Source organism: Hyunsoonleella rubra (assembly GCF_042684665.1).
Lineage (GTDB): Bacteria > Bacteroidota > Bacteroidia > Flavobacteriales > Flavobacteriaceae > Jejuia > Jejuia rubra.
The window spans coordinates 1-57671 of sequence record NZ_JBHULY010000003.1 but is presented as its reverse complement, the minus strand read 5'-3'; the positions used below and the strand labels follow the sequence as shown (position 1 = coordinate 57671).

Sequence of the window (57671 nt, the reverse complement as noted above, 5' to 3'; positions counted from 1 at the left end):
AATATGAGTATTGCTTATCTTTCGATACGGATTGTACATGGTATAATTGGCTCCTAAGGACTGATAAAAATGTGTCTGTACTAACTCGTCCAGTCCTTGGTCGTAATGTTCCTCTATAAATTTCTTTAAAATATAATAGGGAAAGTCGCTGTATCGATACCGCAGACGCTCCAAAAGTTCGGATTCTCGAATAATCTTCTGGATGGAATCCTGATAATCCGTTCGGAGGTAAAGGTTTTTGGTGACTTCGATATCGAATTTTTTGCTACGTTCTGTTCTATAATATTTACCGCTTGGCCGTTTGGTAATGCTGTCCAAGGTGTGATAGTAAAACGGCTCCCAAGGACGCAATCGCGCATAATGGGACAGCATTTGCTTAACGGTGATATTTTCTTTATTTGAACCTTTATATTCCGGCAATAATTCTGAAAGCGGACTATCAAGTGACAATACCCCTTTTTCCTCCAGTTCCATAACCAAAGGTAATGTGGCTAATATTTTGGTTAGTGAAGCTACATCATATATATCCTCAAAAGTTATTTTTTCCTTGCCTTTATAGGTATGCTTTCCGAAATTTTTGTTGTAAACCACTTTTCCTTTACGGGCTATTAATAGCTGAATGCCCGGTGTCATCATTGAATCCACCGCCACTTGAGCTATAGAATCCACTTTTTTTAACCGTTCAGAGCTCATACCCACCCGTTCGGGCAATGTATACCCCAAACGCTTGATAGCATTGTTTTCTATGCCATCTCCGGCTTTGTAAAATTCACCGATGGAAACGGGTAAACATCCTTTTGCAGGGATAGCCCCAAATATCAATTGAGCGGATTTTTCCTGAGCTATCTTACTGTTTTGATAACTGACAATAACACTTTCGAAATTCTCAAAGGTTTTTAAATCCTCCAAGGCATAAGGCTTGGTAAACACATCCAAAATAACATCATGCACCCTAGCGATTTCGTATAACCACACCAATTCCCTGCTACTAAATTCATGGGCTTTCCAAGGATTCGCATTGGACCGGTGAAATCCAACTATCACTGTATTATAAGGTTGCAATTTCTTCATCAATGTGTACAGATTGTCATCAGTAATCTGGTGGACTTTGGCATATTTTTTCAATTCCCTCAGAAATACACTCCCATCATCATCTCCCATTTGTACATAGGCAATACTTTTTGTTTCCAATCGCGTTAGGGGTACCAAACTCCCTTCATTTTTCACCACCGTAATGGCGTTTTCCATTAACTCCTCATAAAGGATATCGTCCTTTAAACGATTCAAATCGCTATCTAAATTATACAATCCGATAGGCTCATAATTGTGCAAACCGACTTTGTATTTTGCCAATAAAATCTTTTTAACGGAATGCGCCAAACGCTCCTCCGAAATGTCTCCACTATTAATAGCCCCCAATAGCTTTTCAACACCTATAGCAACATCTTCGGACATCAACATCACATCATTCCCAGCTTTGAAGGCGGCCAAATCGATATCGCCTGTATCACTAAAATCCGCAGCACCTTTCATAGTGAGTGCGTCTGTAAAAATGAGTCCTTGAAACCCAAGTGAATCTTTTAAAATATCGGTAACGATATGTTTGGAAAGCGAAGATGGATAGCCCGTTGGTTCCAAACTCGGCACATTTAGATGGGCTACCATTACGCTGGATAAGCCTTTTGAAATTAGTTGCCTGTAAGGATATAGCTCTATTGAATCGATTCGCTTTGCGTCAAAACTAATAGTGGGCAACGTTAAATGCGAATCTTGTTCAGTATCCCCATGCCCAGGAAAATGCTTGGCATTGGCCAAAACCCCGGCACTCTGCATCCCTTTCATAAAAGACAACGCTTTTTCGGTGACGTTATCCCTATCCTCGCCAAAGGAACGGTTGCCTATTATCGGGTTCTTTGGATTCGTATTGATGTCCACCACTGGAGCAAAATTAAAATGAACACCCAGTCTTTTACAATGTTCTCCAATATAACGCCCCGTTTTTTCCACCATTTTGTTATCCTTTATGGCTCCCAAGGTCATATTCCAAGGAAACGCATATGTAGAATCCAATCGCATACTCAAACCCCATTCGGCATCCATTCCTATTAGCATTGGGGTTTTAGAAATTGCCTGTAATTCATTGTTTAAACTAGCTTGTCGCTTTGGGCCTCCATTGGAATAGATGATACCTCCAATATGATGATCCTGTATGAGTTTGACAATTTTATTCTTGGTTGCAACATCTTGATTGGACATTACCTGAACCATATATAATTGCCCAACTTTTTCTTTAAGCGATAGTGAATTGTAAACACTATCCACCCATTTTTTTTGAGCCTCCTTGTCCTGAGATAAAAGTGGATTTAAGGTACTCTGGGCATACGAAGAAAGGCAGGTGAGAGTAATTAAAATGAAATAGATATGGCGCATAGGGGAATACTTAAGCAATTCGATTATAAGTAAATAACTAATAACCGTGCCAAAATACTACTTTTAGAAAAAAGAGGAAAATAGTTTATGATAGATTTAATGGAATTATTCAGCCGATTACATCACTTCAAGGTTCATTGGATTTAACCCTAACTTTCAACTATAAGTAAGATCACCCTTAACAGGCACAAAAAAGCTCCAACGTAAGGGTTGAAGTTATTGTTTATCCGTTCAGAAAGCATTTACCAAAACAAGGCATAGAGTACCGTTAATACTAGCATTACTGCAAATGCACCAATGTTAAACAAAGGTGAAGTTTTGAACAACTGTTTGGTAACCGGGATGCCTTTTTTATCATCTGCTCCCTTATGTTGGGCATAACTTACCAAAGCGATTACGCCCATTGTAAGCAGCAGGGTATAGCCCATTTGATCCATAAAGGGCACATCCACAAAAATAGGTGAAGACGACCACCCTTTGGGCGCCACCTTAAAATACATCGCTATAGGAATAGACGTTAATGCTCCAGTAATTGCCGCCTTATTGGTAGTTTTCTTCCAAAAAAGACCCAGTAAAAATACAGCCAAAATACCTGGACTAACAATACCAGTATATTCCTGTATAAATTGGAATGCTTGGTCTATCCCTCCTAAAAGAGGGGCCATAATACATGCAATAACCAAAGCAATTGTGGCTGAGATTCTACCAACATTTACAGTTTTCCTATCATCCGCATCTTTATTAAAATACTCCTTGTAAATATCCATAGTAAAGATGGTAGAAGTAGAATTTAGCATTGAAGCAAGCGATGACACAATAGCGGCTGCAAGGGCGGCAAATGCAACTCCTTTGAGGCCTGTTGGCAAAAACTGCAATAGCCACGGATAAGCGTTATCCTTCTTTTCAAGAGGAGAGTTTTGTAATGCGATATCACCCAAGCCTGCCATTAGTTCTGGGTCGTTTATGATAACATAGGCCGCTATACCGGGTATAACAACTATTAGCGGAATTAGTAATTTCAAAAATGCAGCAAATAAAATGCCCTTTTGAGATTCTTCCAAAGATTTGGCAGCAAGGGTTCTTTGTATGATATATTGGTTGAATCCCCAATAATACAAGTTTGCGACCCACATGCCCCCAACAAGAACGGCGATACCAGGTAAATTTTTATATTCCGGATTGGACTCATCCAAAATCATTTCAAATCTTTCAGGAACGGTTTCATAAACAGTAGTTAGACCAGCAACAAAACCTTCGCCACCCGAAACTGTATTTAATGCCAAGTAAGTTGTTACCAATCCGCCTAGCACCAAGAATACTACTTGAATAACATCCGTCCAGGCTACAGCGGACAACCCTCCATACAAAGAGTATGCTGCAGCAAACATAGCCAGCCCCATAATACCATAAATCAAAGGGATTCCCATAATAGTCTGCAATGCCAAAGCTCCTAAATATAGTACGGAAGCAAGATTAACAAACACGTAAAGACCTATCCAAAAAACAGCAAGAATGGTCTTTAAATTGGTAGAAAACCGCTTTTCAACAAATTCTGGAATAGTGTATAACCCCTTTTCAATAAAAATCGGTAGAAAATATTTCCCTACAATTATTAAAGTTAGTGCCGCCATCCACTCATAGGAGGCAATGGCCAAACCAGATGCGAAACCAGAACCAGACATGCCTATAAATTGTTCGGCCGAAATATTTGCTGCAATCAGTGAAGCACCAATAGCCCACCATGGCAAAGATTTACTTGCCAGAAAATAGTCCTCTGCATTTTTTTGGTGCCCTTTCTTGTCACGGGACACCCAAAGTCCCACCCCCAGAATTAAAATGGCATAGGCCACAAACACCACATAATCCCAAGTACCGAATCCTGCTGACATAAAAATTTATTTAGTTGGTTATTAATAAAGGATTTCCAAATATATGTTTTTAATTTAATAAATGTTGGACGAATTTATAAAAAAACCAACTAGTAGGGTCTAGTAGGTTTTTTAACGTATTTTTCAGTATCTTTGTGTTTCAAGTGATTAAGGTTAAAGACAAAATAGGGGTTCCAAAATATCAGCAGATTGTATTTTCCATAGAAAAGGCAATTATTCGTGGTAAATTGAAAAAAGGAGATCAAATCCCATCCATAAACAGTATAAAAGAGGCGAATGGTCTTTCGAGGGATACGGTATTGATGGCCTTTAACGAGCTAAAAACTAGGGGCATTATTCAGTCCGTTGTTGGCAAAGGTTATTACGTTACCAGCGAAAATATAGATGTTAAGCAAAAGGCACTTTTATTGTTTGACGAATTGAACGCCTTTAAGGAAGATTTGCACAATGCTTTCATTAATAACTTGGAAGAGGGCATTGAAGTAGATATTTATTTTCACCATTTTAATCTTCATGTTTTCAATAAGATCATAGAGGACAATAACGGCAATTACAACCACTACATTATAATGCCTGCGAATTTAGAAAACACGGATGCCATTCTGAAAAAACTGCCAGAAGACAAGGTTTATATTCTAGATCAAATGCCAGAAGAATTGAAAAAGTATCCCGGCATATACCAAAACTTTAAACAAGATATGTTCAACAACCTCAACAAAGCTTATGAGCATATCAAAAAATACCAAAAATTGGTCCTTGCTTTTGACCCCAAAAAGCAACCCAGAGGCATGCTCGATGGGTTTATCATGTTTTGTGAACACAGAAGTTTAGCGTACAGTATTTTAGATTCACTTCAAAATAAAACCCCAGAAAAAGGCGAACTTTATATCATTCCAGACGATAAAAACTTATTAAGAATTATTAAAAGAATGCGAAACAACGACCTTGTTTTAGCCCAAGATATTGGTGTTATTTCCTATAACGATACTTTGCTAAAGGAAATCGTGGAAGGTGGCATTACCACTATTTCCACAGATTTTAAGGCCATGGGAGAACGTTTGGCTAAAATGATTTCTAATAATGAAAATTACCAAATTGAAAACCCAAATCATCTAATTTTAAGACAATCACTCTAAATAAAACCAATTGTACACAACACACTTACATTCAGAGCAAAACATTTTAGAAATATCAAACTCTAAAGAAACGCTAAAGGCCAAACTATTTTTAAATGACGGAGGTAGCCTTCAGGAACTAACACTTAAGGGACATCCCATAATTCAGGATTTAGCCCCATTAAAATATGACGTCACCTATGCCTCGTCTATTTTATTTCCTTTTGCCAATCGTATCAAAGATGGCCAATACAGTTTTGAAGGCCAAGCCTATCAACTAAATAAGAATCAAACCGAAGAACAAAATGCATTGCACGGGTTTGTTTACAATAAAACCTTTAAATTGTTAGACGAACAAATATCCGATGATTCTGTAAAAATAGCCTTGATTTATGTTGAAACTGAAGAAACCCAAGGTTTTCCCTATACTTATAAAATCCGTTTGGACTACGAGTTTTTTGAGGATCGCATTAGTTTGGGTGTTACCGTAACCAATTCACATAACAATGCCTTTCCCTTTACCTTGGGATGGCATCCCTACTTTGTAAGTGACAATCTTTACGACAGCAAAATTGTGATGGACAGCACCCAAAAATTAATTCTGGGCGACCGCAATATCACTACTGGCGTAGCTAATATTGACAACGTAAAGTCCTTTCCAATAAAAGACCAACAACTTGATGATTGCTGGATTTTGAACTCGGACAAAGTCGTATTTGAAACCCCAAAGTACAGTCTGCGTTTTAGCTCATCATCCAAAAATAATTTTCTGCAGGCCTACACCCCTCCAAAAGTCAACACCATAGCGATTGAGCCAACAACGGGTGTTTCGGATAGTTTTAATAATAAAATAGGGCTAGAAATTTTACAACCCAACGAATCCTATGAAATAACTTGGAATTTGAGTATAAACTAGATATCTAAATTAAATAATATCATGAGCGAGGCATTAATAAAAGATGTAAAAAAAACGTTTCTTAAAACGTTTAAAGTAGAGCCCATACTTATTTATTCGCCCGGACGAATAAATATTATAGGGGAGCATACGGATTATAATGACGGCTTTGTATTTCCCGCAGCTGTTGACAAAGGCATCGCCGCCGCCATCCAAAAAAGCGATAATGGCCATTGTACAGCGATTGCTTTGGATTTGGACAGCACCATTGAATTTGAGCTGGACAAAATAAAACCATCCAAAGAAGGCAGCTGGGAAAACTATGTTTTTGGCGTAGTGGCCGAGATACAAAACAGAAACAAGGTTGTAGGGGATTTTAATATCATTTTTAAAGGCAATATCCCAGGTGGCGCGGGAATGTCCTCCTCGGCAGCTTTGGAGAATAGCGTAGTTTTTGGGTTAAATGAACTATTTGATCTAGGCCTGTCAAAAGAAGATATGATTTTTATTTCCCAAAAGGCCGAACATAACTATGTTGGCGTTAAATGTGGTATTATGGACCAATACGCCAGTATGTTTGGTGTTAAGGACCATGCATTGCATTTGGATTGCCGCACAATAAAATCCAAACCATATAAAATTAATTTTAAGGATCATCAACTCATGCTGATAAACACCAACGTTAAACATAGTTTATCGGATAGTGCATACAATGACAGGCGTTCGGCATGTGAAACCATTGCAGAATTATTGGATGTAAAAGCATTACGGGATGCATCGGAAGAAGATTTAGAAGCTGTAATTGATAAAGTGACACCTGCCAATTACCAAAAAGCACTTTACGTCATCCAAGAAATTAACCGAACCGAAAAAGCGGCCAAGGCCATTGAAGAAGGCGATTTGGAAAGACTGGGGAAGCTAATATATCAATCCCATGCAGGACTTTCCACCCAATATAAGGTAAGTTGTGAAGAACTGGATTTCCTGGTAGAACAGGCTAAGAAAAATAAACATGTTTTGGGAGCGCGAATGATGGGTGGCGGTTTTGGTGGTTGCACCATAAACCTTGTTGCAAAAAGCGAAGCCAAGGCCTTTGCCGAAACGGCCTCAAAAGCCTATAAAACGAAGTTTGGAAAGGAATGTTCTGTTTATTTCATTCAACTTTCGGACGGCACACATTTAGTTAAATAAACCAATCAAACTAAAACCCTAATTAAAATGAAGAATACACATTTACAGGACTACTCGCACAAACGTTATAACATACTTACCGGGGAATGGATACTGGTATCCCCCCATCGTGCAAAACGCCCATGGCAGGGACAAAATGAGTCCGTAAATAATGAAAAGCGTCCAGCATACGATGAGAGTTGCTATTTATGTGCAGGAAACACAAGGATAAACGGTGAAGTCAACCCAAAATACACCGATGTATTTGTTTTTACTAACGACTTCGCTGCCCTACAAAGTGATTCGCCATCGTTTTCGGTAAATGATGGTCTTTTAGTGGCCGAAAGCGAAACGGGTATCTGCAAGGTGATTTGCTTTAGCCCCGACCACTCCAAAAGCTTAGCAGAGATGTCTTCCAACGAAATACAAAAAGTTGTTTTCGCTTGGCAGGAACAGTACAAGGAATTGGGGAGTAACCCAAAAATCAACTATGTTCAAATCTTTGAAAACAAAGGAGCTGTAATGGGCTGTAGCAATCCACATCCGCACGGACAGATTTGGAGCCAATCTACCTTACCCAACGAAGTGGACAAAAAGAACACCCAGCAACTGAACTACTATTCCAAAAATGAGAGCAGTTTACTAGGCGCCTATTTGGCTCAGGAACTAGAAAAACAGGAACGTATCATTTATGAAAATACCGGATTTGTGGTGCTAGTACCCTTTTGGGCGGTTTGGCCTTTTGAAGCTATGATTGTACCCAAAAAACACCAATCCAATATTTTAGAGATGACGGACGAGGAAGCTTTACAATACGCCGAGGCTATCGCGGTGTTGACCAAGGCTTACGACAAACTGTTTAAGACTTCATTCCCCTATTCTGCAGGGATACACCAATCTCCAACGGATGGCAATGACAACAAGCATTGGCATTGGCACATGAGCTTCTACCCGCCATTATTGCGTAGTGCAACGGTCAAGAAATTTATGGTGGGCTACGAAATGTTCGGCTCACCACAACGGGATATTACGGCGGAAACTGCCGTACAACGTATTCGGGAGTTGATTTATTAAAACTAAACAATACCCTTCAAAAGAAACCTGATGTAGCTTAGTTCCCCATCAGGTTTTTTTTGTCAAATAGTTAATTGATACCTAATCCTAATGTTAAATAATCTTAATCACAATGGTTGGACTTACTAAATCTATTTACTTTGGGCATATCTAATAACAGCCAAATTGAAATACCTCCTTTTTCTTTTATTGCCATTTTCTTTGTTATCACAAAACATCAAGGGGAAAGTTTATGATAACGAATCTACCGTAAAAGGCATAAAAGTTTTTAACCTCACCAAACAAATTAGAACTTACACAGGCAATAATGGTGAATTTACAATTCCCGCTCAAATCAATGACACTATAGTTTTTGAATCACTGTTCCATCTCAAAAAAGCTATAAAACTAAAACCCATACACTTTGAAGACATTATCGTTTTTGAACTTCGGAAAAAAACAAGTGCTTTAGGCGAAGTATTATTGTTTAGCACAAAACCTATTACAGAGTCTGAATTAAAAGGGTCGACAGAGAGCTTATTGGCTTATGATAAACGCGTTAATCCTCATTTATACATGCCAAAATCATCATATTCTTATGGTGCTAATGCTAGGGAACTATTCAAACTGTTTAAAAAACTATTAAAAAGCAAAAAGAAACAACCAGAAAAACACATTGGGACAATAACCTTTGAAACCTTAGATTCCCTTTTTCAAAATGACAAACTATTTAATTTGGAATTGCTTCGGTATGACTTGAACATCCCTGAAGAATATGCCTACCTATTCCTTGAATATTGTGAGACAAAGGCATTAAAAAAGAGTCTCATCACAGAAGAAAATAAAGTGATTCTGTTAGATTCTTTGATGAATTTCAGTCGGTCGTTTACAGAAATTACCCAAAATTTCAAAAAAACAGAAGATACTCTAAGTTTAAAAAATTAATATCATACTAATTCTTCGTTTCAAAAGTTATATTTTTAGCCATCAAAACATAAGTTTTTAATGAAACGCCATTTCTACTTTTTTATCACCATTGGTTTCTTAATCCTTTGGAGTTCTTGCCGTAAAGATTTTGAATTTTCTCCTAGTACCGGTAGCCTGGAGTTTTCAAAGGACACTGTTTATCTGGATACCATTTTTAAAAATATCGGTTCAAGCACATATAACCTTAAGGTTTACAATCGAAGCGATGACGACATCCTAATTCCCACCTTAAAATTGGGACGTGGCGAAGACTCTCAATATAGATTGAATGTTGACGGCATTGCTGGAAAAACTTTTGAAAATGTGGAATTGCTGGCTAAGGATAGCATGTTCATTTTTGTGGAAACCACCTTTAACACTGACATCACTCCTATCACATCAAATGAAATGCTTTATACGGATGCGATTGAGTTTGATTCTGGTGGCAATATGCAGAAAGTTGAACTAGTCACTTTGATTAAAGATGCGATTTTTTTGTTTCCCGAAAGAGATGGTGATACAAAAATTATTGAAACCTTGACCTTGAACATTGGAGGTGAATTAATTGAAACCGACCTTCCAGGACGTGAATTGGAAGCAAACCAATTAACCTTGACCAATGAAAAACCCTATGTTATTTACGGTTTCATGGCCGTACCGACTGGACAAACCCTGACCATTGAAGCGGGAGCAAGACTACATTTCCATGAAAACTCGGGTATTATAGTACAAGCGGGTGCCTCAATAAATGTGAACGGTGCTTATAGTCCGGACCAGGAAACATTGGATAATGAAGTGATTTTTGAGGGAGACCGTTTGGAACCGGGATTCGCAGAACGTCCAGGACAGTGGGGCACGATTTGGCTTTTGGAGGGTAGTGTGAATAATGTCTTCAATTATGCCACCATTAAGAATGCATTGGTCGGTATTTTAAGTGACGGCAATGCTACTGGACCAAACAATAAATTGACCATTACCAATTCCCAAATTTACAACTCGGGGAGTTTTGGTATTTTGGGCCGAGGTACTTCTATTTTAGGTGAAAACCTCGTATTGAACAACGCCGGGCAATCCTCTTTGGCTGCTACTTTAGGAGGTAAGTATAATTTTACCCATTGCACCATTGCTAATTATTGGAATAATAGCTTTAGGCCACTGCCTGCGCTATTGATTAATAATTTTATTTTGGATGAGGAAAACAATGCCACAGTAACCGATTTAATCGAAGCCAATTTCAATAACTGTGTCATTTACGGCAATGACAACCCTGAATTTCTTTTGGATGAAATTGAAGATGAGGCTGTGGAGTTCAATTTTAAATTTACCAACTGCCTAGTACGATTTGAAGACCGCAACGATAATTTTGAAGGCCCCAATTATAACTTCGATAATACCGACCATTACGAAGGCATGATTTTTAACCGAGACCCCAACTTTTTGGATACCGATAAAAACCTATTGATTATTGGGGAGGATTCGGCAGCTAATGGCAAAGGGGATGCTTCGTTTGCTTCACAGGTGCCCAATGATATTTTAGGGGTGAGCAGAACAACAAGCCCAGATCTGGGGGCTTATCAGCATGTTATATTTCCTGAGGAGCAATAAATAAGTTACTTTATCAGTTACCAGTAATTTCAAAAGTTATATTGGAAGTCACTAAAAAAGATGTTGAAAAACTAATTGAACTGAAAAGAAAAGACACTTTTTTTAATCATTTATGGAACGTCTTTTCCCGAGATTTGAGATCAGCCGGAGAAATTAATAGACATGAAATAAAAGTTTGGAATCAAAACCTTTGGAATGCATCTTTTTATCCGATTTTCAAATTTGAATTCAATGCTAGCAATCACCTGATAAAAATTAGTGACCGACTTAATCCTGTTGGAAAAATGCTAATCGGAATTTTAGTATTTGGGTTTCTGTATTTCGTGTTTCCAAAAAACCCGACAGAATTTAATTTTATTGGCAGTTGGCCAATAATTCTTTTCTTATCGGCTTTTTCTTCAATTTTTATTTTGTTTGCACGAATGATTTATAGGTTTGAAAAACAGAACCAGCTTGATGAAATATTTGAATTATTGGATATAGAAGTCGAGGAAAAGGAACCTGAAAAAGAGTGGTCTGCCAAAAACATATTAATAAGACTATTTACCTACCCCTTTTGTCTCTTTTTAATCGGACTTAATATCTTTCTCATTATTCCAAATCAGGGATACATTCCAGCAATTGGAATATTTATATTTGTTGGGCTTTACTTAATTTCGGATTTGAGAATGATCTTTAAAAACAAAAACTGAAATTCAAAACGTGCAACTCAAATCACTCCCCCTCCAACTGAGCTTTATACAAATCCAAATTAGCTTTGGTTTCTTCATCCAATTCGGGCTCCACAATATCGGTATATTGGCTTAGCACGTCATACATAATTTTCGCCACGATATAGCGTGCCGTCGGCTTGTCATCCGCAGGAATGTTGTACCATGGCGCATGTGCTTTTGAGGAACGGTTTAAAACATCTTCATAACATTCCTGATATTTATCCCAAAGTTTACGTTCCTTTAAATCCCCTGATGAAAATTTCCAGTTTTTTTCCTGCTTGTTCAGTCGTCTTAACAAACGATGCTTTTGTTCATCTTTGGACAGATTTAAAAAGAACTTAAAGATAATGGTGCCATTTTCGGCCACGTGCTTTTCAAAATTATTGATTTGCTCAAAACGCTTGTCCCAAAAGGCATCGTCAATATCATCTACTGAATCTACTCCCGGAATATTTTCAGCCATAATGTACCTGGGGTGCACTCGTGTTACCAACACATTTTCGTAATGCGTCCTGTTGAATACCCCAAACTTGCCCCGTTGCGGTAACGCAATATAGTGTCGCCATAAATAATCATGGCTCAATTCCAAATCCGTTGGAACTTTAAAACTATGCACCTCAACGCCCCTTACATTAAAACTCTTGAACACCTCTCTTATCATGCTGTCCTTTCCGGCAGTATCCATCCCTTGTATACAAATCAACACCGCATATTTGTCATGGGCATACATGGTGTTTTGGATTTCAGCCAGTTTTTTTCTGGTTTTTTTGAGTGCCTTTTCAACGGCTTTCTCATCCGCGCCTAAATCTAAAGCCGTCGGCAAATCCTTAATATTGATTTTTGAGGTGATTTTGAAATCTGATTCGGTAATTTGTCGCATATTTTAAAACATTAATTAGGGCAAAAACACCTATTTAATAGCTATTGTCACCTTGAGTATTGCTGAAATGAAAACATATTTTCATTGAAAGCACAAACCGAAACTTAACGAAAGGTCCATGCAAAATCCGTGAAATTTATTAGGTTTCGACTGCCCTCAACCTGACATTCAGCCTATTTTGAAGCAAACAATTTTACGTCCTGTTCGCTAACTTCCTTGCCTCCTAAGATAATCAAACGCTCAATAACATTACGTAGTTCCCTGATATTTCCGGTCCAATCATAATCTTGGAGCAATTTGATGGCTTTATCAGAAAAGTTCTTCTGAGCCGTACCCTGCTCGCCAGCTATTTTCTTTGAAAAATGTTTAACCAACAAAGGAATGTCTTCTCGCCTGTCGTTTAATGCAGGCACTTTTATTAAAATAACAGCCAGTCGATGGTATAAATCCTCTCTAAACTTACCTTCTTCGATTTCCTTCTTCAGGTCTTTATTGGTGGCAGCAACCACGCGTACGTCCACTTTTATATCCTTATCGCTACCGACTCTTTGTACCCGACTTTCCTGCAAAGCTCTTAGTACCTTCGCCTGGGCAGACAAACTCATATCGCCGACCTCATCCAAAAAAATGGTGCCACCATTTGCGGCTTCAAACTTACCTGCTCTGTCTTTATTGGCGCTTGTAAACGCGCCTTTAACGTGCCCAAACAACTCACTTTCAATTAATTCACTTGGAATCGCGGCACAGTTTACTTCAATCATCGGGCCTTTCACTCGCTCGCTTTTTTCATGAAGCCAGTGGGCCACTAATTCCTTTCCTGTTCCATTGGGTCCTGTTATCAAAACCCTGGCATCGGTCGGCGCCACCTTATCGATCATTTCCTTAATCTGGGAAATGGAATCGCTTTCGCCAATCATTTCGTATTTCTTGCTGACCTTCTTCTTAAGAATTTTATTTTCAACTACAAGTTCCTTTCTATCTAATGCATTCCGAACCGTGTTCAACAGTCGATTTAAATCTGGCGGTTTTGAAATATAATCAAATGCCCCCAAACGCATGGTATTCACGGCCGTATCCAAATCACCATGACCAGAAATCATCACCATGGGTACTTCAGGCTTTATTTTTTTTGTGGCTTCCAAAACTTCAACCCCATCCATTTTTGGCATTTTAATATCGCACAATACCAAATCAAAATCTTCCTTTTTGATTTTATCCACACCACTCAATCCGTCTTCTGCTTCGGAAACTTGGTAGGTATCATTTTCTTCTGATAGTATTTTGACCAACACACGCCTAATAGCGGCTTCATCTTCAATAATCAATATTTTTGGCATATTCTTAAATTTTAAATTTTATTCCAGTTCTTAAATAAAAGGCATTTAGGCGGTCTAATTTAAAAATTTCATCTCGATTTGAATTCCTTAAAACGTTATTTAGCCTAAAGGTGTAACCTGTATACAAATACCCTACCAAATGTTTAGTGAACAAATATTCGTAACCAAATCCTCCAACTATAACCGATAGTGAAATATGGTCAACATTCTGCCCATTCACCACTGAAACCTCTTGTAAATGGGCAAGGTACCCATCAAAAGCAGTAAACGCCTGCACGTTACTTTTGCCATTTAAGGCATATTTTAAATTTGATTTAGGCACACCGGCATTATAACTCCATTTGTCATTGATCTGTCGAAAATAACTTATAAAAGGCAAAGGAAAAGGTAATCCTGTGGTGGCATTATAAGTAAGCCCTAAAACCAAACGATACGGACGCTTCAAGCTTTCATCGTCCTTGCGGTCGTGAATAAAAAACAGGCCTCCATTCATAAAATAGTCGTCGGACACCAAACTTCTCGTAAGGGTTGAAGCAATCCTTGGATTGAATTTCATCCCTACGCGCCAACGGGGGTTCCATTTGAAGGTATAGGCCAAATTGAGGTCTATCACATGAATTTTATTAATTCTGCTGGCATCAAATGGATAGTCCTCCTCAAGCTCTAATAAGATGTTGTTATATTCTGCACCGACCACAAGATAATTGCCTTCTTTAACTTTAATTGGATAATTTAAAAGTGCCCTCAAACGGGTGTATCGGTCTTCAGATCTACTTTGTGGAATAAAGGAATATTCCACTCTCACTAAATCGGTCAATTGCGCTTCCACCTCAGTCAGTCCAGTGAAAACAAACACTGCGAAAATCAACCCTTTTAGTTTTTGAAACATATTATTCCTTAAGATTTGCTTCTGAAGTATTTTGAATAATATGAATATCTCTTTGCGGAAATGGAATACTGATATTATGCTCTCTAAAAAGCCTATCGATTTCAAAGCGAATATCGCTCTTCGGAAAAACGGCTTGAAAACTATCATTTGTGGTAAACATCACCCTGAAATCCAATGAACTTTCTCCAAAATCCTCAAAAAAAACAGTCGGAGCGGGGTGCTTTAAAACCATGTCGTGCGATGATGCGGCCTGCAACAATAATTTTTTGACTAACTGAACATCACTTCCATACGCCACCCCAACAGAGACACCCTCCCGAGTAGTAGAACCATTTTGGGTCCAATTGTATAAACTATTTGTTAGATATAAATGATGGGGTATAATAAGTACCCGATTATCTCGGGTTACTGCTCTGGTGGTGCGTAGTTTCACTTCCTCAACTCTACCGATTTTTCCATCTATTTCTATTATATCGCCTACATGGATAGTTTGATCCAATAAGATTAAAACCCCAGCAATAATATCTTGAAAAAGAGTTTGAAGCGCCAGCCCAATTCCAATTAACAACGCAGCTGAAGCCGCGAATACCGCCGTCACATTAACCCCTACCGCATGAAGGGTGATCAGCAGTATGACTACATAGACCAACCATCGAAAGTAACCAAAAACAACATTAAACTTAGTCTTATCCGCCTCGGGTAATTTCTTGGTAAGTATTCTAAAAACGAGCTTTAATAGTAAAGTGGTAAAGAATATTACGGTAATGATAACCAGCACATCCTTTACAGAAATACTGATACCATCGCTAAAATCGTAATGGGCATCAAGCACAGCATTGATTTTCTCCCAGGCGGAACTGTCTGTAATCTTTTCTTCTATTTCTTTTAATTGAAAAGGCATGTCAATATTTTATCCATTTCATTAGCTCTTTATAACTTGGTTTCTTGCCATACATCAATATGCCTACCCTATAAATTTTGGCCGCAAACCATACTGTGAACATAAAGGTACCTATCAACAACGCCAACGAAAGCAACTGTTGCCAAACTGGTACACCAAAGGGGATTCGCATTAGCATTACTACGGACGATGTAAAAGGTATAAACGAAAACACCGTGGACACCGTACCGTGCGGATCCTCAATCACCGTAAATATACCAATATAAACAGCTAAAATTAAAGGCATAATGATTGGCATCATGAATTGCTGCGTGTCTGTTTCATTGTCCACGGCAGCACCAATAGCTGCATACAACGAACTGTATAACAGGTACCCGCCAATAAAAAATAGTACAAATGCTATGATCAAATTGGCCAATGGCAGGTTAAAAAATGCCGTCATTCCCTCCTGAATATGCGCATTGATCTCGGGATTTTCTAAAGTTTGTTCCAACATTGCTTGTTGTGGGGTACGCATTTGTGTCATGTCGATATCAAAAATGATGGAGACGATAACCAGTAAAATACTCCCAAGAAAAATCCAAATGCCAAATTGGGTCAGCCCTGCCAAAGAAGTGCCAATAATTTTCCCCAACATCAACTGAACCGGTTTTACCGAGGAAATGATGACCTCAATAATACGGCTCGTTTTCTCCTCTATGACACTACGCATTATCATATTACCATATATAATGATGAACATGAAGAGTAAATACCCCGCCGCGCCACCAAAGCCCAACTTTAAATAACTATCTAATTTTGAAGAAGTTTCGCCAGCAAAGGTTTCTTGATTGATATCCACCCACACTTTAGAGGCTTCAATTTGAGCCACATCTAAATTGGCGTTTTCCCGATTTATATCTGTAAGATGCCTCCCTAAAATGCGCTCCAAATTTGAAATAACTGTCAAGGATGGCGATTCCTCGGAATAAAATTTTACGCTTTGTGAAATTTTTTCAATAGATGACTCATTCTGAATATGCAACAACCCATAGGCAGAAGCCTCAACCACCAAATCCTTGGCATCTTTTAAAGACATTTGTTCTAATGGGGTAAATTTAGTTTGCTCGGTATCCTTAAAAACATCAGTGACCATTCCCGATTCGTCCAAAACCATAATACTGCGAACCTTGTCATTATTCAATTGAGACAAATAGGCCACCACTGTGATCAGGGCAATCATAATCACTGGACTTAAAATGGTCATAATAATGAACGACCTGTTCTTTACTTTGGAGAGATATTCCCGTTTTATGATAAGTGGTAAGTGGTTCATAGGTTATTTTGGGTTACCGTTTGAATAAAAATATCGTTGACACTTGGAATTCGCTCCACGAAATGGGACACCTCCCCTTTTGAGGTGAGGTATTGCAATAAATCATTTGGGGTTTGACTGCCATTGAGTTTGATGTTCAATTTTAAAACATCGTCCAGGCTTTTAAAATGAGCAGGAGCAGTTTCAAATTGCTCCCCCAATTGTTGATGCAATGCTTCTGGATCTGCGTTTTTTACACCTATCTCATATATATTGGCCTGATAGCTGCGTTTAACGTCCAAAATCTTGCCGTCCAATATTTTGTTTGATTTGTGGATGAGTGCAATATCATCGCACAGCTCCTCTACCGATTCCATTCGGTGAGTCGAAAAAATTACCGTAGCACCATTGTCCCGCAAGTTCAAAATTTCATCCTTGATCAAATTGGCATTTATGGGGTCAAAACCCGAAAATGGCTCATCAAAAATCAAAAGTTTAGGTTGGTGCAACACAGTAACCACAAATTGTATTTTTTGGGCCATCCCTTTGGAAAGTTCTTGAATTTTTTTGTTCCACCAATCTCCGATCTCCAATCGGTCAAACCAGTATTTCAAGCGTTCTTTTGCTTCGGTTTTACTTAAGCCCTTCAGTTGCGCTAGATACAGGGCCTGCTCCCCAACCTTCATGGACTTGTACAAACCGCGTTCTTCCGGCAAATACCCAATATCTTTTATATGTGATGGTTTTAATGGTTCTCCATCTAAAAAAACAGAGCCGGAATCCGGTATAGTAATCTGATTGATGATTCTAATCAAGGTCGTCTTTCCGGCACCATTTGGGCCCAAAAGGCCATAAATACTGCCTTTGGGAACAGAAATAGACACATTGTTGAGTGCAGTAAAACCTCCAAATTTTTTACTAACACCATTAACTTCCAATAGGTTATTCATTCATCGTTTTTTGATAAGCGGATGTAAAGATATTAAATGTTGGTGAGTCAAATAAGGCTAATAGCTTCAAAAAATAAACGGAAAACTGCAAAAGAATTCAGGCATCTGTTCAATCAGAACACTCCCAAAAACAAAACCCACCCTCAATCGAAATTAAGGATGGGAAAAAAATTGCTATGAAAAAGAAAAATTATCACTAATGTTAATTAGCGATAATCAAATATAGTTTTTTTTTCTCAACTAATAGCAAAACTATTAAGATAAGTTATTTTATGCACGAAAAATTATTCGAAATAAAGAAATTTCAGAATTCTTTTACATTATTCTCAGCTACGAAAACATATCCTTCACTTTTTCAAAAAAGGATTTATCCGAGCTTTCCGGTTTTGGCGAAAAGTGGTCGTCTTCCAGCATATTTTCGAAAAATTCACGTTGTTGCTTATTTAAAGTCTTTGGCGTCCAAACGTTAACATGCACCAACAAATCTCCTTTGCCATAGCCGTTGATACTTGGAATACCTTTGCCTCGCAAACGCAGTATTTTTCCTGATTGAACACCAGCTTCCACCTTAATCCGAACCTTACCGGTTACGGTATCAATCTCTTTTGAAGTCCCCAAAACGGCCTCTGGAAAACTTACATATAAATCATAATGCAGATTATCCCCTTCGCGCTGCAGGGCCTCGTGGTCCAATTCCTCAATGGCCACCAATAAATCACCAGAAATACCATTGCCAGGAGCTTCATTTCCTTTACCGGTGACTTTCAATTGCATGCCATCAACAACGCCTGCTGGAATCTTGATGGAAACTGTTTCCTCAGCCACCTTTAAGCCCTGAGCGTCAGCATCTGCAGGTTTCTTATCTATAGTCTGTCCTGCACCACCACAAACATTACATGGCGCCGAAGTTTGCATGCGTCCCAGAATGGTATTGGTAATGCGGGTAACCTGCCCTGTTCCATTACACGTAGAACAGGTTTTATAGGTAGTTCCCGGTGCCTGGACTTTGCGCTTTACTTTAATTTTCTTTTCCACGCCATTGGCAATTTCCTCCAAGGTCAATTTAACCCGGATACGAAGATTGCTCCCTTTAACACGACGTTGGCCTCCGCCCCCGCCGAAACCAGAAAATCCACCACCAAAAGCACCCCCAAAAATATCACCGAACTGGCTGAAAATATCATCCATATTCATACCTCCACCACCGAAACCGCCGGCTCCATCAAAGGCTTGGTGTCCAAATTGGTCGTATCGTGCTTTTTTATCAGGGTCACTCAAAACCTCATAAGCCTCTGCCGCTTCTTTAAATTTTGCTTCAGCCTCCTTATTGTCTGGATTTTTGTCCGGGTGAAACTCGATAGCTTTTTTCCTGTAAGCTTTCTTTATTTCACCAGCACTCGCACCCTTGCCAACTCCTAATACCTCGTAATAATCTCTTTTTGCCATGATGTTTTCTTATAAGCCTATTACCACTTTTGGATAACGGATAATTTTTTCGCCCAGCTTGTACCCTTTTTCAATAACGTCAATAATGTTGCCCTTCAAATCATCAGATGGTGCTGGAATTTGTGTTACAGCCTCGTGAATATCGGCATCAAAAGTATCTCCTTTTTCAATAGCGATGGCCTTCAGTCCTTTTTGCTCTAAAGTGGACAACAATTTTTTATAAATAAGCAATACGCCCTTTCTTAATTCCTCGGCCTCTTTATCTTCTTCAATATGCGTTAGGGCACGCTCAAAATCATCCAATACCGGCAACAAAGTTTTCATCACATCTTCACTTGCAGTAGCAAACAACTCCACACGCTCTCGAGATGTACGCTTTCTGTAGTTTTCAAACTCTGCAAAAAGCCTTAAATACTTATCCTTTTCCTGTTTAAGCTCGGCTTTCAACTTCTGTTCCGCAGTTAGTTCTTCCTTTTCGGAAGAGTTTTGTTCCTGCTCCTCAACTGCTACCGCTTCGTTTTCCAAGCCATTAACCTGCTCCTTTTCAATATCTTTCGCTTTACTCTTTTTAGCCATGATGTATCAATTTAATACTACTCTATTTCGGTTGGCAAAAGTACTGCCATTATTGCTAAAATGCCATATTGTCATCAAAAAAAATTCACACATTTTGTTTAATTTTTATTTTCTTTTGTGAAACAAATTGTTAGATTTGCATGTCTAACACTAAAAAACACTACAAAATGAAAAAGAATTTTCTAAATCTTCTTGGAATTTGCGCTATTGCCCTTGTGGTAGTAGGATGTAAAAATAAAGCTAAAGAAGCAGAGACATCGAATGCGGAAACAGTTGCCGAAGCTAAGGTTGAGGCTATAAAATATGTTGCTGATATCGACTCGTCAACTATAGAATGGAAAGGCTTCAAACCAACTGGAACGCACAACGGTACCATTAAATTGGACTCTGGGGTGCTGAAGGTAAATGAAGGCGCTATTGAAAGCGGATCCTTCCTTGTAAACATGAGCTCCATTACCGTTTTGGATTTACCAGCCGATGACAAAATGAACGCGAAGCTTACAGGGCACCTTAAAAGTGCAGACTTTTTTGATGCTGAAAATCATCCTAATGCCGCGTTTGAAGTTACTGGAATTGAAGAGTCTGAAGGCAAAACTATGCTTTCCGGGAATCTAACCATAAAAGGGATTAAGCAAAATATTACTTTCCCGGTTTCAGTTTCCCAAAATGGAGATATGTTGATACTGACTAGTGAGAGTTTCACTATTGACCGTTCAAAATGGGAGGTGAAATACGGATCTAAATCCTTCTTCGACAACTTAGGTGATAAATTTATCAATGACGATATCGAGCTAAAAGTAAATCTTACGGCTAAAAAAGCTTAATAGAGCGACTAACTCAAATATTTATTGAAGCCACCTCATTTTGGGGTGGTTTTTTTTTGTGAAAACTGACAAATGTAAGGCATTGGGGTTTTATTTCGTTTTAATTTTGTAGTCTAAACTAACAACTACAAAACCATGAAAGCAAAAATCGGTTTTATCTGCTTTGCCCAATTATTGTTACTGTTATCCTGCGTACAATACGATAAGGAAAAACACAAATCGCATTTGGCCAATGCACACTGGAGTTATTCTGGTGAAACCTCACCTGAAAACTGGGCTGAAATTGAGAAAAATTCAGACTGCGATGGCAACCATCAATCCCCTATAAATATTATCCATCGAAGGGCTGACTCCATCCAGATGTCCGATGAGTTGAAAATTCTATACTCCCCTAAAACACTTCTAAAAGAAGTTGAAAATAATGGACATTCCGTACAGTTTGATTTTGAGGCTGGTGACTCCATTAATTATAAAAACGAGACTTATTATTTGAAGCAAATCCATTTTCACGAACCATCAGAGCATAAAATAAATGGGTTAATTTATCCAATTGAAATGCATTTGGTGCATATCAGCAAAACAGGAAACATTACCGTTTTAGGATTGTTGGGAGAAGAAGGCGAAGAAAGCCAACTGTTCGAATTCTTTGAAAGCTTTTTGCCTTTAAAAAATGGCGAAATAAAGGATATCCATCAAAAAATTGATCTTTCCGGATTATTTTTAGAGAACAAACATTATTATTCCTACGGCGGTTCATTGACCACCCCTCCATGTAGCGAGGGTGTTAATTGGATTGTATTTAAGGAACCTATTGTTTTATCGGTGGAGGAGGTTATTAAATTGAGAAATAACATGCCCCTGAATAATTATAGAAATGAACAGCCTATAAATAACCGGTCAGTCAAATATTATTACTAGATTTCACCAATGAAGTATAAAGCAGTTATTTTTGACCTTGACGGTACGTTAGTAAATTCGATTTACGACATAGCCGACGCCATGAACATGGTACTTACAAAACGTAATTATGAAACCTTCGACTATGAGACTTACAAAACGTTTGTCGGTCATGGGGTACGGAGCCTAGTTGTCAAGGCAATTCCCGAAGCAGATGAACTTCTTATCGAGGAATGCCTTCATGATATGATGACAATATACAGCAGGAACTGCACCCATAAAACAGTGGCCTACGAAGGCACTCTGGAACTTTTACACACTCTAAACTCCAACGGCATTAAGCTAAGTGTATTATCCAACAAGGAAGATTCTTTGACCAAAAAAGTAGCTTCAAGCCTTCTTCCCAGTTACGTTTCACCAACTATTGGATTAAAAGAAGAGCATTTAAAAAAGCCCAACCCCAAAGTCTTATTGGAAATCTGTCGCTCACTTGGGGTTAATCCCTCAGAAAGCATATATTTAGGGGATACTTCTGTTGATATAAAAGTAGCCAAAAACGCCAAAATGCTTGCCGTTGGCGTAAGCTGGGGATTTAGGGCCAAAGAAGAGCTAATAGAAGCTGGAGCCGATTATATATTAGAAACACCTACAGATCTAATCAAAATATTAGAATAGATTTATTTCTTTTTAAATAAAATCAATTATTAGATACACACCTGTAACTTAAAATAGGAAACTAAAATTGTATTATTGTAGCATATTCGAGCTAACATTATGTATTTACTTATACTTCGTATTATTTAACTTATGATTGTTATGAAACCGGTAATGTGATGAATCTATTGCTAATCAAAATTTTATCCTATCAATTCCTGTCTATTGGGTTGCTAATGTTGTTAAGCAAAAAAGGAACTCAAAAAGGATTACGTTTTTTAGCGTTTTTTTTACTTTTTAAAGGTATAGCTTTACTGTCTTTTCAACTTGAAGGATTTATCAGAGTAAACCCCATATATAGTGTATTTTTTGAAACCTCTTTTTGGATTTATCCTCCTCTTATTTGGTTATACACACGTAAATTAATTTACGCTAGCAAACCAATACTTAGAAAAAAAATAATAATATATTTTATTCCTAGTTTTATATATATAACCTATTTATCGGTCAAGTTTATCTTATGGCAAAATAATATTACCAAGTATATTACAAAAACGGAAGACTATTTATTTGATATTGGCTATTACACTTTAATGTTCTTTTTTTTAATAAAATCTCTAATCGCCATAAAAGAAAAAAAGAGTTCCGCAGATTTTGTTAATGAATATCAATGGTTAAGAAATTTTTTAGTTGGATTCTTAATTGTATGGTGTGCTTTTGCTCTCAAAAATATTCTTGAAGCTATAGGATTTAATAAAGACGTACAAAATTCTATTTCAAATTTTGCGCTGGTATTACTCTTTATTTGTAGTAATCTTATTATTTGGTATGCGTTGAATATGCCAACAATATTCCAATTTCAAAAATATACCAAGAAAGCAAGTGGCTACAACCTATCAGATAAAGATTGCAAAAAATACACTTATGCCATAAAGCAATTTATGGAATCGAATAAACCATATTTGAATTCTGAAATTAACCTTGAACTCTTTTCTAAACAGATTGGAATTCACCAAAGGATTATTTCAAAAGTTATAAATTCTGCCTTTGATCAAAACTTCTTTGGTTTTATCAATTCATATCGTATTAAGGAAGCCAAAAAAGCATTAGAAAACCCAACAAATAACCAAACCATTTTAGAAATTTTATACGACGCAGGATATAACAATAAGTCTGTTTTTAATGCATCTTTTAAAAAAGAAACAGGACTAACCCCTACAGAATATCGCACAAGGTATAAATCTGATATTTTAAAAAAGCTTGAATTTTAAGGTTAACTAAAATTATACAAATAAAAACGTTCAACTTTATGTAATCTTACACTATTCAGTCGATACGGGAGTAAAAAAAAACTTCATTTGAAGATTCTTATCAATCTTTAAATATAATATCGATGAAAAAACATGTAATTCTTTTTTTACTTGCACTAAGTACAATAATAACAAATGCACAAAATAATTATTACGGACAAGAGCCTCCTGGGGAACTTGCCGAAATTTTTGCACCTTCATCTATTTCGTTAAATAATAGATTTGAACAAGATTCTCATTTTTCTCCTGACGCTAAACAGTTCAGCTTTACTGTTACTAATGATGCCTGGAATCAAGGGAAAATTTATATTAGCAATTTAGTTGATGATGCTTGGACAACACCCCAAGAAATTTCATTTCAAAATGCAACTAATGCATGGCATCCTTTTTTTGGTCCAGATTCTAATTCCCTATACTTTTCGGGCAGAGCTTCAGGTTCTGTAGATATTTATAAATCAATAAAAACAGCTACAGAATGGTCTTTAGCGACACCTCTAAATGGTCCTGTTAATTCATCTTCCAATGAATGGTATGTTACGTTAACCAACGACAATTCACTTTACTTTTCTAAAGATGGTGATATTTATTATTCTAAGCTTGTAGGTCAAGATTATCCAGAAATAGAAAAGTTACCTGCAACCATTAATTCACCTGGAAATGAATACGATCCTTTTATTGCACCAGATGGTTCGTATATGATATATTGTTCCACTAAACCGGGTGGGTTTGGCAGTACAGATATGTATATATCATACTGGCTTAGCTCATGTGCTTGGAGCGAAGGTGTGAATTTAGGAGACAAAATCAACTCTGAATTTCATGATTTTTCTCCAACGGTTACACCCGATGGAAAGAATATAATGTTTACTAGACGTGATAGTAATACGAGTTCCGATATTTATTGGGCTTCTATTGAGAACATCATAAAATCTCATCCAGACACTTTAGCATTAGAAGAATTAGAAACCGTTTATCTTGATTTTGAAAGTACTGTGGCAGAAAAAAAAGCATCTGAACATCTTGCATTATACTTAAATAATAACGTAAATGTTAACATTCTAGTTAAATCAAATGAATCATTTAGTCTTTTTGAAAGTCATGCATTAAGGTGGTCTAGAAGTTTTTCAAGACCATCGCCTTATCGAGTAGATATATCAGAAACTGAATTTGAATTGCATGGTAATGTAGCTTTATCCATTGCTCGATTTGACGAGTTTATAAACAATGTAAACGAAGGGTTTGGAATAGATTTATTTTTATACACAAAAACGAATAACGGATGGAAATACGCCACATTAAACAACACTTATGTTGATTTAAATGATAACTTTGATTACTCTACATTACCCATATCAAATACGCCGTTAGAACGCTTAAACGATGCCATGCTAATGCTTAATCTTGATAACGACACAGGTTTTCTTGAGCTATTCTCTAATGCCAACGCGCCATGTTTTTTAATTAACAGTCCACTAAACACAGATGAATCTTTAGAATATACTGTAAACGATTTTGTTAATCTTTATTTTTCAAAAAACTATAATCTTTCACTAGAAATAGATAATTCTGAATTTGAATTTTTTGATGATTTTCTAGCTAAATCTATTTCTAACTTTTCACTAAAATCTAATAATGAAACTTTTGCAGAAGGTAAGTTAGTAGCTACTTACGTTACAACACCAAGTGCTGGTTGGAAACTTAGTGCTCTTGTTTTTTCTGTCAATGGAGAGTTAGGAGCATCTAATCCTTTATCTGTTAAAACTTCGAGAATAGATAATAAAACCCTTAAGATTCATCCTAATCCAGCAAAAAAAAACTTTAAAATAGATATAGGTATATCTGATTTTAACCCTGTCAAAATTGAACTAATAGACATAGTTGGAAGAATACAAACTTTGCATAAAAGTTCAAATGCAAAAAACAATCTTTCTTTTGAGTATAACGTGAGTAATTTAAAGAGTGGCGTCTATTTTGTTCGCATTAATTTTGGAGCAGATACTATTACTAAAAAGCTTGTGATTGCTAATTAAACCTAACATGCTTATTTCCAATAGGATATAATTTTGTTTTAGAAAAAACTTATGATAGAATTGTATTTTCTATCTTGACTCACAAAAAAAGACCTTCCTAAAGGTCTTTTTTTATGAGTTTAAATTTTGGTTTAAAAAAATAGTTTTTTAAATAACTACTATTTATTTCAAATACTCCAAAACATTTTTCTCTATGCGCTCTTGAATATTACTTACATCTGCTTTAACAAATGTTTCGCCTGTAATATTCTCATAAAGCTCTATATAACGCTCACTAACAGTTTCTATATACTCATCACTCATGAATGGTACTGTTTGTCCTTCCAAGCCTTGAAAATCGTTTGCAATGAGCCATTGGCGTACAAACTCTTTAGAAAGTTGTTTTTGAGCTTCACCCTTATCTTGACGTTCTTGATATCCGTCGGCATAGAAATAACGTGAAGAATCTGGTGTGTGTATTTCGTCAATTAAAACAATTTTGCCGTCCTTAGTTTTTCCAAATTCATACTTGGTATCTACCAATATTAAACCTCTTGAGTCTGCAATTTCTGAACCTCTCTGAAATAATTTACGTGTGTAATCCTCTAAAATTATATAATCTTCTTCTGAAACTATACCTTTTGCAAGTATGTCTTCTCTGGAGATATCCTCATCATGGTCGCCCATTTCTGCTTTGGTGGCTGGCGTAATAATAGGCTCTGGAAAGGCATCATTTTCTTTCATACCTTCTGGCATTGGCACCCCACAAAGCATACGCTTTCCTACTTTATACTCTCGTGCCGCATGACCAGACATATAGCCACGGATTACCATTTCTACCTTAAAAGGCTCACATAAATGACCCACGGCCACATTGGGGTCCGGGGTTGCGGTTAACCAATTTGGCACTAAATCTTCCGTTGCCGCCATCATTTTAGTCGCTATCTGGTTTAGGATTTGACCTTTATAAGGAATCCCTTTTGGCATTACCACATCGAATGCCGAAAGGCGGTCCGTTGCTATCATGACCAGTTGCTCGTCATTAATGTTATAAACTTCCCGAACTTTTCCCTTATAGACGTTTTTTTGTCCCGGAAAGTTGAAATTGGTATCGGTTATGGTGTTGTTTTTTTCTGCCACGTTTAAATTTTTATCTCGCGCAAAGGTGCGAAGGCGCAAAGCTTAATAATCTGTTTTTTTATCTCCCCGTTGGGGTAATGCCTGAAGGACAATGGCGCTTTTTACTCTCTATTTTCTATACTTTTATATGCCGCAATAATTTTCTTTACTAATTTATGACGAATCACATCTTTATCGTCCAAAAATACGATGCCAACTCCATCTACATTCTTCAAAATTAATAGCGCTTCCTTTAAACCTGAAATCGTCCTGCGCGGCAAATCGATTTGTCCGGGGTCGCCCGTCAACAAAAACTTGGCATTTTTCCCCATCCGGGTTAAAAACATCTTCATTTGGGCATGGGTGGTGTTTTGCCCCTCATCTAAAATCACAAAAGCATTGTCCAAAGTACGCCCACGCATAAAGGCCAATGGTGCAATTTGAATGGTACCTTTTTCAATATAATTTGCCAATTTTTCAGGTGCAATCATATCCCTCAAAGCGTCATACAGCGGTTGCATGTAGGGGTCTAGTTTCTCCTTTAAATCCCCAGGCAAAAACCCAAGATTCTCACCTGCCTCTACCGCAGGACGAGTTAAAATAATACGTTTTACTTCCTTGTTTTTTAATGCCTGAACTGCCAAAGCCACCCCAGTATAAGTTTTCCCAGTTCCGGCAGGACCAATGGCAAACACCATGTCGTTTTTGCGCATCAGTTCCACTAATTTCCGCTGGTTTACGGTTTGGGCCTTTATCAAGCGACCTCCTACACCGTGTACGATAACCTCTCCACTTTGTTGAGAAGTTTTATAATCTTCGCTACTTTGGCTTGTCAAAACCCGTTCTATAACATTTTCATCCAGCTTGTTATATTTTCCAAAGTGTTTTAGCAACATCGCAATGCGCCTATCAAACTCCTCAAGCAACTCTTCGTCACCAAAGGCCTTTATTTTATTGCCACGCGCTACAATTTTTAACTTAGGGAAATACTTTTTAAGAAGTTCAATATTCGCATTTTGCGACCCAAAAAATTCTTTTGGACTTATTTCTTCAAGTTCAATAATAATTTCGTTCAAAAGTATGTTATTAGTTTAATGGTTTACAGGTTAATAAATTGAAATGATTTATTAGCTTTGCTAAACTGTTTTAATGCATCCAAAAATACATAAATTTGGGTGAGCCAACATTAAAAACATATCAACAATTTTTTGCCCATGGCTATCATCACATTAACTACCGATTTCGGTGAAAAAGACCATTTTACTGGGGCTACCAAAGGTGCCATATTCAGTGAACTGCCCGATGTGAATATTGTTGATATCTCACATGGCGTTTCGCCGTTTAACATACCAGAAGCGGCATATATTATTCAAAACGCATACAGTAGCTTCCCAAAAGGGACGATCCATATTATTGGTATTGACGCTGAACTCAACCCTGAGAACAAGCATATTGCCATTGAGCTGGACGACCACTATTTTATATGTGCCAACAACGGCATCATGAGTATGATTTGTTCGGAAATTGCACCACGGAAAATTGTGGAAATCAATATCCACGATAAAATTCAGAGCAGTTTTCCTGTTTTGGACGTTTTTGTAAAAGTAGCTTGCCATATTGCCCGTGGCGGAACTTTGGAGGTGATTGGCAAACCGATCAACAACATCAAGCCTATCAATAATTTGAAGCCTTATGTGAATGAGGACAAGACCAAAATTATCGGTCGGGTGATTTACATTGATGCCTATGGTAATGTGGTGACCAACATCAGAAGGTCCTTTTTCGAAACGATTCAAAAAGGCCGTAAATTTGAAATTACCGCACGCCAATACAAGTTCAAAACCATTTATAAAAAGTACAGCGATTTTATCAATTTTGACATACCAAAGGAAAAACGTCAAGACGAGGGCAAAGGCCTAGTTGTATTTAATTCAGGAGGGTTTTTGGAAATTGCGATGTATAAAAGCGATTCTAAAAAACACGGTAGTGCCGCTACGCTGATGGGGCTACAAATCCGCGACGCTATTGGCATTGATTTCATTACGGTTCCCGTTGTGCCACAAAAAGAGGACGTATTTTAAAATAGAATTTTATGCTGGTACGAATCGTAAAAATGAGCTTTGAGGCACAGTCCATAGAAACATTCCTGAATATTTTTGAAAGCAGTAAAACTAAGATTAGAGGTTTTGAAGGCTGTGAGTTTTTGGAGCTTTACAGAGACAAAACTAACCCCAATATTTTTTTTACTTATAGCTATTGGAATGACGAAAGCGATTTGGAACGTTATCGAAACTCAGAGTTATTTAAATCTGTTTGGGACCAAACCAAAGCACTTTTTAATGCGAAACCTGAGGCTTGGAGCGTGGATAAATTGGAAACGATGAAGTAGGCAGTCGCAGTCGCAGTCGCAGTCGCAGTCGCAGTCGCAGTAAAAGAAATACTATTTTTTTAAATTAGCCGACCTGAATGAAAGACTTAACAACATAGTATTACAAAATTCAAAACCGAAACCTGGAACTAAAAACTTGAAACCATAAACCTTCCCGATGCTGTCCATCCTAAAAAAAGAAATCAATACATTTTTTGCCTCCCCTATCGGATATCTGGTCATAGCCATATTTTTGGTTTTGAACGGACTGTTTCTTTGGGTCTTTAAAGGAGATTTTAACATCCTAGATTATGGGTTTGCGGATCTGTCGGCATTCTTTTTATTATCGCCTTGGATTTTATTATTTCTGATTCCAGCAGTAACTATGCGCAGTTTTTCGGATGAAAAAAAACAGGGCACTTTGGAACTGTTACTGACCAAACCTATTTCGAAAACCCAGATTGTTTTAGGAAAATATTTTGGAGCTTTTATCCTGATTATTATGGCTTTGTTGCCAACCCTCTTGTATGCCTACTCGGTACATCAGCTCGGGGACCCAGTTGGTAATTTAGATTTGGGCAGTACTTTTGGCTCCTTTTTTGGCCTGATTTTGTTGGCCGGGGCTTACACTGCCATAGGAGTTTTTGGTTCGACCTTATCGAATAACCAAATAGTCGCATTTATCATTTCTGTTTTTCTTTGTATTTTGTTTTTTATTGGATTTGAAGGCCTTACCGATTTTACTTCAAGTACTACTATAGTTCAGTTCGGCATGAATTATCATTATAAAAGTATGAGCCGTGGCGTGATTGACACTCGGGACATTCTTTATTTTTTAAGCGTTATTGTCTTTTTTGTATACGTTACCAAACTCAACCTAAACAACCATAAGCAATGATTTTTACGCCTAAGTTTATTATCGCTTTCTGTATTATATTCATTGCTGTTTGGATATTTGCAACAACTATAGATAAACGTAAATGGGTAAGTTTTTTGATTAGTGTCGTAGGTGCACCTATCTTCTACTTTTATATTTTTTACCCGTTAATAAATATCTTTTTTAGTTTTCATCACCAGAAATATTTTGATACGCAGGCATGGGAGGACAAACCAGCCTTGCGTTATGAAATGAGCGGTAATTTGCTCGACGAAAAGATGCTCATTGGTAAATCTAAAAACGAAGTTGAATCTCTTTTAGGGGAAAGTGAATGGTTTGGCTGGGATGATACTTTGAAAGGCAATACCCCTGAAATATGGAATTACAATTTAGGTTTCAAGCCCGGAGCTTTTAATACGTCACAGGAGTGCTTAAAAATTGTTTTTAAGAGCGGCAAGATAATCGAGGTAGAACAATACCAAATTGAAAAAAAGCTTGAGTAAATTGATAAAACATATTGGCATTGCGGGTATTGTAGTATTGATGGTAAATTTTATGGGACATCAGTTTTACAAGCGTTTCGATCTTACCAAAGACCAACGTTATACCCTAAGCACTTCTGCAAAAGAAATTGCAAACCTGGCCGAATCACCCCTTGTAATTGATGTGTTTTTAAAAGGCGAAGAATTCCCATCGGAATTCAGACGGCTTCAAAATGAAACACGCCAAATACTTGAAGAGTTTGCGGATGTTAACTCCAATATTATTTTTGACTTTATCAACCCATTAGAGGATGAAAATTCAAGGCAACAAACCATTCAGGTGATGACCCAAAGAGGATTGATTCCCATGCAGTTGGAAGTAAAAGAAAATGGAAAATCCTCGCGGGAAGTTATCTTTCCATGGGCTTTGGCAAGCTACAATAATCAGACTGTAATTATTCCTTTGGTAAAAACCAAAATTGGATTATCTCAGCAAGAACTGGTTAGCAACTCGGTGCAACATTTGGAATATGCCTTTGCCGATGGATTTAAAAAATTGCTTACTTCAAAAGCCAAGAAAATTGCAGTGTTAAAAGGGAATGCACAACTGGATGACAAATACATTGCCGACTTTGCCAAAACTTTGGGAGAATACTATTTTATAGCACCTTTCACCTTGGATAGCGTTGGCTCCAATCCTCAAAAAACTTTGAAGGAGCTATCAGAATTTGACCTCCTCATTTCCTGTAAACCCACAGAGGCCTTTTCCGAAGAAGAAAAATTTACTTTAGATCAATACACCATGCATGGAGGGAAAAGCCTTTGGCTAATCGATGCCGTGGCCATAGAAAAGGACAGCCTTTATAACGATGCCGGTAAAAACTATGCAGTCGCCAGAGATTTAAACCTCACGGATTTTTTCTTCAATTATGGTGTGCGCATAAATCCAGTCATGGCTACCACGCCCTATTCTGCGCCTATCACCCTGGCCATTGGTGGCGGTAGTGATTCGCAATTTCAGCATTTACAATGGCCGTATTCGCCATTGGCAAATTCCGGAAACAACCACCCCATTACAAATAATTTAAATTTGGTACGTTTTGATTTTGCAAATGCAATTGATACACTTAAAAACAACACAAAAAAGACCATTCTTTTAGAAACAGCACCTATTTCAAGGGCTGAAGGCACACCTCGGGAAATTAGTTTGGATTTAGTGACCAAACCCATCGACCCTAAAACCTTTAAAAACGAAACCCAAACACTTGCTGTACTATTGGAAGGTGAATTTAAATCAGCCTTTACAAACATTGTAAAACCCTTCAAAATTGAGAATGGCAGAGACAAAAGTGCAGATACCAAAATGATCTTAATTGCTGATGGCGACCTGATTAAAAACGATGTGGTGCGCAATCAACCACAGGAACTTGGCTTTGATAGATGGACTGGAAAACAATACGGCAACAAAGAATTTCTGCTTAATGCGGTGAATTACCTTTTAGATGATAATGGACTTATAAACATTCGTTCCAAGGAAATTGAAGTTGCCTTTCTAAATCAGGAAAAAATCGCCTCTGAAAAAACGTACTGGAGGCTCCTAAACATTGGACTACCAATAGCTTTGCTGGCCCTTTTCGGGTTCGCTTTCAACTACTTCAGAAAGAAAAAATACGCTGCCTAACTGTTGATAAGTTTCTTTCCTAATATTGACCGATTGGGATATATTTGTAGATAGCGATTTTCAAAACTAAACGCATTTATTTATAATGAAATTTATAGTATCAAGTACTTATTTGTTAAAGCAATTACAGGTTTTGGGCGGTGTGATCAACAGTTCAAACACATTACCTATTTTGGACAACTTTTTGTTTGAATTGGACAACTCCAAACTTACGGTTTCCGCTAGCGACTTGGAAACCACCATGTCCTCCACCCTAGACGTGGAAAGCGACAGTGAAGGCAGTGTGGCTATTCCTGCGCGTTTGTTGCTTGATACCTTAAAAACCTTTCCGGAGCAACCCTTGACGTTTGTGGTTGAGGACAACAACACGGTTGAAATCAGCTCCAACCATGGAAAATATGCCTTGGCCTATGCGAGTGGTGAGGAATTTCCGAAAGCTGTGGCTTTAGAAGACCCAAGTAAAACTGTGATTTTAGGAGACATTTTGGCCACGGCTATCAGCAAAACCATTTTTGCCGCAGGAAATGACGATTTACGACCGGTAATGAGCGGTGTGTTTTTTCAATTTTCTACGGAAGGTTTGACTTTTGTGGCTACAGATGCCCATAAATTGGTAAAATACACCAGAGAGGACGTAAATGCCAGCCAAGTTGCCGAATTTATCATGCCGAAAAAACCTTTGAATTTGTTGAAGGGTATTTTAGCAGGCAGTGAGGACGAAGTGACGATTGAGTATAACGACTCCAACGCGAAATTTACTTTTGAAAACTCTGAATTGATTTGCCGTTTGATTGATGGGAAATATCCAAATTATGAGGCTGTTATCCCTAAGGAAAACCCTAATAAGCTTTCGATTGACAGAAATCAATTTTTGAATTCCGTACGTCGTGTTAGTATTTTCTCAAATAAAACGACCCATCAAATACGTTTGAAAATCGCAGGTGCAGAATTAAACATCTCCGCCGAGGATGTGGATTACAGTAACAAAGCCGAAGAGCGTTTAACCTGTGATTACCAAGGTGATGATATGCAGATAGGATTTAACTCCCGCTTTTTAACCGAAATGCTGGGCAATTTAAGTTCAGATGACGTCAGTTTGGAAATGAGTATGCCTAACCGTGCCGGTATTTTAACACCCGTGGATGGTTTGGATGATGGGGAGCAGATTACGATGTTGGTGATGCCCGTGATGTTGAATAATTAAAGCGTTCGCATTGAAATGGGAATTACAAAAAATGAAAACAGCAACCATCCCTGGTTGCTGTTTTTTTTTGAGCCAAAAAACTTTACGGTTAAGGTACAGGCCCCAATGTCAGGTTAAATTGCCCTCTCTAATAAAGTAGATGGAATTTACAATTCTCCATAAACGACCATCAACCACCTTGGAATTCTTTATGAAAAATAATACATTGCAAATGTAAGGGATTAAACAGCAGCTGTATAGCCACAATCCAAGGCTATGCACGTATTTAAACACATCAAAAATCACAAAACAATGAAGGAAAGGCAGTTAGGGCGTAACGGGTTTCAAATAAGTGAAATAGGGCTAGGGTGCTGGCAATTGGGTGGCGATTGGGGCAATAAAATCAATAAAAAACAGGCACGTCAAATTCTTGATAAAGCTGTTACTAATGGCATTAATTTTTTTGATACTGCTGATGTTTATGGAGATGGAAGAAGTGAAAAATTAATAGGAGAATTTTTTAAAGAATCGAAGGCCGACGTAAAAATTGCAACAAAGTTTGGGCGCAGTGCCAATGTATTTCCAAACAATTATAGCGAGCGAGCACTTAGGGATTCTGTGGATGCTTCTCGAAAACGCCTCTATAAAGACTGTATTGACCTGTTGCAGCTACATTGCATACCAATAGAGGAGTTAAAAAAAGGTGCCATTTTTAATTGGCTAAGAACCTTGAAAAAAGAAGGTAAAATTCTTCATTTTGGAGCTAGCGTGGAGAGCGTTGAGCAAGGATTAATTTGCCTTGAACAAGAGGGAATTCAATCACTTCAAGTGATTTATAATATTTTCAGGCAAAAATTGACCCATGAATTGTTGCCTCATGCCTATGAAAAAGGTGTTGGAATTATTGTTCGCTTACCAATGGCTAGTGGATTACTTTCTGGTAAATTTACAACCCAAACACAGTTCGCCGAAACTGATCATCGAAATTTCAACCGAGATGGAGAAGCCTTTAATGTAGGCGAAACCTTTGCCGGACTTCCGTTCCAAATTGGGGTACAACTGTCTGATGAATTAAAGACCTTTTGTCCTGAAAATTTATCATTGGCAGAAATGTCTTTACGTTGGATATTGGACCATAAAGCGGTAACAACCGTTATTCCCGGAGCAAGCTCATCAAAACAGGTCGTACAAAATTCAAAAGCCAGTAATTTGCCGTCACTTTCTGACCAGCTGATGCATCGATTAGAGGAATTTTATCATGAAAAAATCCATGTTAATATTAGAGGTATTTACTAATAATCGAGAACCTGGGCTATAGGGCAAAAGCATTGAAACATTTACTAAATTGAAGTTGGCGCTCAGGCTTGAGCCATCCTGAAAAAGGCAACCCATTACTCGTCAAAAAGCCTTACTAAAAAGGTCATATGGAATAAGGCGGCAATACAATTCTATCCCGCCTCTATACTTTAGCCAGACTGTTAAATTTCGCTGTGCTGACATTAATTACGGCCAGAAAACATTTCCTGCCTTTTGTAGCCTGAAGGTGGCTCAAAATCGGCCGGGTCGAGAGATCTGCGACTGGCGCTTCTTAGTGTAGATTCACCTTCTAGTGAACCTGTATCTTCATCAAATTCCCGCGTAACTACGGGGAAACCGTCCAAATCGTTCATGAAATTTATGTCTTCAAATCCACCCTGGCCTCCAGGCATATCGCTGAAGTTATCCTTTAATCTTTCATAAAATGCACTCATGGCCTCAAATACCTGCCGAGCCTCGTCACCTCCATCAATATTATTCCATTGGGTAACCCACATTTCTCTCGTTTTCTTACCATTTATATGCACCTCATATTTCACGCAAGGATATCCCATTTTGGTGCCTTTTTCGCCAGTTTTGGTCAATTCGGGTTTGGTTACGGACGGTGTCATTCCCGGAATTGTAGTGCCATGCTCCTTCTGCATTTTTTCTATCATATCGTGTTGTTCCTTGGTCAGGCCCTTCATGGCTTCCTTCATCATTTTTTTGGACTGATCCATGCCTCCCATAATGGACTCTAATGTAGCATCGTCCATTACATAGTAGCCTTTAGAATCGTCGTCCACAATAATCATTTCGCCATTTTTCCCTCTATCGCCACGAAAAATCATTTGCCCCTTGCCTCTGCCATCGGCCCCTGCAGGAATTCCGATTTTTAAATTTTCCCCTCCAATGGACGCCTCCATAACATCAACCTTTGGCGGTGCTTGTTCGTGATCCTTTACCTCTATTTCAAATACTACCCCAGGCATCAAAACTACTTTTGATGCCGTTTCAGTGCTTGGCATAAAGGCGGTTAAACCTAATAAAAAGAGTGTTGCCAAAAACTTTACGGACAACTTTGATGATGTGCGATTTAAAAATGATTTCGCGTTTAATTTTTGTATTGTTTTCATGATGAATAGCTATAATATTTTCATTATCAGAAAGATACTAAAATAAATATTTCATTTGTTGTAAATATTCGTCGTATGAAGTAATTTACTTGCAGTACTTTGCGTAAATAGAAAATGAAAAGAACCAAAATAATCAATGCCTTCCTAATTGGATTTTTTGCAGGCATCATCATTTATAGCGTTGCTAAAAACACTTGGGGATTTCTTACCTTGATCCCGTTGTTTTTTATCTATAAATTGGTGAACGGCCCAAAAAAATAGAATTAAGATACTTTTACCTAATTAACTTAAGGATAGATATGCCACATCATCATCCCGGATTATACTTGCGTGAAAAGTATCAGCCTATTGATTTGCAAGAAGACACTGCTTTCGGGCCACAAGCAGATGTTGGCAAATAAACCCGCGTTAGGGATTGTACTTCGACAGGCTCAGCAACCACAAAGGAAAACCCACAGCGCCCCATTAAAAGGGCGCGAGGAATTGGAACGAAAAGCCCGACCCGATAGGGTAACGCCCAAATATTGAAAACTAAAAACGCCCACCAAAGGCGAGCGTCCTATTTTATCTCATACTAACAAAACTAACTAATAAAATTAAGAGATAAAGACTGTTTTTAATTTTTAGTGACTATCCATTAGTTTATAAAATTGATGGACAGTGGATATGTTGGGGTATCGCCATTACTGGCTTTTATGGCATTGATTATAGGAAACACTACTGAAATAATGCCCAGCACTACAAAACCCAGTAGGCCGAGGCCGAACAAAAGGATAAGCGGGATACACAACAGGCAGTACACAATTAAACTTAACTGGAAGTTTAAAATGTTTTTACCGTGTGCGTCCATTTGATATACTTTTTCTTTTTGGGTGACCCACAAAATTAGCGGCACGATTAAACTGCCGAAACCGGTGACCAATGAAATCAGTTGGCTTAAATGGGTAATAACTATTAGTTGATTATCTTGTCTCATGATGGTTGTTTTTGATTGACACCTATTTGACGCACCAATTCCAAAAATGTTACAAGCTGGAAAAAATTTCAATACTTTTTATGGATTGCTCTTTTTGCACCTGCCCATCCCCCTCTGGTAATGCTCTTCAAACCAATCTGGTTTTTCCAATTCGTGGTCATACATATATTCGGCAATGGCTTTGATATCCTCATAGGCATATCCCATCTTTACCATAATACCAAAGCGTTGAACGGCTCCATACATTTTGGCTTTTTCTTCACTTGGGTTTTTAACCCAGTTCTGCATATCCTTTACAAAGTCTTCCTTTCGGGTGTTTTTTGTGATATAACGCCTTTTTATGGCTACCATTGGCGGCGCCAAACGTTTGTCTTCGGGCGTTGTGGCATCATGGCAGGCATAGCAATACATTTTCATTAGCTTCTCTCCCTGGTGATCTTGAATTTCCTGTTGATGGACTACTGCAGTTGGTTCATACGTTTGTTTTTTCGATTCTTTGCAATTGAAAAGAACCAAAATACTGATAAAAAAAATGGTGAATTTCATTGTTTATAGATTTAGGTAATTTACATTATTCAACATTGGTCATCACTAAAAATGGAAAATTAAAATTGTAGGCAATCTGCTCTTCGGGGTAGGTTTTTAGCAAACGCTCAAAAAAGGAATGCTGTTTTTTTACCATGCCCAACATTTTAAAGTTGTTCAAGTACATATATTCCGTAATTGCACTAACTATATCTTTATCTTCTGCATCAATATATTCGTGTCTGGCATCACTAAAATGTTCATCAAAGAAAGCTAAATTGATGGATTGCTTACTAGCTATACTATGCTTATCTGCCAAATGTAAAATAGTAAGATTGGCATCGTGTTTCTTCAAAATCGACTTCATAGCCAAAAGGGTTTCGCTATTATACAAAGCAATATGATTGGCAGTAAATGCCACTTTGCGCAAGCCTTCGTACCTACAGTTTTTGGGGATGGCCAAAATGGGCGTTTTGCAACGATTGATCACATGTACAGTATTACTCCCAAATAGTATTCTATCCAAACCAGTGGCGCCTTTAGTACCCATCACTATCAAATCGATTTGGTGTTTTTCCACTGCTTGATTAATGGCATCAACAAAATTGTCATAATCCACAATGGAAAAAAAATGATGCCTTTTGTTAGGGTTTTTCTGTTGCTGTGTCGTTATAATATTTTCAATTGATTTTTTGGCTGCATCCACCAAAGTCTTATAAATAGTGGCCGAAGAATCCACCACCAACATGTCGTCCGAAATAAAGGATGAAGCTTTTTGCACATTTAAAAGGTAAAAATTACAAGGTTGGTCTTGGAACATTGCAACTGCATATTCAATGGCATTCAATGAATTGCTAGAGAAATCCGTGGGTAGTAATATTGCTTTCATGACCTGAGAATTTGATAGTATCTAAAGTTAGAGCCTTACAAACATTTAAACTATGACAATTGTCACATTGAAATCAAGCCAATAAAAGAAACAAAAATATTAGTTGAAAATGATATTGCATCGTATTTTCGGCACAATAAATGATTAACTGTTCGTTATAAACTCTAAATCAAGTTTTATGAAGCGAATTTTTTTGGCGCTCTTCTTTTTGGCCACATTAGCTCTTCAAGCACAAAACAATGCCATTGCATCAGGTGAAAAACTGGTATACACTGCATCTTATAATATGTCAGGGATTTTGAATGACATTGCCCAAGTGACCATGGAAACCAGCAATATCAAAACCTCTAAAGCCACTTTGCTCCGTCTTAAATGCACAGCGGCTACGTTTAGCAAATGGGACAACTTTTTTAAGATTAGGGATTTATACGAAAGCTACGTAAACCCCAAAACCCTAACACCGTATTTATATAAACGTGATATTAACGAGGGCGGTTATTCTAAAGCGATGAAATACACCTTTAGCCACAAAACCAAAACTGTAAAATCGGTGCAGACCAAACGAAATAACTGGGTGGAAAACAAAACAGTAAATATCAATTCAGGCACTAAAGACATTGTTTCTACGCTATACAACATTCGCTTATTTGACTACGAAACCATGCAGATTGGAGACAAAAAGACCTTTACAATTCTTTTTGACCGAAAGGAAACTAAGGCTCAAATCACCTATTTGGGGAAAGAAACTATCAATACAGCCATTGGACAAAAAACCTGCTACAAACTGGCAGTAAGTAGTAACGAGTCTGACGTTCTTAAAGGCAACAGGGATAATTTAGTATGGCTGACGGCAGATGCCAACAAAATTATGGTGTACGGAAAGTTTGAAATTCCCGTAGGCAATGGTGAACTTAAGATTAAATCCGCCTCTGGCTTAAAACATTAATAGACTGACATTATGAGACAATTATTTACAATTCTGGCACTGATTACCTCAATTTTGGCCATCATTTTATCGGTTCTGCCTGTTTCCAATTTGGCTATTTTCCCAGCAGTGGCTGCCCTAGTTTTTGGGCTACTGGCGTTTTATTTTTCTAAGAAGACTGGAAGAGTAAAAAAAATCATTCAATTTACATTTTTCCTCACGATAATTGCACTTGCCCTCACAACCTACAAATCCATTTTCACAAAGACCGAAATGGGAAATACCGAGGCTCTGGTTGAAAAAGAAGAAACCTCCAAAGAAGAAGCTATTGAGGAATTGGAAGAACTTGAGCTGGACGATATTAATCTTGATGAGTAGTCTCTTTTTTACACTTTTTCATATCTTTGCGTCGTTTTAAAATGAAACGAGCATAAGTTTTCATTGGCCCAAATCCGGACAATTGCGAGTTACATGTGACTAAAACTGACTACACATGAAGACCTTTAGCATTTTATTCCTATTATCACTTGTTGGTACATGTGCGTCCCCTCGGTATTCCGAAAGGGTAGAAAATATTAAAAATAATATTACCCTAATAGACAGTGCTGAAGTAGAACGTTATTCTGAAACTATTACTGCGGATGAATTAAAACGATTGCTCTACAGTTTTGCTTCGGAAGAATTTCAAGGTAGAAAAACTGGAGAACCAGGGCAAAGACAAGCCTCAGAATTTTTGAAATCCTATTATATCGACCAAGGTATTAAATCTCCCTTTGGTGGGGACAACTACTTCCAAGGTATTTCGAAATCCTATTTTCCCGATGACATTGGCGCCTCAGAGAATGTTCTAGCCTATATTGAAGGCTCGGAAAAACCAAACGAAATATTAGTCTTATCCGCACATCTGGATCATGAAGGCATCGAAGATGGAGAAGTTTTTTATGGCGCAGACGATAATGGTTCTGGAACTGTGGTACTCCTAGAAATTGCCGAAGCGTTTAAAATAGCCTATAAAAATGGGCATCCACCAAAGCGAAGTATTTTATTTACACATTTTACTGCCGAAGAACTGGGCAAACTTGGCTCTGAGTATTATGTTCAAAATCCTGTCTTCCCCTTGGAAAATACTATCGCTAACTTAAATATTGACATGATCGGGAGAAGCGACGAAAGACATGCCGACAACAAGGACTATATATATGTAATTGGTTCTGACAGACATAGCAAAGAACTACATTTTACTTCTGAAGCTATACGCGACACATATGTAGATATTGATTTGGATTATAAATATAATGCTTTAAACGACAGAAATCATTATTATTCAAGATCAGACCACTACAATTTTGCAAGAGAAGGCGTTCCAGTAATCTTCTATTTTAGTGGAGAACATGAAGATTATGGTAAGTCCACGGACACTCCTGACAAGATTGATTACGAGTTACTTACTAAACGTGCCAAACTTATTTTTGCAACCGCATGGCAGATTGCAAATCAAGAACAAAGAGTGGTTCTTGATGAAAATAACGTATTTTTGAATTAAATAAGATTTACCAAAGATGAAAAAATTAACCAGTTTGCTGGCTTTGTCGGCTCTAATCTTAACCTGTAGTAATTCACAAAACAAAAAGGCAAATAAGATTGTCAATCCAGAAGGCTATGCTAAAACCATTACGGCAGAGGAGTTAAAGGAAGCCTTGTATATTTATGCCTCGGACGAATTTGAAGGCAGAAAAACTGGGGAGTCCGGGCAAAAAAAAGCAATCAATTACATAAAGGACTCTTATAAAAGTAATGATATCCCATCGCCGATTTCCGAAGATGACTATTTTCAGGAAATACCCAAGGATTACTTTGAAGGTAGGGCTGACAGGGATTCTGAAAACGTGATTGCCTTTATAAAGGGGAGTGAAAAACCGGACGAAGTTCTTATTATTTCTGCACATCTTGATCATATTGGGGCATCCGAAGATGGACAAATCAATAACGGTGCTGATGACGATGGGTCAGGGACAGTTGCCATTTTAGAAATTGCCGAAGCATTTAAAAAAGCAAAAGATGATGGTAACGGCCCCAAGCGCTCCATTGCGTTTCTTCACGTAACTGGTGAGGAAATCGGATTGTTCGGATCGCGGTACTATGCTGATGAAGATCCTATTTTTCCATTAAAAAACACCATTGCTAATCTGAATATTGATATGATTGGTCGGGTGGATGAAAAGCACAACGAGCAACCAAATTATGTATACCTTATTGGCTCGGACAGACTGAGTAAAGAATTACACAGGGTATCTGACTCCATCAACAAGGTTACTGTAAATATGGAACTGGACTATACCTTCAACGATGAAAACGACCCCAACCGTTTCTATTACAGGTCGGATCATTATAACTTTGCGAAACACAACATCCCCGTGATCTTTTATTTTAACGGAGTGCACGAGGATTACCATAAGCCTACTGATACCCCGGATAAAATCAGATACGATTTACTTGAAAAAAGGGCGCAACTTGTTTTTTATACCGCTTGGGAACTGGCAAATCGCGAAACTCGAGTAAAAGTTGATTAACTTAGCTGAATTAAATATTTAAAAAACACTATGAAAAAGTTAAGCAAAAACGAGCAATTGGCACTCAACCTAACTGCTAAAGGGTTAAAAAACAAGGACATTGCTAAACAGATGACTGACAAAAATGGTAACCCGCTAAACGAGAAAACCATCTCTACTTATATGCGAAGGGTACGACAAAAACTGGATATTCCCTTGGATAAAAACACGTACTTCGTAGTTACGAAAGCTGTAGAGTTAGGAGCTCTCAAAATTGGCTGAGAAGAATCCGAAAAACTTTAGTTTAAAAAACAAAACAAATATTCCCCATTATTGGTCGTGAGGATTAAAGGAACACCCCCTTTAAAAAGAAAAGGTAAAAAGAGTAGAGGTCAGTTTCATATCTAAAAACAACTCTTTCAGTTTGATTTAACCGGATTGTCGATAGGTCTATTTAACCATTAGCCTATTAGTAGCATACAAATAATTTCTTTTAAATAACTTGAGTGCTTCCAAAACGTTTCGAAATAGCCAGTGCAAATGAAATAAAACGGACTCAAGGCGAAATACCATAAGCTGAAAGGGAATAAACAAGCGATTCAGCCTTCGGGCCTCAAGTTGATTTTTTTATTCAATATTCAGATAAGTCCCTTTAAAGCTTTGATTAAGCACCATAACCTGCAACTGTTTATCTTCTGAATGTCTCAGGATTTCGATAGACGCCTGCCCATTGGCCATTTCAATAACTTCGCTCCCCGTAGGGGTGCCTTGACTGACTTTTGCCTCTCCGCCGTTTAGGCACTGAAAATATACTTTTTCCTCATAATCCAAACATCTTAGACCCTGCCCGTCTATTGCTATGGCGGTAATGAGATAATTTCCGTTATCCATGACTTTATAATCTAGCTTTAAGGATCGTGCTTTGCTGTTTTTTACATACCTATAGTTTATATTAATTGTGTCACTAACAGTATCCCCTGCCCTAGTCTTACCTATTGCTTTAAAGCCGTTTGAACCATTAACAAAGCTAACGTCCCAATTCAGCCCCGATGCCGGAAATTCAAGCGTATTCCTTTTCCTCGTCCCCAAACTTTTACCGTTTTGTAAAAGTTCAACTTCGTCGCAATTACTATAAACACTGATATTTCTTGCCTTTCCCTTTGGCCCCTGTCTTTCTTTCCAAGTATGGGATTCTATATAAGCAAAGGGTTCATCACTCCAATAGCTCTTAAAAACATAAAAGGCATCCTTTGGTTTCCCCGCTCGATCGACTAGACCCTTTTGATTCATATAAGGAATGGCATTTTCGGGTCTTAAAGGTGTTCCAAAATCCTTAAATGCCCATTGGATGTTCCCGACAAATGTTGAATCGTTCTCCGAAATCCTCAAATGCCAGTCGAACAGGTCCACAATATAATTTTCGCTCCAATCCCCAATTTGGGCAATATTGGCTACATCAGTTTGGACTATAGCCTCTTCCCAGCCATCGGACTGTATTTTACCTTCGCCTGTTATTGGATTTTCGGAATGCCTGCCTACATGACTGGATCCGCCGTATTCGGCATGTAAAAAATGTGGATATTGCTTTTTATATTGATCAATGGCCTTTTGATAACTTTTATAGCTACCCGAATACCAGCCAGACCATATAGAGGGAGAAAACACATCCACGATATCCGCACCTTCATAGTACTTTCTAATCGCTGTTTTTCTCGAAGGATCTAATTCATGGGCATAATCGTTCAATTCCTTCAAAAAGGCATTAATATTTTCAGGATTGTCTCCGTCTTCAAAATCGGGCAACCAATAAATCTCGTTGCCCAAAGACCATAATATAATACTGGGGTGATTGTAATTCTGCTCAATGATTTCTTTTAGCATAGTTTTAGTGTTGGTTTTCCACGTATCATTGCCAACACCGCCACGGCACCATGGTAATTCGTCCCATACCAATAAACCTAACTCGTCACAGGCCTTATAAACCTCAGGGTCTTGCGGATAATGAGCCAAACGAACAAAGTTAGCCCCCATGCTTTTTATAAGTTGCATATCGGCTCTATGCTGCGCATTACTCATAGCTGCACCAACACCCGCATGCTCCTCATGCCTGTGGGTACCTCTCAGTAGCAAACGTTCACCATTTAGGTAAAAAGCTCCATGGTCTTTAAATTCAAACCATCTAAAACCGACTTTTTCGGACAATTCATCCTTTGTGTCATTGCCATCAAACAATTTGACTTTAAGGGTATATAAATTTGGGGAAGATGTATGCCAAAGTTTGGGATTTTGAATATTTTTAAACATAATATTTGACCTACCCTCTACAATATCAAAAAACGAAGATGAAACTTCATTGCCTTCATTATCAAATATGGAAGCTTTCACTTTAGAATCTAAACCTGAATTATTCACCGATACTTCAGCCAATAATTCGGCATTAGTCTCAGAAACTTCAGGGGTTGAAATTTTTAAATTCGAAAGATGTTGCTTTGGAAGTGTTTCTAGCCAAACATCCCTTGTAATACCTCCAAAAATGAAAAAATCGCTTTTTTGAGAAGGAATCACCTCTGGATTATAACTATTATCAACTCTAACCAAAACTTCATTGCTTCCACTTTTTATTACATCCGTAATATCAACAGAAAAACCAATATAGCCCCCAATATGCCCCCCAACTTTATTACCGTTAACAAAAACTTCGCTTTCTACGTTAGCCCCCTCAAAATATAATTGATAGTTATAGCCTGAATCAATCTTCTCTATGGCAAGGTTTTTTTTATACCAGCTTGCGCTTCTTCTATATCCCGGGACAATGTCGGTTGCATCAAGTGCGTTCCAAGTATGTGGCAAATTAATTTCTTGCCAATTATTTTCATGCAAAACATCAATTATGGTATTGGAATTGTTTTCTAAATAAAGCCAATCATTATTGATATTTATTATGGAACGTGATTTTGCTAACCCATCTGTTGACGAATTACAGCCCATTAATAAAACACACAAGACTATAAGAGCTAAATGGGAAATATTTTCTTTCATTGTTCTAATTTAAAGTTTTTAACCTTAACATAGTTTGCAAGAAGTAATAGTCGCCGTAAACAATTGGCTCGTCCATTTCATGACGTTGGGACCAATCACCGAAGCTGTGGTCCAAAATAAATGGAACATCCAAATCTTTTGGAAGCATGTAGTTTCTGGATTTTAAACTATTCACCACTTTTTTACTATATCCAATATAGTCCTCGTTTTTAGTGTACTGATACATCTCTACTAATGCCGAAGCCACAATGGCCGCTGCCGACACGTCGCGCGAGGTATTCGGAATATCCGGATGGTCAAAATCCCAATAGGGAATGCCATCCTTTGGCATATTTTTATGATGAATAAAATAATTGGCCGTTTTTTCGGCACGATCCAAATATTTTTTATCCTTTGTGTACCGATAGACCATTGTAAAACCATTGATAGCCCAACCTTGCCCTCTGGCCCAAGCCGTTTCATCACCAAAACCTTGATGGGTAACACGGCTTCTAACTTGCCCCGAAATGGTATCATAATCCAGTACATGCCACGTACTATGATCTGATCTGAAATGATTTTTCATCGTAGTATTGGCATGATTTACAGCAATATTATGGTAAGTACTATCACCTGTGATTTTGGTGGCTTCAAAAAGCAATTCTAAATTCATCATATTATCAATAATCACTGGGAATTGCCATTTATCTTTATTGAAATCCCATGAGCGAATACTTTTAATTTGCGGATTATATCGGGTACTCAATGTTTTTGCACTTTGTACAATAATATCTTTATAGACTGGATTATGCTCAACACCTAAGCCTTCCCCAAATGAGCAAAATATCTTAAAGCCCATGTCATGCGTTCCCGCATTAAACTTTTCACGCTCCACAAAGGCCGTCCATGCCTTAGCTCGCTCTTTAAAGGCTTCGTTGCCCGTAAGTTTATAGATTTGCCAAAAGTTGCCAGCAAAAAAACCGCTAGTCCAATCTTTTGAAGGTCGTTTATTGATTGCTTTTTCCTTATGGGAATAACTTCTTGCAAAGGCTAATGAATCTAGACCATAATCAAGAAACTTAGAATATCTAACTTCGAGCAGCTCATCTATGGTTAGTCTTGAAGTATCCTTATTTTTTTTATCCTCAGATTTACATGACACACATGTAAATCCAAGGATAATTAATAAAAAACTAACTCTAAACATCAAACAAAACTCTGATTTAGTATCCAGGATTCTGAGGTTCTAAGTTCGGGTTACGTTGTATTTCATCGTTAGGAAGTGGGTACAAGTAATCTCTTGATGCTGTAAAATTTGGTCTTTCCTCAAAACCACCAACACCAAATGCTGTGGCTCCTAAATCACGTCTCTTAATATCGTACCAACGTTTAAACTCAAAAGCTAATTCCCATCTGCGCTCCTCTAATACCATATTTCTAAAATCTACCTGAGACATTCCAGGAGTAACATCTGCTGGGAAGCTAGAACCGTTTCCATTTCGTGCTCGAGCCCTAACTCTATTTACATAACCATCTGCTTCCGTAGTACCTGGAGTCACTTCATTCAATGCCTCAGCAGCAATCAACAATACTTCAGCGTAGCGTAATTGTGCGTAATTATGTTCTGAGCCTCTACCATTACCATTTGAAGTTTGCCCGGTAAATCTAGCGTATTTAGCGATATAGGCACTTTGAATGTTTCTAGCATCGTATGTTGGGAAATTCATAAATTCATCAACTGCTCCATTAAAAACTCCAGTAGTATCTAAACTTACGGCTTTTCTGTAATCTCTACCATCCCATCTGTTATATACTTCTATACTTGGCACAGCAACTGACCATCCGCCACCTATATTACCAAATTCATTTCTTCTTATACCTGTAAGTGCAGGCATATAATCTTGTCCGTAGTTACCATCTCTAAAGCCATTATGATCAATGGTAAATAGCGCTTCTTTTAAACCTCCCTGCTTAGTTGGATCAAATAAATCTTGAAAATCAGTTGCAAGCTCTAAATCAAATCTACCTTCATTATCAATTACAAATTTCGCTTCATCATAGGCATTTTGAAAATCCTCAATAGTTAAATAAACTAAAGCCAGATATGCCGCAGCTGTTGCTTTAGATGGCAACCCTGAAGAAGGCTGGCTATCTGGCAACCATTGTTTAGCAAACTCCAAATCTGCAATAATATTATCGTAAACCGTAGTCTCAGGAGTTTTAGATATTTGATTTGCGTCAGTTATAACTGCAACTGGAGTATCTATATAAGGTATATCTCCAAACAATCTTACTAAATGAAAATAAGTATAAGCTCGCACAAAATATGCTTGTGCGACAACTGGCTTTGAAAGTTCATCTGATAAATTCAAATTACTTTCTCCAACAATAGCCTCGTTTGCTCCTGCTATAATTTGATATGTTCTTGGCCAAAATGCAGTAATCATTCCGTTATCATCTGCAACGGCAAAATTATCATGATCTTTCCGTCTTCCTGCAGTACCTTGATCTCCAATACCAACCATATCACTTCTTAGCAGTAATGGTAAAGAAAACTTTCTTCCCCAAAACGCCTCTGTTGCCATATTACCGTAACTACCATTGATAGTAGTTTGAACATCGTCTATAGATTTTATGAAACCGTTGGGAGATAATTCAGATTTGAGTTCTTCTTCTAAGTCTGTACAACCTATAATAGGCAAGACCAACAGTATTATTAAATATTTGATTTTTTTCATTGTTCTTTTTTTTAAAACTTAAGATTTACGCTAAAAGTAATTGATTCTATATTGGGGTAGTTACCATAATCAAATCCTCGATTTACATTACTGTTTCTATTTCCTGAGGCTTGATAACTTACCTCTGGATCTGTACCTGGGTAATCGGTTATGGTTAATAAATTTTGACCACTTAATGACAACCTAACATTATCCATTCCTAACTTATCTGCTACCTGATCAGGCAAACTATACCCTAGAACTATGTTCTTTAAACGCACATAACCACCATCATAAACAAATCTAGAATTGATTCTTCTTTCCCTAGCTGACACTCGTGGAACATTGGTATTTGTATTACTTGGTGTCCAAGCATTAAGGGCTTCTGTAGTTGCGTTCGAGCCTCCAGATGCAAGTTCAGATAATGTAAAACTATAAATATCACCTCCTATTGCCCCTTGAAAGAATATCCCCAAATCAAAATCTTTGTATCTAAACGTGTTGTTCAAGCCAAAGGTCCAATCTTGATTCGGATCTCCAATAATTTTTCTGTCAGCACTATTAATAACGCCATCACTTACACCATCAACTTCAACATCTGTAAATAATTCGTCACCAGCTACTGCTCCACTAAATGTAGCTGTACCCTCAGGCAACTCTCCTCCTTGATAAACACCTCTATATTCATAACCGAAGAATTGACCTATAGGCTCACCTTCTCTAAGAATATGTGTTTCATCTTGCAAAAAGTGTCCTGGTGCAGCTGAATCTAGAAATAAATCTTCCCCACTTACTGCCAGTTTCACAATCTCATTACGATTCCTAGACCAGTTAAAATCAGTGGACCAAGAAAAATTATCTGTACTAATATTTCTAGTTGAAAGTACAACTTCAAACCCCGTATTGCTCAATTCTCCTATATTTGCGAAGAAGGCTGGCTCTAAAAAACCAGTATATTCTGCTGTAGAACTATTTCTCAAAACCAAATCATTAGTTTCAATATTATAATAATCCAGACTTAATGATACTCTATTTTTCCACAAACCTAAATCTATTCCAATATTTGCTTGATTTGATGTTTCCCATTTTAAGTCTGGATTTGCAGGACGCCCGGGCACTACTGCATTTACAGTTTGATCCCCCACAGCAGTATAGATTGGAGTAAACGTAGAAAATGATTGGAATTCCGTAATTGATGGATTTCCTGATGAACCATAACTGGCTCTTAATTTTAAATTAGAGATGGTAGCATTGTCCTTTAAAAAAGCTTCATTTGAAATTTTCCACCCTATCGCACCGGATGGAAAAAAAGCATACTTGTTATTTTTAGCGAAAACAGATGATCCATCACGACGAGCCGTTAAGGTAATTAAATACCTATCATCATAGCTATAATTAATACGTCCATACATGGATTGCAATTCCCTGTCCCTAAAAAATGACTCAGGCAATAAAGGCACGGAAGCAGTTCCTAAATTAAGGTATGCAGTACTGTTGGTTATAAAACCTTGAGCTCCTGTAGAATTAGTTAGCTCTTCATCTTTTTGATAAGAGAACCCAACTAAAGCAGTAATATTACCTTTACCTATTGCCGCTGTATAAGTTAGATAGTTTTCTGTTAGTAGCGTATTACTTTTTAAGTTATCAATACTTGCTACACCTCCAACATCTCCTGCAGATGTAATAAGTGTAGAAGGTGTAAATTGTCCCCTGGTTTCATTTCTAGAATTAAATCCGAAGGTAGATTTAAACACTAAATTATCTAAAATTTTATACTCACCATAAAAATTAGCTCGATATCTATCTTCAGTGGTCTCATCAACACGCTCAGTAGCCACAGCAAAAGGGTTGTCAATATTGTCACCTACTGGATTAAAAGTGTTATTACCATTTTCATCTAAAATTCCTATATCCGGCACAAAACGATAGGCAATAGAAATTACATCACCACTTCCACGCCCTCCACTATCTGCCTGGCTGGAAACACCGTCCTTATTACTTCTGCTACCAAAAGCATTAAAACCAATCTTTAACTTATCATTAATTTGTGCATCAATATTAGTTAAAAACGAAAAACGCTCGAATCCGGAATTAATGACTACACCATCTTGATCGAAATAGTTACCCGATATATAGTAATTCATTTTATCCGACCCGCCTGAGAACGACAATTGATGGTTTGTTGTATGCCCCGTGGTAAAAATCAGATCTTGCCAGTCTGTATTCTCAGCCCCTTGTGTATAAGCTGGATTAATGAGCCTGTTATAATCAGCAAACTGACTAGCATTCAATAAGTCCAGCCTATTTGATGTTGTTTGAATTGCATAATTACTGTTTAATTCTACTGTCATTTTGCCTTTTTTACCTTTCTTGGTAGTAACCAATATTACACCGTTAGCTCCTCTAGATCCGTAGATAGCCGTTGCCGATGCATCTTTTAAAACCTCAACAGAAGCAATATCTCCAGGTTGAGGATATGTAGCCCCCACAAAACCATCAACTACAACAAGTGCAGCACTACTACCATTAACTGAAGTATTACCCCTAATAACCACGCTAATAGGCGCACCTGGCTCTCCTCCATTATTGGATTGAACAGCAACACCAGCAGCTCTTCCTTGTAATGCCTGTTGCGCATCTAAAACTGGGAATGCTGTCATTTCTTCTGACTTAACTGAAGAAACAGAACCCGTTAAATCACTCTTCTTTCTGGTACCATAACCTACTACTACGACCTCATCTAATGCCGCTAAATCCTCTTCTAATTGAACATTAATTTGATTAGAACTTCCTACCGAAACTTCCAAGGATTTGTATCCAACATAACTGAAAACTAAAATTGTATTTTCTTCGGTTACACTTATGGAATAATTACCATCAAAATCAGTTGATGCACCATTAGTGGTACCCTTAACAATAACATTTACTCCTGGTAATGTTAGTCCATCCGTTTTGGACGTTACTGTTCCTGCTATTGTTCTTTCTTGCGCACTAGCACTTAGTACGAAACAGAAGCTCAACAACAGAAAAAGTGTCTTTTTTAATTGCTTTGTTTTTTTCATTAGTTAATTAGATTTAATAATACATAGTTTAGTATAGATAAATAATGATCAAACCTATTACAACAATCAGGACAATAAGCATATACTCTAAAAATTTGGTTGAAGGTTTGCTATTTTTCATTTCCTAAAACTAGAACAATAAGAGCTGACAGAAGTACAAAAAAGGGGGTAAAAAAGTACAAACATCTTATTTTCAAACCATTACAAAAACAAAAGGCTTCTATTTATTAAACTTATCGGAGTACTTAGACGGTGAAATACCGAACTTCTTTTGAAAAGACTTGCTAAAATATTTGGGATCCTTGTATCCAACTTGATAACTTATTTGAGAAATATTGAGTTTTCCCTGTTCCATCAACTGGGCGGCACGTTTCATTCTAAAATGTAGAATAAACTCGTTCGGGGTAAAATTTGACCATGCTTTAATTTTTATAAACAACATGGTTCTACTAACTCCTAATTCTGAACAAAACAGGCCAACATCAAAGTCCTCATTACCTATATTTTCGTTTACTATGTGTAAGGCTTTCTTAAATAAGTTTTCGTCGTGAGATGAAATTATAACATCGTTGGGCTTTAAAACATCATTGGTTGTAAATTTCTCTCTTAATTTTGCCCTGGCCTTCAACAAATTATGCACACGCAACTTAAATTCGGAAATATCGAAAGGTTTGCTTATATAATCATCGGCTCCTCTCTCTAGTCCATCCAACTTATAAACTAAGGATGTTCTCGACGTCAGAAGTATAATCGGTATATGACTTGTTTTTAAATCTCCTTTAATCTTTGAACATAATTCTGTTCCTGTCATTTCAGGCATTATGACATCACTTACTATTAGGTCTACAGCCTCTTTTTTCGCTCGATTAAACGCTTTCTTTCCGTTTTCGGCCTCTATGACGTTATACGTTTCTTTTAGTACATCCCTGATAAATCGTCTAAGCTCTGTGTTATCTTCAACAACCAATATGGTTTCTTTTTTATTAGAGTCTTTTACATTTATTTCATCTCTAGTGGTTGCGTTTAAGACCTCTAATTGAGAAACATATTGGGATATGTCTTCACTAAACTTAAAATCTTCAATGATCTCCGATGCCTCTAGGTGCGCACTTCCCAATGGCAGTATTACCGAAAATATCGAACCTTGCCCATTTGGGTTATCCTCAACTTTAATTATGCCTTTGTGCAATTGGATAATACTTTTTGCAATGGCAAGTCCTATTCCTGTCCCCTTCGTGTAATCATTGTCCTGTTTATTTTGGTTTGATGCCTCAAAAAATCGCTCAAATATTTTATCCTGAAACTCCTTTGCCACACCTACCCCAGAATCTTCGATGTTAATCCTAATTGCATCTTCCAACGCTTCTATCCGTACTACAATAGTGCCTCCCTTTGGAGTATAACGAAAAGCGTTGGATATCAAATTGTAAAACACGCGCTCCAACTTATGGCGGTCGTAATACACCAAAATTTCCTTCTCGGCACAAACAAATTCGAAATTGTAATGGCCATTTTTGGCATATTCGCCGAAGGAAAGGAATATTTCACGCAGGAATTTGACAATGTTGCCCTCGGCCGCATTTAATTTGTACAAATTGTTTTCGTACTTTCTGAAATCCATTAGCCTGTTAATCAATTTTAATAAGTGGCCAGCATTGTTTTCAACAACAAGGAGCTTTTTGTACATTTTACTGTTTCCTTGGTAGTTTTCTATTATTTGCTTTAATGGCCCAAGGATGAGCGATAACGGCGTTCTAAACTCGTGGGAAATATTGGTAAAGAATTCCAGCTTGCTTTTATTAATCTCTTTTGTCCTTTCTGCCTCAACATGCTCCAAGTGCAGATCGTGTTTTAGTTTTGCTTTGGTTTTCTGGATGTTATACAAAAAGTATAAGGCTATTAAAATCAAAATACCATAAATTACAAAAGCCCACCAGGTACGCCAAGGAGCCGGTGCTACTCGAATATTAAGTTGGGTGATATCCTTATTCCATACCCCATCATTGTTAGCGCCCTGAACCTCAAAAACATACTCCCCGGGTTTCTGGATGGTGTAATTTGCCGTATTAGTTTGGGTAATATTCCACTCCTGCTCTAAGCCCTCTAGCCGATATTTATAAGTATTATTGCTAGAATTAATGAAATTGGGAATTGAAAATGATATGCTGAAATTTCCTTGATCATAGTCCAATTGCACATCATCGGTAAAAGGCAGAGTGTATTCTAAAATCTTACTATTCACTTTCGCTTTATCAGCATCCCTAATTTCAAAATTGGTTAAAATTACTTGGGGTGAATACCCATTTTCATGGAGTCTATCCGTACTTATGACCGTTGCCCCATTGGGCCCACCAAAAAAGAATGTTGATTTGTCAAGCCTTAAACTGGCATTGTCATTAAATTCATTACCGATAACCCCATCACTTTGGTTATACAGTTTTACGGCTTTAGTATTACTATCATAGGAAACAATTCCTTGATTGGTACCCATCCACAACAGGCTGGATCCGCCTGCCAAAATACTTCTTACCGCTGACACCCTTACATCATTTATTCTAAGAGAAACAGGCTTAATACTATCTCCTTCTACCTTAAGCAAACCTTTGGACTTTGTTCCTACCCATATAGTATTTGATGAATCTTGCAATAAAGCCACAACATCTTCACCATATTGCAACTTTTCATCATACAAATAGTGTGTTATAGTCCCTAAGGTACTAATTTTATTAAGCCCTTTTTGCGTGCCAATCCAAGTATTATTGTCTTTGTCAATACAAATTGATCGAATTAAGTCATTTGATAAGGTATTCGTTTTGGAATCTGAGTGTTTAAAATGTTGATATTTTCCGGTTTTCTTGCTCAACTTAAAAACGCCTTTGCCAAATGTTCCTATCCAAATGTTTTGCTGTGAATCTTGTTTTACGTCATAAACCCCAACATTATTGAGTACCTGCTTTAAATCTGAAGGTAAAGCAGACTCTTTAAATTGTTTCTCCCTTGTATTATAAACTTGTAATCCGTTTTTGAAGGTACCTATCCAAAGCTCATCATTATTAAGGCTATTAAGCGTTTTTATATTGTTGTCCGATAATACCGAATTGTCCACTGTCAAATAGGAAAAAGAATTTTTTTCTGTATTCCACACATTCAATCCACCACCTTCTGTACCCAAAAAAACATTTTTACCATCTGATTCAATGGAACTCACAACAGAATAGCTAAGTCCCTTTCCAAATTGATTTTGTGTAATATTTTGGAAATTACTATTGGAAGGATCCCAGATATTGATACCCCCATAATATGTACCGATCCAAATAGAACCTTTTTGGTCTTTGAAAAGCGCTTTTATGGAGTTTTTACTTAAACTACGGACATCATCTATGTCGGCCTTTAATAGCCTAACACTTTCATTGGGCTCAACAAGTATCAACCCCTGATATGAGCCAACCCAAAGTAAACCGCTATCGTCCAGCAAAAGTTGTCTGATATTTTGAATTTGACTTTTCTTAGTTTCTTTTTCTATGAAAGGAACAAACCTGTAACTGTTTGGATTAAACTTTATCAAGGCGTGTTCTTGGGTAGCCAATAAAACTGTACCATCCTTGAGCTCAATTAAATCTTGGATACTATAAACATCACTGCCCTCAATTTGTTTAACACTGAAATCCGGGCTTAGTTTAGCTTCAAAAACGCCAGCCCCTGTACCTAGTAGTATTTTTCCCGAGGACATCTCTAAAATCGACATAACGCGCCGTACTGCAGGAGTAAGGCCTTCAGTCAAATAATTCTTAAACTTTTTGCTCACTGGATTGTAAACCGAAAGTCCACCAGAAGTCCCCAAATAAATATTTCCATCGGATAGCTCGGTTATTTTCCAAATAGTATTATTGGCTAGTGCGTCCGGACTTTCTTGGTGAAAGTACTGTGTAAATGAATCTGTTTTGGGGTTATACTTATTCAACCCGTTATAAGTGCCAATCCACAAATTTCCCTGCCCATCTTCATGGATCGCCAAAACATCATTGTTGCTAATAGATTTTGGGTTACCTTCCTCGTTACGGTAGATCGTAAATTCTGTTCCGTCGTACTTATTTAGACCATCTCTTGTACCAATCCAAATTTGGCCTAGGCGATCTTGGTGTATGGCAATTACGGAGCTTTGAGACAGACCGTCTGCAGTAGTTAAGTGACTAAAGGCATACTTCCCTGGTTGACCCGCACACCAAAATCCAAAACCCAAATACACAATTAAAAACAGAAACCTAAGCATCAAAAACCAAAAATGTATAGCTGGATAAATATAGAAGTATTGAATCAAATAAAAAAAGTAAGTGCCTTTATTTTGAGCCTGTCTTAACGGTTTCAATGTGATTACGCGACAGGATTAAATATCCTGAAAACGTATAACTCTTTTATTAACTAATTTTACATAACTTACAGTAATAGCATTGCTTGCCATTCTTTTAGAAACCACTACCATTACATGGTTTTTGGCATTCTTGACAATCCATATTATATAAAATATCACAAATGAAGAAATTCACAAATTCTGTTGGCCAAAAACTTCAAAATATAAGTACTGCTACCATTGCTACTTGCCTATTCAAGAAAGTGTTAGAAAATCAATTTCTTCAAAACGTAAAGCCTCTTGGTAGAACTAATCAAAATATGGTTGGAGAAGCTTTCACTTTAAGACATATTCCTGCAAGAGAAGATTTAAATCCGATTAGTGTATTTCGAGATGCAAATCATCCAGAAAGAGTTGCTGTCGAAACATGTCCCAAAGGAGCCGTTTTAATTATTGATAGCAGAAAAAATGCTCGAACAGCCTCAACTGGATCTATATTAATAACTAGGCTTATGAAACGCGGTGTTTCTGGAATAGTAACCGATGGTGGTTTTAGAGATTTAGGTGAAATTATGGCATTAGATTTTACTTCATATCATTAAAACCTTCCGCTCCAACCAACTTAATTTTACATCAAGCTATGGATATTAATGTTACTATTGGCAGTGGTGATTTGGCTGCTTTTCCTGATGATAATGTTGTTGGAGATAGTGATGGTGTCATGATTATTCCTTCAAGTGTAGCTGAAGAAGTAACTAATGAATATGAGGAAATGACTCTTTTTGAAGATTTTGTTTTAGAACAGGTGCCTATTGTCGGTCTTTACCCAACAACAGACCAGCAAACTTTAATTGATTTTGAAAATTGGAAAAATAAATAAACTTAAACCTATCTATCGCTTAATCAGAATTTTATTTACATTTTCAGAACCGCTGGTTACTTTTAAAATATAAACACCTTGCGCTAATGCTTTTAAATCAAAGCTACCTGATGTTGCCGAAATTGTGTCATTAAATATAAGTTGTCCATTAATGGAGTATAACTGTATCGTACTAGTACCCTTTAAATTTTTTAAATAGAGATTATCTTCAATAGGGTTCGGGTATAGTACAATCTCTAATTCGTCATCAGAAGTATTACTTTTTTCAAAATAAGGTAAGGCAAAATTGTAAGCATCAATACCAATTTGTTTACCTATGAGCCTTCCCGGAATGTCATCAGCTGGTGGGTGAATACCTCCCCAAATTCTCGACAAACTCGTTTGATCTGAAGCATCTCTATACGTTGCCCATTGCAAGGTTACATCTACTGAAGGGCCTCTTTCGAATACCAAAAACTCATCTTTTTTGGCTACAAATTCCCCCATACCTCCAGGAAAAAACGCATCTCCAGTAATTAAAGTCATTACCTCAGCGGCTGCTCTAGAAAAAGTTGAGTGCCCCGATACAAAACCTGCAAAAGGCGGTGTTACAAAGCTCGGGCGTTGGTAAGGCCACCAGTTTTCTGCCAAGATCCAACCTGCACCAGCTACATCGGTTGTGGCATTGTCTATAAAATTATGACCTCTCCATGCCTTTAGTTTTATTTTGCCAACATGCTCATCGTTTATTCCACTTAATGGTTCTCCAGCCTGAACAACTTCTATATAACCCTCTTTCAATTCTATGCCTTCAGGGTTATAGTTTGGCAAGTTATTGTCTGTGCTTTGACCTAACTCGCACATATATCGTATCGCCGAAATAGGACGTATATAATCATGCCATCCTTTTATACCCCATGCGGCTATCGCGGAATCATGTAAGGCTCCTGCTAAGATAAAATAGGCTTTTACATCCCATTCTAAGGGACTTAATTCATCTCCTTGCCCGTTAAACTTTCGTTCAAAGAGTTCATGATCTGTTACATAATTGAGTATAGTAAACCAATGCCCTGGTGGTGTTTCTGAATCTGGACCATCTGCCCAGAACTCTGCCAATACTCTTGCATAATCTGCTCTTGGTACCATTTGGGTTTCATAAGCTTGCCCTGTTACTGGATTTATAGCATGCCCTAAACTGATATCACCTCCTTCTAGCTCATTATAAAAATCAGGGTAAATGGCGTATGAATTAGGAAATAGGTTAATATCTATATTTCCAATGGACTTTGGTGATATATCCCATATCACCCCATCGGTAGGGTCCAAATGAGAACTCCATATAGATACCAATTCAAAGTTCCATTTGTATTGTTCTCTAGAGGATGCACTAGCTCCACTTAAGTGTGGTGGTGCCTCTGGATTGTGGTAAACGGTATAATCATTTCCATTTTTGCTAAAAGTTTCCTTATCTGAATCTGATAAGGAAAAAGGATGTACTGCTCCCCACTCTGGACTCAAAAATTCTGGTGTAGATCCTTCTATTAAATTACCACTCTGATCAATAAAAGTATTAAAGGTTAATGGTTGCCATTTACTAGAAGCTATGATACCTGTTAGGGCGCCAGGTCCGTTTAAATCCAATGCTGGATTTACTGGCTGATAAAAAGCATTATCGTACCCTGTTATTTCTCTAGAGTTATCGGTAAATCCATAATTAATAATAGTTTGTGCAACATAATTCCCCAAAGCAGCGGCATCTTCTGATTGATAATCCATGGAAATATTGTTAATATCATAGGTACTGTGTTAAAAACCAAGTAATATCTAAAAAATATTAGGAAGCCATAACGTTCGTCAT

The 57671-nt window shown here is 37.5% G+C and carries 48 protein-coding genes (1 of these 48 running past the window's edge); 26 read left to right on the top strand and 22 right to left on the bottom strand.

Annotated elements, in window-relative coordinates:
- On the bottom strand, nt 1-2430 hold the 5' portion of the coding sequence (locus ACFSR8_RS00820) for a glycoside hydrolase family 3 N-terminal domain-containing protein (protein WP_380288077.1). Its footprint begins 483 nt before the window's first position; 2430 of the gene's 2913 nt are visible here — the first part of the coding sequence; the start codon lies at nt 2428-2430; its stop codon lies beyond the left edge, outside the window.
- A 242-nt stretch (nt 2431-2672) separates the two neighbouring features.
- Entirely contained in the window at nt 2673-4319 is a 1647-nt protein-coding gene (locus tag ACFSR8_RS00815; protein ID WP_380288075.1) for a sodium/sugar symporter, read from the bottom strand.
- A gap of 143 nt (nt 4320-4462) precedes the next feature.
- Between ACFSR8_RS00815 and ACFSR8_RS00810 the strand changes: the two genes are divergently transcribed.
- From ACFSR8_RS00810 to ACFSR8_RS00780, 7 genes are all read left to right on the top strand, one after another.
- The gene (locus ACFSR8_RS00810; protein ID WP_380288073.1) at nt 4463-5455 is read left to right on the top strand and encodes a GntR family transcriptional regulator; all 993 of its coding nucleotides are present in this window, start codon (nt 4463-4465) and stop codon (nt 5453-5455) included.
- Between the two features lie 10 nt (nt 5456-5465).
- A complete protein-coding gene (locus tag ACFSR8_RS00805) occupies nt 5466-6350 on the top strand; it encodes an aldose 1-epimerase (protein WP_380288071.1) in 885 nt (294 codons plus the stop codon).
- A gap of 21 nt (nt 6351-6371) precedes the next feature.
- Nucleotides 6372-7520: a galactokinase gene (gene galK, locus ACFSR8_RS00800; protein WP_380288069.1), complete on the top strand. Its 1149-nt coding sequence runs from the start codon at nt 6372-6374 to the stop codon at nt 7518-7520.
- A 27-nt stretch (nt 7521-7547) separates the two neighbouring features.
- A complete protein-coding gene (locus ACFSR8_RS00795; RefSeq protein WP_380288067.1) occupies nt 7548-8573 on the top strand; it encodes a UDP-glucose--hexose-1-phosphate uridylyltransferase in 1026 nt (341 codons plus the stop codon).
- A gap of 165 nt (nt 8574-8738) precedes the next feature.
- The gene (locus ACFSR8_RS00790) at nt 8739-9497 is read left to right on the top strand and encodes a hypothetical protein (RefSeq protein WP_380288065.1); all 759 of its coding nucleotides are present in this window, start codon (nt 8739-8741) and stop codon (nt 9495-9497) included.
- 60 nt (nt 9498-9557) lie between these two features.
- Nucleotides 9558-11123: a hypothetical protein gene (locus ACFSR8_RS00785; protein ID WP_380288063.1), complete on the top strand. Its 1566-nt coding sequence runs from the start codon at nt 9558-9560 to the stop codon at nt 11121-11123.
- A gap of 41 nt (nt 11124-11164) precedes the next feature.
- Nucleotides 11165-11815, top strand: coding sequence for a hypothetical protein (locus ACFSR8_RS00780; protein ID WP_380288061.1), 651 nt, complete (start codon nt 11165-11167; stop codon nt 11813-11815).
- Between the two features lie 22 nt (nt 11816-11837).
- Here the strand turns inward: ACFSR8_RS00780 and ACFSR8_RS00775 are convergent, their stop codons facing one another.
- The 8 genes from ACFSR8_RS00775 to ACFSR8_RS00740 form a co-directional block, all read right to left on the bottom strand.
- Nucleotides 11838-12716: a PPK2 family polyphosphate kinase gene (locus ACFSR8_RS00775; RefSeq protein WP_380288059.1), complete on the bottom strand. Its 879-nt coding sequence runs from the start codon at nt 12714-12716 to the stop codon at nt 11838-11840.
- Between the two features lie 173 nt (nt 12717-12889).
- Nucleotides 12890-14053 carry a sigma-54-dependent transcriptional regulator gene (locus tag ACFSR8_RS00770; RefSeq protein WP_380288056.1) on the bottom strand — a complete coding sequence of 388 codons (1164 nt, stop codon included), beginning with the start codon at nt 14051-14053 and terminating at the stop codon, nt 12890-12892.
- 4 nt (nt 14054-14057) lie between these two features.
- Complete coding sequence (locus ACFSR8_RS00765; RefSeq protein WP_380288054.1) at nt 14058-14942, bottom strand: DUF6268 family outer membrane beta-barrel protein; 885 nt, start codon at nt 14940-14942, stop codon at nt 14058-14060.
- 1 nt (nt 14943) lies between these two features.
- Nucleotides 14944-15843 (bottom strand): mechanosensitive ion channel family protein, encoded by a 900-nt coding sequence (locus ACFSR8_RS00760; RefSeq protein WP_380288052.1) that lies wholly within the window; start codon nt 15841-15843, stop codon nt 14944-14946.
- Nucleotide 15844: 1 nt separating this feature from the next.
- Nucleotides 15845-17158: an ABC transporter permease gene (locus tag ACFSR8_RS00755; protein WP_380288050.1), complete on the bottom strand. Its 1314-nt coding sequence runs from the start codon at nt 17156-17158 to the stop codon at nt 15845-15847.
- Nucleotides 17155-18087 carry an ABC transporter ATP-binding protein gene (locus tag ACFSR8_RS00750; protein ID WP_380288048.1) on the bottom strand — a complete coding sequence of 311 codons (933 nt, stop codon included), beginning with the start codon at nt 18085-18087 and terminating at the stop codon, nt 17155-17157. The genes ACFSR8_RS00755 and ACFSR8_RS00750 overlap by 4 nt, the downstream gene beginning before the upstream one ends.
- A gap of 330 nt (nt 18088-18417) precedes the next feature.
- A complete protein-coding gene (gene dnaJ / locus ACFSR8_RS00745; RefSeq protein WP_380288046.1) occupies nt 18418-19533 on the bottom strand; it encodes a molecular chaperone DnaJ in 1116 nt (371 codons plus the stop codon).
- Nucleotides 19534-19542: 9 nt separating this feature from the next.
- The gene (locus ACFSR8_RS00740; RefSeq protein WP_380288044.1) at nt 19543-20109 is read right to left on the bottom strand and encodes a nucleotide exchange factor GrpE; all 567 of its coding nucleotides are present in this window, start codon (nt 20107-20109) and stop codon (nt 19543-19545) included.
- 167 nt (nt 20110-20276) lie between these two features.
- Here ACFSR8_RS00740 and ACFSR8_RS00735 point away from each other — a divergent pair, with 167 nt between their 5' ends.
- The 5 genes from ACFSR8_RS00735 (at nt 20277) to ACFSR8_RS00715 (ending at nt 25824) form a co-directional block, all read left to right on the top strand.
- Entirely contained in the window at nt 20277-20933 is a 657-nt protein-coding gene (locus tag ACFSR8_RS00735; protein ID WP_380288042.1) for a YceI family protein, read from the top strand.
- 135 nt (nt 20934-21068) lie between these two features.
- Nucleotides 21069-21851, top strand: coding sequence for a carbonic anhydrase (locus ACFSR8_RS00730; protein ID WP_380288040.1), 783 nt, complete (start codon nt 21069-21071; stop codon nt 21849-21851).
- Nucleotides 21852-21860: 9 nt separating this feature from the next.
- The gene (locus ACFSR8_RS00725) at nt 21861-22505 is read left to right on the top strand and encodes an HAD family hydrolase (RefSeq protein WP_380288038.1); all 645 of its coding nucleotides are present in this window, start codon (nt 21861-21863) and stop codon (nt 22503-22505) included.
- 158 nt (nt 22506-22663) lie between these two features.
- A complete protein-coding gene (locus ACFSR8_RS00720; protein WP_380288036.1) occupies nt 22664-23755 on the top strand; it encodes a helix-turn-helix domain-containing protein in 1092 nt (363 codons plus the stop codon).
- A 122-nt stretch (nt 23756-23877) separates the two neighbouring features.
- Nucleotides 23878-25824 (top strand): T9SS type A sorting domain-containing protein, encoded by a 1947-nt coding sequence (locus ACFSR8_RS00715; RefSeq protein WP_380288034.1) that lies wholly within the window; start codon nt 23878-23880, stop codon nt 25822-25824.
- A 162-nt stretch (nt 25825-25986) separates the two neighbouring features.
- On the opposite strand, the gene ACFSR8_RS00710 is transcribed toward ACFSR8_RS00715, so the two are convergent.
- Nucleotides 25987-26943, bottom strand: a complete 957-nt coding sequence (locus ACFSR8_RS00710) for a phosphoribosylaminoimidazolesuccinocarboxamide synthase (RefSeq protein WP_380288032.1) — start codon at nt 26941-26943, stop codon at nt 25987-25989.
- Between the two features lie 101 nt (nt 26944-27044).
- A complete protein-coding gene (locus ACFSR8_RS00705) occupies nt 27045-27998 on the bottom strand; it encodes a PhoH family protein (protein ID WP_380288028.1) in 954 nt (317 codons plus the stop codon).
- A 138-nt stretch (nt 27999-28136) separates the two neighbouring features.
- Here ACFSR8_RS00705 and ACFSR8_RS00700 point away from each other — a divergent pair, with 138 nt between their 5' ends.
- The 7 genes from ACFSR8_RS00700 to ACFSR8_RS00670 all read left to right on the top strand — a co-directional run bounded on the left by ACFSR8_RS00700 (nt 28137) and on the right by ACFSR8_RS00670 (nt 34809).
- On the top strand, nt 28137-29003 hold the full coding sequence (locus tag ACFSR8_RS00700; RefSeq protein WP_380288025.1) for an SAM hydrolase/SAM-dependent halogenase family protein: 867 nt from the start codon (nt 28137-28139) through the stop codon (nt 29001-29003).
- 11 nt (nt 29004-29014) lie between these two features.
- Complete coding sequence (locus tag ACFSR8_RS00695; protein WP_380288023.1) at nt 29015-29311, top strand: putative quinol monooxygenase; 297 nt, start codon at nt 29015-29017, stop codon at nt 29309-29311.
- A 157-nt stretch (nt 29312-29468) separates the two neighbouring features.
- Nucleotides 29469-30188: a gliding motility-associated ABC transporter permease subunit GldF gene (gene gldF / locus ACFSR8_RS00690; protein ID WP_380288021.1), complete on the top strand. Its 720-nt coding sequence runs from the start codon at nt 29469-29471 to the stop codon at nt 30186-30188.
- The gene (locus ACFSR8_RS00685) at nt 30185-30670 is read left to right on the top strand and encodes a hypothetical protein (protein WP_380288019.1); all 486 of its coding nucleotides are present in this window, start codon (nt 30185-30187) and stop codon (nt 30668-30670) included. The genes gldF and ACFSR8_RS00685 overlap by 4 nt, the downstream gene beginning before the upstream one ends.
- Nucleotides 30663-32330: a gliding motility-associated ABC transporter substrate-binding protein GldG gene (gldG, locus tag ACFSR8_RS00680; protein ID WP_380288017.1), complete on the top strand. Its 1668-nt coding sequence runs from the start codon at nt 30663-30665 to the stop codon at nt 32328-32330. Before ACFSR8_RS00685 ends, gldG begins: the two co-directional genes overlap by 8 nt.
- An 85-nt stretch (nt 32331-32415) precedes the next feature.
- Nucleotides 32416-33534: a DNA polymerase III subunit beta gene (gene dnaN, locus ACFSR8_RS00675; RefSeq protein ID WP_380288015.1), complete on the top strand. Its 1119-nt coding sequence runs from the start codon at nt 32416-32418 to the stop codon at nt 33532-33534.
- Nucleotides 33535-33789: 255 nt separating this feature from the next.
- A complete protein-coding gene (locus ACFSR8_RS00670) occupies nt 33790-34809 on the top strand; it encodes an aldo/keto reductase (protein ID WP_380288013.1) in 1020 nt (339 codons plus the stop codon).
- A 203-nt stretch (nt 34810-35012) separates the two neighbouring features.
- On the opposite strand, the gene ACFSR8_RS00665 is transcribed toward ACFSR8_RS00670, so the two are convergent.
- From ACFSR8_RS00665 to ACFSR8_RS00650, 4 genes are all read right to left on the bottom strand, one after another.
- Nucleotides 35013-35945 carry a hypothetical protein gene (locus ACFSR8_RS00665; RefSeq protein WP_380288011.1) on the bottom strand — a complete coding sequence of 311 codons (933 nt, stop codon included), beginning with the start codon at nt 35943-35945 and terminating at the stop codon, nt 35013-35015.
- A gap of 637 nt (nt 35946-36582) precedes the next feature.
- Nucleotides 36583-36921 carry a DUF4870 domain-containing protein gene (locus tag ACFSR8_RS00660; RefSeq protein WP_380288009.1) on the bottom strand — a complete coding sequence of 113 codons (339 nt, stop codon included), beginning with the start codon at nt 36919-36921 and terminating at the stop codon, nt 36583-36585.
- A gap of 78 nt (nt 36922-36999) precedes the next feature.
- Entirely contained in the window at nt 37000-37467 is a 468-nt protein-coding gene (locus ACFSR8_RS00655) for a c-type cytochrome (protein WP_380288007.1), read from the bottom strand.
- 25 nt (nt 37468-37492) lie between these two features.
- Nucleotides 37493-38335: a universal stress protein gene (locus ACFSR8_RS00650; protein WP_380288005.1), complete on the bottom strand. Its 843-nt coding sequence runs from the start codon at nt 38333-38335 to the stop codon at nt 37493-37495.
- Between the two features lie 178 nt (nt 38336-38513).
- On the opposite strand from ACFSR8_RS00650, the gene ACFSR8_RS00645 reads away from it, so the two are divergent.
- The 5 genes from ACFSR8_RS00645 to ACFSR8_RS00625 all read left to right on the top strand — a co-directional run bounded on the left by ACFSR8_RS00645 (nt 38514) and on the right by ACFSR8_RS00625 (nt 42091).
- A complete protein-coding gene (locus ACFSR8_RS00645) occupies nt 38514-39281 on the top strand; it encodes a DUF3108 domain-containing protein (protein ID WP_380288003.1) in 768 nt (255 codons plus the stop codon).
- Nucleotides 39282-39293: 12 nt separating this feature from the next.
- Nucleotides 39294-39638: an FUSC family protein gene (locus tag ACFSR8_RS00640; protein ID WP_380288001.1), complete on the top strand. Its 345-nt coding sequence runs from the start codon at nt 39294-39296 to the stop codon at nt 39636-39638.
- 115 nt (nt 39639-39753) lie between these two features.
- On the top strand, nt 39754-40803 hold the full coding sequence (locus ACFSR8_RS00635) for a M28 family peptidase (protein ID WP_380287999.1): 1050 nt from the start codon (nt 39754-39756) through the stop codon (nt 40801-40803).
- 16 nt (nt 40804-40819) lie between these two features.
- Nucleotides 40820-41830, top strand: a complete 1011-nt coding sequence (locus ACFSR8_RS00630) for a M28 family metallopeptidase (RefSeq protein ID WP_380287997.1) — start codon at nt 40820-40822, stop codon at nt 41828-41830.
- Nucleotides 41831-41860: 30 nt separating this feature from the next.
- Nucleotides 41861-42091 carry a LuxR C-terminal-related transcriptional regulator gene (locus ACFSR8_RS00625; protein WP_380287995.1) on the top strand — a complete coding sequence of 77 codons (231 nt, stop codon included), beginning with the start codon at nt 41861-41863 and terminating at the stop codon, nt 42089-42091.
- Between the two features lie 345 nt (nt 42092-42436).
- Here the strand turns inward: ACFSR8_RS00625 and ACFSR8_RS00620 are convergent, their stop codons facing one another.
- The 5 genes from ACFSR8_RS00620 to ACFSR8_RS00600 form a co-directional block, all read right to left on the bottom strand.
- A complete protein-coding gene (locus ACFSR8_RS00620) occupies nt 42437-44848 on the bottom strand; it encodes a glycoside hydrolase family 2 protein (RefSeq protein ID WP_380287993.1) in 2412 nt (803 codons plus the stop codon).
- A gap of 4 nt (nt 44849-44852) precedes the next feature.
- Nucleotides 44853-46034, bottom strand: coding sequence for a glycoside hydrolase family 88 protein (locus ACFSR8_RS00615; protein ID WP_380287991.1), 1182 nt, complete (start codon nt 46032-46034; stop codon nt 44853-44855).
- Nucleotides 46035-46050: 16 nt separating this feature from the next.
- Nucleotides 46051-47529: a RagB/SusD family nutrient uptake outer membrane protein gene (locus ACFSR8_RS00610; RefSeq protein ID WP_380287988.1), complete on the bottom strand. Its 1479-nt coding sequence runs from the start codon at nt 47527-47529 to the stop codon at nt 46051-46053.
- 47 nt (nt 47530-47576) lie between these two features.
- Nucleotides 47577-50606 carry a SusC/RagA family TonB-linked outer membrane protein gene (locus ACFSR8_RS00605; protein WP_380287986.1) on the bottom strand — a complete coding sequence of 1010 codons (3030 nt, stop codon included), beginning with the start codon at nt 50604-50606 and terminating at the stop codon, nt 47577-47579.
- Between the two features lie 220 nt (nt 50607-50826).
- Nucleotides 50827-54876 carry a hybrid sensor histidine kinase/response regulator transcription factor gene (locus ACFSR8_RS00600; protein ID WP_380287984.1) on the bottom strand — a complete coding sequence of 1350 codons (4050 nt, stop codon included), beginning with the start codon at nt 54874-54876 and terminating at the stop codon, nt 50827-50829.
- A gap of 260 nt (nt 54877-55136) precedes the next feature.
- Here ACFSR8_RS00600 and ACFSR8_RS00595 point away from each other — a divergent pair, with 260 nt between their 5' ends.
- Together ACFSR8_RS00595 and ACFSR8_RS00590 are read left to right on the top strand one after the other, a co-directional pair.
- Nucleotides 55137-55556: an RraA family protein gene (locus ACFSR8_RS00595; RefSeq protein WP_380287982.1), complete on the top strand. Its 420-nt coding sequence runs from the start codon at nt 55137-55139 to the stop codon at nt 55554-55556.
- A 38-nt stretch (nt 55557-55594) separates the two neighbouring features.
- Nucleotides 55595-55834 carry a hypothetical protein gene (locus ACFSR8_RS00590; protein WP_380287980.1) on the top strand — a complete coding sequence of 80 codons (240 nt, stop codon included), beginning with the start codon at nt 55595-55597 and terminating at the stop codon, nt 55832-55834.
- Nucleotides 55835-55846: 12 nt separating this feature from the next.
- Here the strand turns inward: ACFSR8_RS00590 and ACFSR8_RS00585 are convergent, their stop codons facing one another.
- Nucleotides 55847-57589: a T9SS type A sorting domain-containing protein gene (locus tag ACFSR8_RS00585; RefSeq protein ID WP_380287978.1), complete on the bottom strand. Its 1743-nt coding sequence runs from the start codon at nt 57587-57589 to the stop codon at nt 55847-55849.
- Nucleotides 57590-57671: the final 82 nt, after the last annotated feature.

Excerpts from the sequence above, each read along its gene's own strand:
- ACFSR8_RS00785 (WP_380288063.1), top strand. The coding sequence starts at position 9,558 with ATGAAACGCCATTTCTACTTTTTTATCACCATTGGTTTCTTAATCCTT.
- ACFSR8_RS00730 (WP_380288040.1), top strand. The coding sequence starts at position 21,069 with ATGAAAGCAAAAATCGGTTTTATCTGCTTTGCCCAATTATTGTTACTG.
- dnaJ (WP_380288046.1), bottom strand. The coding sequence starts at position 19,533 with ATGGCAAAAAGAGATTATTACGAGGTATTAGGAGTTGGCAAGGGTGCG.
- ACFSR8_RS00670 (WP_380288013.1), top strand. The coding sequence starts at position 33,790 with ATGCACGTATTTAAACACATCAAAAATCACAAAACAATGAAGGAAAGG.
- gldF (WP_380288021.1), top strand. The coding sequence starts at position 29,469 with ATGCTGTCCATCCTAAAAAAAGAAATCAATACATTTTTTGCCTCCCCT.
- ACFSR8_RS00720 (WP_380288036.1), top strand. The coding sequence starts at position 22,664 with ATGAATCTATTGCTAATCAAAATTTTATCCTATCAATTCCTGTCTATT.
- ACFSR8_RS00775 (WP_380288059.1), bottom strand. The coding sequence starts at position 12,716 with ATGCGACAAATTACCGAATCAGATTTCAAAATCACCTCAAAAATCAAT.
- ACFSR8_RS00600 (WP_380287984.1), bottom strand. The coding sequence starts at position 54,876 with ATGCTTAGGTTTCTGTTTTTAATTGTGTATTTGGGTTTTGGATTTTGG.
- ACFSR8_RS00590 (WP_380287980.1), top strand. The coding sequence starts at position 55,595 with ATGGATATTAATGTTACTATTGGCAGTGGTGATTTGGCTGCTTTTCCT.
- ACFSR8_RS00605 (WP_380287986.1), bottom strand. The coding sequence starts at position 50,606 with ATGAAAAAAACAAAGCAATTAAAAAAGACACTTTTTCTGTTGTTGAGC.
- ACFSR8_RS00685 (WP_380288019.1), top strand. The coding sequence starts at position 30,185 with ATGATTTTTACGCCTAAGTTTATTATCGCTTTCTGTATTATATTCATT.
- ACFSR8_RS00585 (WP_380287978.1), bottom strand. The coding sequence starts at position 57,589 with ATGGATTATCAATCAGAAGATGCCGCTGCTTTGGGGAATTATGTTGCA.
- ACFSR8_RS00630 (WP_380287997.1), top strand. The coding sequence starts at position 40,820 with ATGAAAAAATTAACCAGTTTGCTGGCTTTGTCGGCTCTAATCTTAACC.
- ACFSR8_RS00620 (WP_380287993.1), bottom strand. The coding sequence starts at position 44,848 with ATGAAAGAAAATATTTCCCATTTAGCTCTTATAGTCTTGTGTGTTTTA.
- ACFSR8_RS00655 (WP_380288007.1), bottom strand. The coding sequence starts at position 37,467 with ATGAAATTCACCATTTTTTTTATCAGTATTTTGGTTCTTTTCAATTGC.
- ACFSR8_RS00595 (WP_380287982.1), top strand. The coding sequence starts at position 55,137 with ATGAAGAAATTCACAAATTCTGTTGGCCAAAAACTTCAAAATATAAGT.
- ACFSR8_RS00665 (WP_380288011.1), bottom strand. The coding sequence starts at position 35,945 with ATGAAAACAATACAAAAATTAAACGCGAAATCATTTTTAAATCGCACA.
- ACFSR8_RS00660 (WP_380288009.1), bottom strand. The coding sequence starts at position 36,921 with ATGAGACAAGATAATCAACTAATAGTTATTACCCATTTAAGCCAACTG.
- dnaN (WP_380288015.1), top strand. The coding sequence starts at position 32,416 with ATGAAATTTATAGTATCAAGTACTTATTTGTTAAAGCAATTACAGGTT.
- ACFSR8_RS00625 (WP_380287995.1), top strand. The coding sequence starts at position 41,861 with ATGAAAAAGTTAAGCAAAAACGAGCAATTGGCACTCAACCTAACTGCT.
- ACFSR8_RS00760 (WP_380288052.1), bottom strand. The coding sequence starts at position 15,843 with ATGCCTTTTCAATTAAAAGAAATAGAAGAAAAGATTACAGACAGTTCC.
- ACFSR8_RS00645 (WP_380288003.1), top strand. The coding sequence starts at position 38,514 with ATGAAGCGAATTTTTTTGGCGCTCTTCTTTTTGGCCACATTAGCTCTT.
- ACFSR8_RS00740 (WP_380288044.1), bottom strand. The coding sequence starts at position 20,109 with ATGGCTAAAAAGAGTAAAGCGAAAGATATTGAAAAGGAGCAGGTTAAT.
- ACFSR8_RS00795 (WP_380288067.1), top strand. The coding sequence starts at position 7,548 with ATGAAGAATACACATTTACAGGACTACTCGCACAAACGTTATAACATA.
- ACFSR8_RS00695 (WP_380288023.1), top strand. The coding sequence starts at position 29,015 with ATGCTGGTACGAATCGTAAAAATGAGCTTTGAGGCACAGTCCATAGAA.
- ACFSR8_RS00650 (WP_380288005.1), bottom strand. The coding sequence starts at position 38,335 with ATGAAAGCAATATTACTACCCACGGATTTCTCTAGCAATTCATTGAAT.
- ACFSR8_RS00750 (WP_380288048.1), bottom strand. The coding sequence starts at position 18,087 with ATGAATAACCTATTGGAAGTTAATGGTGTTAGTAAAAAATTTGGAGGT.
- ACFSR8_RS00615 (WP_380287991.1), bottom strand. The coding sequence starts at position 46,034 with ATGTTTAGAGTTAGTTTTTTATTAATTATCCTTGGATTTACATGTGTG.
- ACFSR8_RS00815 (WP_380288075.1), bottom strand. The coding sequence starts at position 4,319 with ATGTCAGCAGGATTCGGTACTTGGGATTATGTGGTGTTTGTGGCCTAT.
- ACFSR8_RS00715 (WP_380288034.1), top strand. The coding sequence starts at position 23,878 with ATGAAAAAACATGTAATTCTTTTTTTACTTGCACTAAGTACAATAATA.
- ACFSR8_RS00725 (WP_380288038.1), top strand. The coding sequence starts at position 21,861 with ATGAAGTATAAAGCAGTTATTTTTGACCTTGACGGTACGTTAGTAAAT.
- ACFSR8_RS00640 (WP_380288001.1), top strand. The coding sequence starts at position 39,294 with ATGAGACAATTATTTACAATTCTGGCACTGATTACCTCAATTTTGGCC.
- ACFSR8_RS00755 (WP_380288050.1), bottom strand. The coding sequence starts at position 17,158 with ATGAACCACTTACCACTTATCATAAAACGGGAATATCTCTCCAAAGTA.
- ACFSR8_RS00635 (WP_380287999.1), top strand. The coding sequence starts at position 39,754 with ATGAAGACCTTTAGCATTTTATTCCTATTATCACTTGTTGGTACATGT.
- ACFSR8_RS00765 (WP_380288054.1), bottom strand. The coding sequence starts at position 14,942 with ATGTTTCAAAAACTAAAAGGGTTGATTTTCGCAGTGTTTGTTTTCACT.
- ACFSR8_RS00700 (WP_380288025.1), top strand. The coding sequence starts at position 28,137 with ATGGCTATCATCACATTAACTACCGATTTCGGTGAAAAAGACCATTTT.
- galK (WP_380288069.1), top strand. The coding sequence starts at position 6,372 with ATGAGCGAGGCATTAATAAAAGATGTAAAAAAAACGTTTCTTAAAACG.
- ACFSR8_RS00735 (WP_380288042.1), top strand. The coding sequence starts at position 20,277 with ATGAAAAAGAATTTTCTAAATCTTCTTGGAATTTGCGCTATTGCCCTT.
- ACFSR8_RS00770 (WP_380288056.1), bottom strand. The coding sequence starts at position 14,053 with ATGCCAAAAATATTGATTATTGAAGATGAAGCCGCTATTAGGCGTGTG.